At 52.9% G+C, this 57,671-nt stretch carries 52 protein-coding genes and 1 riboswitch (2 of these 53 only partly in view); of the genes, 32 read left to right on the forward strand and 20 right to left on the reverse strand.

The features are described 5' to 3' along the window. A protein-coding gene (thiB, locus tag V6E55_RS04060) for a thiamine ABC transporter substrate binding subunit (protein WP_316942227.1) crosses the window boundary here: on the reverse strand, nucleotides 1-196 show its 5' end (the start). Its footprint begins 788 nt before the window's first position; 196 of the gene's 984 nt are visible here — the first part of the coding sequence; the start codon lies at nucleotides 194-196; its stop codon lies off the left edge, out of view. A 31-nt stretch (nucleotides 197-227) separates the two neighbouring features. Then, a riboswitch (TPP riboswitch) is annotated at nucleotides 228-328 on the reverse strand. A gap of 36 nt (nucleotides 329-364) precedes the next feature. Beyond that, a complete protein-coding gene (gene sgrR / locus V6E55_RS04065) occupies nucleotides 365-2,020 on the reverse strand; it encodes an HTH-type transcriptional regulator SgrR (protein WP_316942228.1) in 1,656 nt (551 codons plus the stop codon). A gap of 88 nt (nucleotides 2,021-2,108) precedes the next feature. On the opposite strand from sgrR, the gene sgrT reads away from it, so the two are divergent. Together sgrT and V6E55_RS04075 are read left to right on the forward strand one after the other, a co-directional pair. Then, nucleotides 2,109-2,261 carry a glucose uptake inhibitor SgrT gene (gene sgrT, locus V6E55_RS04070; RefSeq protein ID WP_114979080.1) on the forward strand — a complete coding sequence of 51 codons (153 nt, stop codon included), beginning with the start codon at nucleotides 2,109-2,111 and terminating at the stop codon, nucleotides 2,259-2,261. A gap of 120 nt (nucleotides 2,262-2,381) precedes the next feature. After that, nucleotides 2,382-3,560, forward strand: coding sequence for a sugar efflux transporter (locus tag V6E55_RS04075; protein ID WP_316942229.1), 1,179 nt, complete (start codon nucleotides 2,382-2,384; stop codon nucleotides 3,558-3,560). Between the two features lie 46 nt (nucleotides 3,561-3,606). Here V6E55_RS04075 and V6E55_RS04080 read toward each other — a convergent pair whose 3' ends face one another. From V6E55_RS04080 to leuL, 7 genes are all read right to left on the reverse strand, one after another. After that, nucleotides 3,607-4,188: a cytochrome b/b6 domain-containing protein gene (locus tag V6E55_RS04080; RefSeq protein ID WP_316942230.1), complete on the reverse strand. Its 582-nt coding sequence runs from the start codon at nucleotides 4,186-4,188 to the stop codon at nucleotides 3,607-3,609. 111 nt (nucleotides 4,189-4,299) lie between these two features. Further along, complete coding sequence (locus V6E55_RS04085; RefSeq protein ID WP_114979083.1) at nucleotides 4,300-5,190, reverse strand: cation diffusion facilitator family transporter; 891 nt, start codon at nucleotides 5,188-5,190, stop codon at nucleotides 4,300-4,302. 164 nt (nucleotides 5,191-5,354) lie between these two features. Continuing rightward, complete coding sequence (leuD, locus tag V6E55_RS04090) at nucleotides 5,355-5,960, reverse strand: 3-isopropylmalate dehydratase small subunit (RefSeq protein ID WP_028016669.1); 606 nt, start codon at nucleotides 5,958-5,960, stop codon at nucleotides 5,355-5,357. A 10-nt stretch (nucleotides 5,961-5,970) separates the two neighbouring features. After that, nucleotides 5,971-7,371, reverse strand: coding sequence for a 3-isopropylmalate dehydratase large subunit (gene leuC / locus V6E55_RS04095; RefSeq protein ID WP_316942231.1), 1,401 nt, complete (start codon nucleotides 7,369-7,371; stop codon nucleotides 5,971-5,973). A gap of 2 nt (nucleotides 7,372-7,373) precedes the next feature. Continuing rightward, on the reverse strand, nucleotides 7,374-8,465 hold the full coding sequence (leuB, locus tag V6E55_RS04100) for a 3-isopropylmalate dehydrogenase (RefSeq protein WP_028016671.1): 1,092 nt from the start codon (nucleotides 8,463-8,465) through the stop codon (nucleotides 7,374-7,376). Then, nucleotides 8,465-10,036: a 2-isopropylmalate synthase gene (gene leuA / locus V6E55_RS04105; protein WP_028016672.1), complete on the reverse strand. Its 1,572-nt coding sequence runs from the start codon at nucleotides 10,034-10,036 to the stop codon at nucleotides 8,465-8,467. The genes leuB and leuA overlap by 1 nt, the downstream gene beginning before the upstream one ends. 91 nt (nucleotides 10,037-10,127) lie before the next feature. Continuing rightward, the gene (leuL, locus tag V6E55_RS25765; RefSeq protein ID WP_071530973.1) at nucleotides 10,128-10,214 is read right to left on the reverse strand and encodes a leu operon leader peptide; all 87 of its coding nucleotides are present in this window, start codon (nucleotides 10,212-10,214) and stop codon (nucleotides 10,128-10,130) included. A gap of 593 nt (nucleotides 10,215-10,807) precedes the next feature. Between leuL and leuO the strand changes: the two genes are divergently transcribed. The 23 genes from leuO (at nucleotide 10,808) to mutT (ending at nucleotide 38,003) form a co-directional block, all read left to right on the forward strand. Continuing rightward, nucleotides 10,808-11,770 (forward strand): transcriptional regulator LeuO, encoded by a 963-nt coding sequence (gene leuO, locus V6E55_RS04110; protein WP_316942232.1) that lies wholly within the window; start codon nucleotides 10,808-10,810, stop codon nucleotides 11,768-11,770. A 380-nt stretch (nucleotides 11,771-12,150) separates the two neighbouring features. Next, entirely contained in the window at nucleotides 12,151-13,875 is a 1,725-nt protein-coding gene (ilvI, locus tag V6E55_RS04115) for an acetolactate synthase 3 large subunit (RefSeq protein ID WP_316942233.1), read from the forward strand. A 1-nt stretch (nucleotide 13,876) separates the two neighbouring features. After that, entirely contained in the window at nucleotides 13,877-14,368 is a 492-nt protein-coding gene (gene ilvN / locus V6E55_RS04120; RefSeq protein WP_014882536.1) for an acetolactate synthase small subunit, read from the forward strand. A gap of 179 nt (nucleotides 14,369-14,547) precedes the next feature. After that, nucleotides 14,548-15,555 (forward strand): catabolite repressor/activator, encoded by a 1,008-nt coding sequence (gene cra / locus V6E55_RS04125; RefSeq protein ID WP_114979087.1) that lies wholly within the window; start codon nucleotides 14,548-14,550, stop codon nucleotides 15,553-15,555. 599 nt (nucleotides 15,556-16,154) lie between these two features. After that, nucleotides 16,155-16,613 carry a division/cell wall cluster transcriptional repressor MraZ gene (gene mraZ / locus V6E55_RS04130; protein ID WP_021240528.1) on the forward strand — a complete coding sequence of 153 codons (459 nt, stop codon included), beginning with the start codon at nucleotides 16,155-16,157 and terminating at the stop codon, nucleotides 16,611-16,613. Nucleotides 16,614-16,615: 2 nt separating this feature from the next. After that, nucleotides 16,616-17,557 carry a 16S rRNA (cytosine(1402)-N(4))-methyltransferase RsmH gene (rsmH, locus tag V6E55_RS04135; RefSeq protein WP_049005267.1) on the forward strand — a complete coding sequence of 314 codons (942 nt, stop codon included), beginning with the start codon at nucleotides 16,616-16,618 and terminating at the stop codon, nucleotides 17,555-17,557. Then, the gene (gene ftsL / locus V6E55_RS04140) at nucleotides 17,554-17,919 is read left to right on the forward strand and encodes a cell division protein FtsL (protein ID WP_014830643.1); all 366 of its coding nucleotides are present in this window, start codon (nucleotides 17,554-17,556) and stop codon (nucleotides 17,917-17,919) included. Before rsmH ends, ftsL begins: the two co-directional genes overlap by 4 nt. Before the next feature lie 15 nt (nucleotides 17,920-17,934). Continuing rightward, nucleotides 17,935-19,701: a peptidoglycan glycosyltransferase FtsI gene (locus tag V6E55_RS04145; protein ID WP_028016678.1), complete on the forward strand. Its 1,767-nt coding sequence runs from the start codon at nucleotides 17,935-17,937 to the stop codon at nucleotides 19,699-19,701. Further along, complete coding sequence (gene murE, locus V6E55_RS04150) at nucleotides 19,688-21,175, forward strand: UDP-N-acetylmuramoyl-L-alanyl-D-glutamate--2,6-diaminopimelate ligase (protein WP_114979088.1); 1,488 nt, start codon at nucleotides 19,688-19,690, stop codon at nucleotides 21,173-21,175. The genes V6E55_RS04145 and murE overlap by 14 nt, the downstream gene beginning before the upstream one ends. Then, nucleotides 21,172-22,530: a UDP-N-acetylmuramoyl-tripeptide--D-alanyl-D-alanine ligase gene (gene murF, locus V6E55_RS04155; protein WP_316942234.1), complete on the forward strand. Its 1,359-nt coding sequence runs from the start codon at nucleotides 21,172-21,174 to the stop codon at nucleotides 22,528-22,530. Before murE ends, murF begins: the two co-directional genes overlap by 4 nt. Further along, on the forward strand, nucleotides 22,524-23,606 hold the full coding sequence (mraY, locus tag V6E55_RS04160; RefSeq protein WP_028016681.1) for a phospho-N-acetylmuramoyl-pentapeptide-transferase: 1,083 nt from the start codon (nucleotides 22,524-22,526) through the stop codon (nucleotides 23,604-23,606). Before murF ends, mraY begins: the two co-directional genes overlap by 7 nt. Before the next feature lie 2 nt (nucleotides 23,607-23,608). Beyond that, nucleotides 23,609-24,925: a UDP-N-acetylmuramoyl-L-alanine--D-glutamate ligase gene (gene murD, locus V6E55_RS04165; RefSeq protein WP_316942235.1), complete on the forward strand. Its 1,317-nt coding sequence runs from the start codon at nucleotides 23,609-23,611 to the stop codon at nucleotides 24,923-24,925. Next, nucleotides 24,925-26,169 carry a cell division protein FtsW gene (ftsW, locus tag V6E55_RS04170; protein WP_028016683.1) on the forward strand — a complete coding sequence of 415 codons (1,245 nt, stop codon included), beginning with the start codon at nucleotides 24,925-24,927 and terminating at the stop codon, nucleotides 26,167-26,169. The genes murD and ftsW overlap by 1 nt, the downstream gene beginning before the upstream one ends. Beyond that, a complete protein-coding gene (gene murG / locus V6E55_RS04175) occupies nucleotides 26,166-27,230 on the forward strand; it encodes an undecaprenyldiphospho-muramoylpentapeptide beta-N-acetylglucosaminyltransferase (protein ID WP_316942236.1) in 1,065 nt (354 codons plus the stop codon). Before ftsW ends, murG begins: the two co-directional genes overlap by 4 nt. Nucleotides 27,231-27,286: 56 nt before the next feature. Next, nucleotides 27,287-28,762: a UDP-N-acetylmuramate--L-alanine ligase gene (gene murC, locus V6E55_RS04180; protein ID WP_114979092.1), complete on the forward strand. Its 1,476-nt coding sequence runs from the start codon at nucleotides 27,287-27,289 to the stop codon at nucleotides 28,760-28,762. Beyond that, on the forward strand, nucleotides 28,755-29,675 hold the full coding sequence (locus tag V6E55_RS04185; protein WP_316942237.1) for a D-alanine--D-alanine ligase: 921 nt from the start codon (nucleotides 28,755-28,757) through the stop codon (nucleotides 29,673-29,675). The genes murC and V6E55_RS04185 overlap by 8 nt, the downstream gene beginning before the upstream one ends. Before the next feature lies 1 nt (nucleotide 29,676). Continuing rightward, nucleotides 29,677-30,519 carry a cell division protein FtsQ gene (ftsQ, locus tag V6E55_RS04190; protein WP_008501979.1) on the forward strand — a complete coding sequence of 281 codons (843 nt, stop codon included), beginning with the start codon at nucleotides 29,677-29,679 and terminating at the stop codon, nucleotides 30,517-30,519. Beyond that, the gene (ftsA, locus tag V6E55_RS04195) at nucleotides 30,516-31,772 is read left to right on the forward strand and encodes a cell division protein FtsA (RefSeq protein ID WP_006173845.1); all 1,257 of its coding nucleotides are present in this window, start codon (nucleotides 30,516-30,518) and stop codon (nucleotides 31,770-31,772) included. Before ftsQ ends, ftsA begins: the two co-directional genes overlap by 4 nt. Before the next feature lie 63 nt (nucleotides 31,773-31,835). Further along, nucleotides 31,836-32,987: a cell division protein FtsZ gene (ftsZ, locus tag V6E55_RS04200; protein ID WP_008501978.1), complete on the forward strand. Its 1,152-nt coding sequence runs from the start codon at nucleotides 31,836-31,838 to the stop codon at nucleotides 32,985-32,987. Nucleotides 32,988-33,088: 101 nt separating this feature from the next. After that, entirely contained in the window at nucleotides 33,089-34,006 is a 918-nt protein-coding gene (lpxC, locus tag V6E55_RS04205; RefSeq protein ID WP_008501977.1) for a UDP-3-O-acyl-N-acetylglucosamine deacetylase, read from the forward strand. A gap of 279 nt (nucleotides 34,007-34,285) precedes the next feature. Further along, a complete protein-coding gene (gene secM / locus V6E55_RS04210) occupies nucleotides 34,286-34,789 on the forward strand; it encodes a secA translation cis-regulator SecM (protein WP_165383608.1) in 504 nt (167 codons plus the stop codon). Nucleotides 34,790-34,847: 58 nt separating this feature from the next. Next, nucleotides 34,848-37,553 carry a preprotein translocase subunit SecA gene (gene secA / locus V6E55_RS04215; RefSeq protein WP_236920429.1) on the forward strand — a complete coding sequence of 902 codons (2,706 nt, stop codon included), beginning with the start codon at nucleotides 34,848-34,850 and terminating at the stop codon, nucleotides 37,551-37,553. A 57-nt stretch (nucleotides 37,554-37,610) separates the two neighbouring features. Further along, nucleotides 37,611-38,003 carry an 8-oxo-dGTP diphosphatase MutT gene (gene mutT, locus V6E55_RS04220; protein WP_028016690.1) on the forward strand — a complete coding sequence of 131 codons (393 nt, stop codon included), beginning with the start codon at nucleotides 37,611-37,613 and terminating at the stop codon, nucleotides 38,001-38,003. 34 nt (nucleotides 38,004-38,037) lie between these two features. Here the strand turns inward: mutT and yacG are convergent, their stop codons facing one another. From yacG to coaE, 3 genes are read right to left on the reverse strand one after another with little or no spacing between them, the layout of a single operon-like run. Next, entirely contained in the window at nucleotides 38,038-38,232 is a 195-nt protein-coding gene (gene yacG / locus V6E55_RS04225; RefSeq protein WP_003856332.1) for a DNA gyrase inhibitor YacG, read from the reverse strand. 9 nt (nucleotides 38,233-38,241) lie between these two features. Further along, entirely contained in the window at nucleotides 38,242-38,985 is a 744-nt protein-coding gene (zapD, locus tag V6E55_RS04230; protein ID WP_316942238.1) for a cell division protein ZapD, read from the reverse strand. Then, nucleotides 38,985-39,605 (reverse strand): dephospho-CoA kinase, encoded by a 621-nt coding sequence (gene coaE, locus V6E55_RS04235; RefSeq protein WP_129996684.1) that lies wholly within the window; start codon nucleotides 39,603-39,605, stop codon nucleotides 38,985-38,987. The genes zapD and coaE overlap by 1 nt, the downstream gene beginning before the upstream one ends. A gap of 228 nt (nucleotides 39,606-39,833) precedes the next feature. On the opposite strand from coaE, the gene V6E55_RS04240 reads away from it, so the two are divergent. Next, the gene (locus V6E55_RS04240; RefSeq protein WP_129996683.1) at nucleotides 39,834-40,877 is read left to right on the forward strand and encodes a GMP reductase; all 1,044 of its coding nucleotides are present in this window, start codon (nucleotides 39,834-39,836) and stop codon (nucleotides 40,875-40,877) included. A gap of 33 nt (nucleotides 40,878-40,910) precedes the next feature. Here V6E55_RS04240 and hofC read toward each other — a convergent pair whose 3' ends face one another. From hofC to nadC, 4 genes are all read right to left on the reverse strand, one after another. Next, nucleotides 40,911-42,095 (reverse strand): protein transport protein HofC, encoded by a 1,185-nt coding sequence (hofC, locus tag V6E55_RS04245; protein WP_316942239.1) that lies wholly within the window; start codon nucleotides 42,093-42,095, stop codon nucleotides 40,911-40,913. Continuing rightward, complete coding sequence (gene gspE, locus V6E55_RS04250) at nucleotides 42,085-43,467, reverse strand: type II secretion system protein GspE (RefSeq protein ID WP_316942240.1); 1,383 nt, start codon at nucleotides 43,465-43,467, stop codon at nucleotides 42,085-42,087. The genes hofC and gspE overlap by 11 nt, the downstream gene beginning before the upstream one ends. Nucleotides 43,468-43,477: 10 nt before the next feature. Continuing rightward, on the reverse strand, nucleotides 43,478-43,915 hold the full coding sequence (gene ppdD, locus V6E55_RS04255; RefSeq protein WP_316942242.1) for a prepilin peptidase-dependent pilin: 438 nt from the start codon (nucleotides 43,913-43,915) through the stop codon (nucleotides 43,478-43,480). Nucleotides 43,916-44,089: 174 nt separating this feature from the next. Then, nucleotides 44,090-44,983, reverse strand: a complete 894-nt coding sequence (gene nadC, locus V6E55_RS04260) for a carboxylating nicotinate-nucleotide diphosphorylase (protein ID WP_129996679.1) — start codon at nucleotides 44,981-44,983, stop codon at nucleotides 44,090-44,092. Between the two features lie 87 nt (nucleotides 44,984-45,070). Here nadC and ampD point away from each other — a divergent pair, with 87 nt between their 5' ends. After that, nucleotides 45,071-45,622, forward strand: coding sequence for a 1,6-anhydro-N-acetylmuramyl-L-alanine amidase AmpD (gene ampD, locus V6E55_RS04265; RefSeq protein ID WP_028016699.1), 552 nt, complete (start codon nucleotides 45,071-45,073; stop codon nucleotides 45,620-45,622). A gap of 9 nt (nucleotides 45,623-45,631) precedes the next feature. Then, a complete protein-coding gene (gene ampE, locus V6E55_RS04270) occupies nucleotides 45,632-46,486 on the forward strand; it encodes a beta-lactamase regulator AmpE (RefSeq protein ID WP_114979104.1) in 855 nt (284 codons plus the stop codon). An 18-nt stretch (nucleotides 46,487-46,504) separates the two neighbouring features. On the opposite strand, the gene V6E55_RS04275 is transcribed toward ampE, so the two are convergent. The 4 genes from V6E55_RS04275 to V6E55_RS04290 all read right to left on the reverse strand — a co-directional run bounded on the left by V6E55_RS04275 (nucleotide 46,505) and on the right by V6E55_RS04290 (nucleotide 50,675). Further along, nucleotides 46,505-47,455, reverse strand: coding sequence for a glycoside hydrolase family 43 protein (locus V6E55_RS04275; RefSeq protein ID WP_316942243.1), 951 nt, complete (start codon nucleotides 47,453-47,455; stop codon nucleotides 46,505-46,507). A 10-nt stretch (nucleotides 47,456-47,465) separates the two neighbouring features. Then, the gene (locus V6E55_RS04280) at nucleotides 47,466-48,863 is read right to left on the reverse strand and encodes an MFS transporter (protein ID WP_316942244.1); all 1,398 of its coding nucleotides are present in this window, start codon (nucleotides 48,861-48,863) and stop codon (nucleotides 47,466-47,468) included. A gap of 167 nt (nucleotides 48,864-49,030) precedes the next feature. Next, nucleotides 49,031-50,401, reverse strand: a complete 1,371-nt coding sequence (gene aroP, locus V6E55_RS04285) for an aromatic amino acid transporter AroP (protein ID WP_028016703.1) — start codon at nucleotides 50,399-50,401, stop codon at nucleotides 49,031-49,033. 46 nt (nucleotides 50,402-50,447) lie between these two features. Continuing rightward, on the reverse strand, nucleotides 50,448-50,675 hold the full coding sequence (locus V6E55_RS04290; RefSeq protein WP_129323925.1) for a hypothetical protein: 228 nt from the start codon (nucleotides 50,673-50,675) through the stop codon (nucleotides 50,448-50,450). A gap of 263 nt (nucleotides 50,676-50,938) precedes the next feature. Here V6E55_RS04290 and pdhR point away from each other — a divergent pair, with 263 nt between their 5' ends. From pdhR to lpdA, 4 genes are all read left to right on the forward strand, one after another. Next, a complete protein-coding gene (gene pdhR, locus V6E55_RS04295; protein WP_008501960.1) occupies nucleotides 50,939-51,703 on the forward strand; it encodes a pyruvate dehydrogenase complex transcriptional repressor PdhR in 765 nt (254 codons plus the stop codon). A gap of 123 nt (nucleotides 51,704-51,826) precedes the next feature. Continuing rightward, nucleotides 51,827-54,490 (forward strand): pyruvate dehydrogenase (acetyl-transferring), homodimeric type, encoded by a 2,664-nt coding sequence (aceE, locus tag V6E55_RS04300; protein ID WP_114979108.1) that lies wholly within the window; start codon nucleotides 51,827-51,829, stop codon nucleotides 54,488-54,490. Between the two features lie 14 nt (nucleotides 54,491-54,504). Beyond that, nucleotides 54,505-56,388 carry a pyruvate dehydrogenase complex dihydrolipoyllysine-residue acetyltransferase gene (aceF, locus tag V6E55_RS04305; RefSeq protein WP_316942245.1) on the forward strand — a complete coding sequence of 628 codons (1,884 nt, stop codon included), beginning with the start codon at nucleotides 54,505-54,507 and terminating at the stop codon, nucleotides 56,386-56,388. A gap of 175 nt (nucleotides 56,389-56,563) precedes the next feature. Next, nucleotides 56,564-57,671, forward strand: partial view of a dihydrolipoyl dehydrogenase gene (gene lpdA, locus V6E55_RS04310; RefSeq protein ID WP_023332094.1) — the 5' portion only. Its footprint extends 317 nt past the window's final position; only the first 1,108 of its 1,425 coding nucleotides appear in the window; the start codon lies at nucleotides 56,564-56,566; its stop codon lies beyond the right edge, outside the window.

Below are 57,671 nucleotides of genomic sequence, written 5' to 3' on the forward strand. Positions count from 1 at the left end.
GGTTGAGCAGCGAGACGCCATCTTCCAGCGCCACGAATTTCAATTCGCAGTTACAGTCCGCTTCAAAGGCTTTTTTCACCACCGGGCCAGGGCCCCAGTCAGCAGAGAAGGAGTCGTAGGTGTAGACCGTCAGAACGGGCTTCGCAATAGCAGGCAGCGCGAACAGCGCCAGCAGGGGGAGAACTTTTTTTAACACTTTGCACCTCAGGGTTGAGTGGCAAAGGATTTTGAGCAACAGCCTCAAATCCCTTCGCCGGCGTTATCCGGATCAGGTTCGACGGGTATTATCTCAGCGCACATCAGTGATGCAGCACCCCGTTGAGAACGGCGCTATTGTAATGATTTGGTGAATATTGCGAAAGCGTTATGGCTCCGGCGGGGCAAACCAGGCGGATTTAAAATCAAACCAGCCTAAGGTGTTCATCCGCAGTCCGCGCATACTGCGCTGACCCTGAATCATCAACCAGTGGTGGATCAGCGGTACAATCGCCTGCTGCGCGAGCAGTTGCTGGCACCACGAGGCCAGGTTCATCTCACCTGCTCGCCACTGGGCGGCATCCTGCTGCCAGTCGCGTTCGATGCAGTGCTGGATCAGCGGCACCTCATACAGGTGAGAGAACAGTGAGAAATCGAGCGGAAGGGTGAAGTTGGCGCTGTTCAGCCAGATATCACTGACAATATCTCCGCGGTGCCATTCATCATAATCGACCTCCTGAATGTCGAGATGAACGCCTTCAGCCTCCAGCAGTTTGCTCATGATCCGGGCGATAAAGCGGTGTTCCACATGGTCACGGTAATAGGTCAACGTGATCGACTCCAGCCCGGCAGGCTTTTCACCGTGAACCGGTCGGGCGTGATGCCAGCGCGGGAGCAGGCCGTAGGCCGGGAACCAGTATGTCTGGTATTGCTCTTCCGCCTGATAAATAAGGTTAGCCGGAGAGAGAACGTGGCTAACCCACCTGCGTACCTCGCGACTGGCACCGCGATGGCTACGGGCGTCAAACAGCAGGTAATAGCAGCCCTCTTCAAGACGGCTTTCAACCGCTTTTTCCCCTTCGGTTGGCCCTTCCAGCGTTAAGCCGCAGCTCAACTCTTCGCTGATGTCAGGCAGAACCCAGACGTTGACTTCGTCGATCAACGCACGATAGCCAAAGTAGTCGTCAAAGGCGCGAATTTTAAGCTGGTTGCTGGTATTGCGCGTCACTGCGTAAGGACCCGTCCCTACGGGCTGGCTGGCAAAATGGGGCAGAGATGCCCATTCGCGTGGCAGGATCATCGACGGAACATAACCCATTAGCCACGGTAGCCACTGGTCGGGCTCGGACAGTTCGATGTCAACAGTCCATGCTGTCGGGGAGTGGATCCGCGAGACATGGGCATACAGAGGAAGGGCGCGTGCGCGTTGAAGAGAGTCAATGACGTCGCTCATCTCCAGCTCGCGGCCGTGGTGAAAGTGGATGCCAGGCCGTAAAAAAAAGCGCCAGTGAAGTGGGGAAAGTTGCTGCCAGTGGTGCGCAATATCTGCTTCCAGTTCCCCATTTTCCTCATTTATGCGTGTCAGGCCGCTGAATATTTGTCGGGCCATATGGGTTTCAGAACGACGTAACGCGGTGCCTGGTAAAAGATTTTTCATTGGCCGATAGTAGAGCACCCGCAGGATGTGTCGGCCCTGACGAAAACTGCGTCCCAGGTGTGAAACCAGCATCTGGCGTACGGCCGCTTTGTCACCGACCAATTGCACCAGTTGATCGATTCGGTCCTGCTCCAGCAAATCTTCTGCACGCTGCTGCTGTAGCGCCAACCCGGTATAGAGAAAGGTCAGACGTGAGCGTTTACCGCGTCCCGCCTCTGCTTCCCAGCTCAACCAGCCCTGCTGTTGCATGGTGTTAAGCAGGGTACGCATATGGCGGCGAGAACAGCTGAGCAGGTCAGCCAGCTCGTTCAGCGTGGTCTCCTTCGATTGCCCCTCACAGCACTGCCAGAGGCGGATAAATTGTTGTTGCAGTCGACCGGAAGGCATAAAAGAGGAACTCCTGATAAAAAATCAGCAATTTATTAATCCCTATATTAAGCCAATAATACTTCTCGATGAAGTGAGGAGGTAAATTATGAAGAGGTCTACCACACGTCAGTTTTATCAGCTCTATTTTTCAGCGACAAAAGGAACGTCCTGGCTGGCCCGTCAGTGTGCAGAGCAACGGCTGAAAATTCTGGAAGACCTGATGCAGTGGGACGTTACGAAAGCGGCCTCTTCTCGCTGACTCGCCTCGATCATGTGTGACTGAGTATTGGTGCTTATCACCCGCCAGCAAAATGTTTTTGCTGGCTTTTTTCGTTTATTCTTTCACCCGATTTTGATTCGCTTTCACAAGGATTTGCGCATGCTCTGGTTGATGACAATGGGGCGACGCCTGAATGGTGTCTACGCCGCTTTTATGCTGGTGTCCTTTATGATGGGCGTTGCGGGGGCGTTACAGGCGCCGACGCTGAGTCTGTTTCTCAGCCTGGAGGTAGGGGCGCAGCCGTTCTGGGTTGGCCTGTTTTATACCGTCAATGCTATTGCCGGGATTCTGGTCAGCCTGGGGCTGGCGAAACGATCGGACAGCAAGGGCGATCGCCGTAAACTGATCCTCTTTTGCTGCGCGATGGCCGTTGGCAACGCATTACTCTTTGCCTTTAATCGTCATTATCTGACGCTCATCACCTGCGGCGTGCTGCTGGCGTCACTGGCCAATACCGCCATGCCGCAGCTGTTCGCACTGGCGCGTGAGTATGCCGACAATTCCGCGCGGGAAGTGGTGATGTTCAGCTCGGTGATGCGTGCTCAGCTTTCCCTGGCGTGGGTTATTGGCCCGCCTCTGGCCTTCATGCTGGCGTTGAACTACGGCTTCACCACTATGTTCTCCATCGCGGCAGGTATTTTTGCGATAAGCCTGGTGTTGATTGCTTTCGCGCTGCCGTCCGTGGCGCGTGTTGAGCAGACAACGGACAAACCCATCACTCAGGTGAGCGGCTGGCAGGACAAAAATGTCCGCATGCTGTTTATCGCCTCCACACTAATGTGGACCTGCAACACTATGTACATTATCGACATGCCGCTGTGGATCAGCAGCTCCCTGGGGCTGCCGGATAAGCTCGCAGGGATCTTAATGGGAACCGCGGCCGGGCTGGAAATTCCGGCGATGATTCTGGCGGGTTACTACGTTAAGCGTTTCGGAAAGCGTCGGATGATGATCGTAGCTGTGGCGGCTGGGGTGTTGTTTTACGCAGGGTTGATTCTTTTCCATTCGCGCGAAGCGCTACTGGCGCTGCAACTATTTAACGCTGTGTTTATTGGGATTATTGCCGGAATAGGCATGCTCTGGTTCCAGGATTTAATGCCTGGCCGTGCGGGCTCGGCGACCACGCTATTTACCAACAGTATTTCCACCGGGGTGATTCTGGCGGGGGTGATTCAGGGGGCGCTGTCGCAAAGCTATGGTCATGCGTCGGTCTACTGGATGATTGCGGCGATTTCGTTGGTTACGCTTGGGCTGACCTGCCGCGTAAAAGACGTATGATCGGATGAATGAACGGAGCCCGGGTCTCCGGGCTCATCAAACCTGTCTATTCTGAATACTGATATTTACGCTGTGCGCGTAAAGTCAGGTACATATGCATGAGGCCCATAAAGCCGTGTGCCCAGAAGTAGGTCTCAATAAAGACCGTCAGGAATTTATGCAAATCTAAGACGGATTCCGTGACGGACGAAACCGGCCCAAGCGTGGCATTCAGCACGAACCAGGCCGCTCCGCAGATTGCAACGCCGAGCAGCGCCAGCACACCTAAACCTTGCACAGTTGCCGCCATACCGCCAGCGTGAGCATCAGGAAGCTGACGTTGCATGAGGGTACGAATATCATCAACGATTCCGCTGAAGTCCAGTGCCAGCCACGCGAAGTAATACTTGAATCCGCGCTGGGTTAACATCCACGCCATCATGGCAATACCACAGAAAATTAAACCAAAGCCTGAAATAACATGAACCCAGGTGACAATCGCGTTCAGACCCGATTCGCCAAGTGCTTCACTTTCAGTAAAGTTGGAATTGATAATCTGGGCCAGCACCAGTACTGCAACAAGAATGTGCAGTATTCGAAGAAAAGGGGTTTCTTTATGGGGAAGCGTATTACGTAGCGTTGGATTCATCGCTTTTTACCTCAATGATGAGAGAGCTGATGCGATGCAGTGTGACGCAAATTAATTAACGAAACCTTAACGATAAATAAAGAGCATCACACTGTAATCATCCACACTATTTTAGTGTGCCGGATCAATATGCGTCATAACATTAAGCACATTAAATTTTTGCATCACGTTGTTTCTCGCATTCACGGCAATTTCATGTCCTTCTTTTACGCTTAATTCCCCGTCGACTTCAAGATGAACATCGACCAGGGCTAAGTCGCCCATTTTGCGGGTTTTTAAGTCATGTAGCCCGGAGACACCTTCGGTTTCGAGCAAACATGTTTTGATGTCGTGCTCAAGGTCAGGTTCAAGCGAACGATCCATCAGGTCGTGCAGGGCGTCAGCAGAGAATTTGTACCCCATATGAGCGATGAACATCCCGACAATAAGGGCGGCAACCAGGTCCATAGAATGAAAGCCCATTAAGTTTCCGGCGATGCCAATGGCGACAACCACGGATGAGGCCGCGTCAGAACGGGCATGCCAGGCATTAGCTATCAGTAGCGAGGACTGGATGCGCTTTCCCGTTGCAAGCATGTATCTGAACAGACTTTCCTTAACCACCAAAGCCAGTAACGCCACCCATAGCGCGGTTCCTTTAACCAACTGATGCGTCTCAGGGTTGAGCAGTTTATTGCCCGCCGACCAGAGCATTCCGATGCCCACAAGCAGCAAAATAGCACCAATAATAAGTTTTGCTCCGTTTTCGAAGCGAAGATGGCCGTAATGATGATCGATATCTGAGGCTTTCTGACTTTTCTTGTTCGCAATCAGAACGACAAAATCAGAAGATAAATCGGAAAGAGAATGAATCCCATCAGCAATTAACCCTTGCGAGCCGGAAAATAGTCCTGCAACGATCTGAAAACCCGTGAGTAATATATTTATTATCACGCTAACTAATGTGCATTTTTGTATTTCTTGAGAACGGAGGTGAGACTGATTGCTATTTTGCTTTTCCATTTAGATTTCCGCTGCAAACCGACTTTGGGGTTATCTTGCGCAGGTATTATTAAATTGACATTAAATATAATGCCATTAGTGGATAATTTTTAGAAAAGTGTTTATCAGGAGGGATGGGTAAGGGAATAAAGCGAGGCCTGCAGAATAAACTGCAGGCCAGAGGTTTACTTCATAAACGCAGGCTGTTTGTGTTCGTAAGTTGCAATTGCCGCTTCGTGCTGGAGTGTTAAACCAATGCTGTCCAGACCGTTCAGCATGCAGTGACGACGGAACGCATCAATGCTGAAGCTGTAGGTTTTATCCCCGGCTTTCACGACTTCTGCTTCCAGATCCACCTCAAACGAAATACCAGGATTTGCCTGAACCAGAGCGAATAACTCGTCGACCTGCTCGTCCTTCAGTGTGACCGGCAAAAGCTGGTTGTTGAAACTGTTGCCGTAAAAGATATCCGCGAAACTTGGGGCGATAACCACTTTAAAACCGTAGTCGGTCAGGGCCCACGGAGCGTGCTCACGTGATGATCCACAGCCAAAGTTTTCCCGCGCCAGCAGGATTGACGCGCCTTTATATTCCGGGAAGTTCAGAACGAATTCCGGGTTAGGGACTTCACCTTTGTCATCCAGGAAACGCCAGTCGTTAAACAGGTGAGCACCAAAACCTGTGCGGGTGACCTTCTGCAAAAACTGCTTAGGAATGATCGCGTCGGTATCGACGTTAGCGGCGTCCAGAGGGACAACCAGGCCCGTATGTTGGGTAAATTTCTCTGCCATGATTGTCTCCTTATTTCAGGCTGCGAATGTCGGCGAAATGGCCGGTGACTGCCGCAGCAGCGGCCATTGCCGGGCTGACCAGATGGGTACGCCCACCACGGCCCTGACGGCCTTCAAAGTTACGGTTGCTGGTGGAGGCACAGCGCTCGCCTGGATTCAGGCGGTCATTGTTCATGGCCAGACACATGGAGCAACCCGGCAGGCGCCACTCGAAACCTGCTTCGATAAAGATCTTATCCAGACCTTCGGCTTCGGCCTGGGCTTTCACCGGGCCGGAACCCGGAACCACCAGTGCCTGTACGCCAGGTGCCACTTTACGACCTTTGGCAATCTCGGCAGCTGCGCGCAAGTCTTCGATACGGGAGTTGGTGCAGGAGCCAATAAATACTTTATCAATGGTTACGTCGGTCAACGGAACGCCAGGTTTCAGCCCCATGTAAGCCAGCGCTTTTTCCGCACTGGCGCGCTCGACCGGGTCAGCAAAAGAGGCCGGATCGGGAATGTTGTCGTTGACAGAAATCACCTGGCCCGGGTTGGTTCCCCAGGTCACCTGAGGCGCAATCTCCTCTGCCTGCAGCGTGACAACCGTATCAAAGGTTGCCCCGTCGTCAGTTTTCAGGGTTTTCCAGTACGCGACGGCTTCGTCAAAATTATCTCCTTTCGGGGCATGCAGACGACCCTTCACATAGCTGAAGGTGGTTTCGTCTGGCGCAACCAGACCGGCTTTGGCACCCATCTCAATGGCCATGTTGCACAGGGTCATACGGCCTTCCATACTCAGCGCCTGGATGGCCTCGCCGCAGAATTCCACTACGTGACCGGTGCCGCCTGCGCTGCCGGTTTTGCCAATAATCGCCAGCACGATGTCTTTTGCCGTAATACCCGGCGCGGCTTTACCCTTCACTTCAATCTTCATGGTTTTGGCACGACCTTGTTTCAGGGTCTGCGTGGCCAGTACGTGTTCAACTTCAGATGTACCAATGCCGAAGGCCAGTGCACCGAACGCGCCGTGGGTCGCGGTATGGGAATCACCGCAGACGATGGTCATGCCCGGCAGGGTAATCCCTTGCTCCGGTCCCATCACGTGGACAATACCCTGGTACGGGTGGTTCAGGTCGTACAGCTCAACGCCAAACTCGTTGCAGTTCTTAATCAATTCCTGCATCTGGATACGCGCCATCTCACCTGACGCGTTGATGTCTTTGGTCTGGGTGGAGACGTTGTGATCCATAGTCGCGAAGGTTTTACCTGGCTGACGCACCGGACGCTTGTGCGCGCGCAGTCCGTCGAATGCCTGAGGAGAGGTCACTTCGTGCACCAGATGACGGTCGATGTACAGCAGCGGGGTTTCGTTTGGTGCTTCGTAAACAACGTGCGCATCAAACAACTTTTCATATAAGGTCTTCGCCATGATTACACCCCTTCAGCGACATAGCGGGCAATGATGTCGCCCATTTCATCGGTACTGACTGCCGCCGTGCCGCGTGCTAAATCACCGGTACGGACGCCTTCTTCTAACGCCCGGTTAATGGCGTTTTCAATTGCGGTTGCTGCATCGCCTGCATCCAGGCTGTAGCGCAGCAGCAGAGCCAGGGAGAGGATCTGCGCAATCGGGTTAGCAATATTTTTGCCTGCAATATCCGGTGCGGAACCGCCCGCCGGTTCGTACAGACCAAAACCTTCTTCGTTCAGGCTTGCGGATGGCAGCATGCCCATGGAGCCGGTGATCATCGCGCATTCGTCAGAAAGGATATCGCCGAACAGGTTGGAGCACAGCAGCACGTCAAACTGGGACGGATCTTTAATCAACTGCATGGTCGCGTTGTCGATATACATATGCGACAGCGCGACGTCAGGATACTGTTTAGCGACTTCACCGACGATCTCACGCCACAAAATGGATGACTGCAGCACGTTCGCTTTATCAATGGAGGTCACTTTATGGCGGCGTTTGCGCGCAGACTCAAAAGCGATGTGGGCGATACGTTCGATTTCAAAACGGTGATACACCTCGGTATCAAATGCTTTTTCATGCTGGCCGCTGCCTTCACGGCCTTTTGGCTGGCCAAAATAGATGCCGCCGGTCAGTTCACGCACACACAGAATGTCGAAACCGTTAGCCGCGATATCGGCACGAAGCGGGCAGAACTCTTCCAGACCCTGATACAGCTTTGCCGGACGCAGGTTACTGAACAGCTTGAAATGTTTACGCAGCGGCAGCAGTGCGCCACGCTCTGGTTGCTCTGCCGGTGGCAGGTGTTCCCATTTTGGACCACCGACTGAACCAAACAGCACGGCATCGGCATTTTCGCAGCCTTCGACGGTCGCTTTTGGCAACGGCGTCCCGTGATTATCAATCGCAATGCCGCCTACATCGTAGTGGCTGGTGGTGATTTTCATCGCAAAACGCGAACGAACGGCTTCCAGTACTTTCAGCGCCTGTGCCATCACTTCCGGGCCAATACCGTCACCCGGCAACACAGCAATATGGTAATTCTTCGACATTACACGGTTTCCTTTTTGTTCTCTTTATTCTGAGCTTTGCGTTGCAACTCTTTTTCGACTTCAGCGGCGCGCCAGATGTTGTTCAGAACATGCACCATCGCTTTCGCGGAGGATTCAACAATATCGGTTGCCAGACCTACACCATGGAAACGGCGGCCATTGTGAGTGACAACAATGTCGACCTGGCCCAGCGCATCTTTGCCATGACCTTTTGCCGTCAGGTCATATTTCACCAGCTCAACATCGTATTCAGTCACACGGTTAATCGCCTGATAGATGGCATCGACAGGACCATTGCCGTTCGCGGCTTCCGCTTTGATTTCATCACCACAGGCCAGTTTGACTGAGGCGGTTGCGATATCGCTGGAGCCTGACTGCACGTTGAAGTAATCCAGACGGAAGTGCTCTGGTTCTTCCTGCTGCTTGTTAATAAAGGCCAGCGCTTCCAGGTCATAGTCGAATACCTGACCTTTTTTATCGGCCAGTTTCAGGAACGCGTCGTACAACTGATCCATGTTGTAATCGCTGTCCTGATAACCCATCTCTTCCATACGGTGTTTTACTGCGGCACGACCGGAACGCGAAGTCAGGTTCAACTGCACCTGGTTCAGACCGATCGATTCCGGAGTCATGATTTCGTAGTTTTCACGGTTCTTCAGGACGCCATCCTGGTGAATACCGGAGGAGTGCGCGAAGGCGCCAGTACCAACAATCGCTTTGTTGGCCGGAATAGGCATGTTGCAAATCTGGCTGACGGTCTGGCTGGTGCGCCAGATTTCGTTGTGATTGATGCGGGTGTGCACGTTCATAATGTCTTTGCGCACTTTAATCGCCATGATCACTTCTTCCAGCGAGCAGTTACCTGCGCGCTCGCCGATACCGTTCATCGCGCCTTCTACCTGGCGCGCACCGGCGTGGACAGCTGCGATAGCATTTCCTACGGCCAGGCCCAAATCATCGTGGGTATGAACGGAGATAATGGCTTTATCAATATTCGGTACGCGCTCATACAGGCCAGTGATGATGTTGGAGAACTCAAAAGGCATGGTGTAACCGACGGTGTCCGGAATATTGATGGTTTTAGCACCGGCATTGATCGCAGCTTCAACCACACGCGCCAGGTCTTCAATTGGGGTACGACCGGCATCCTCACAGGAGAATTCAACGTCATCGGTGTAGTTGCGAGCGCGCTTAACCATATACACTGCGCGTTCAATCACTTCATCCAGGGTGCTGCGCAATTTGGTTGCGATATGCATCGGTGAAGTAGCAATAAAGGTATGGATGCGGAAGGCTTCGGCAACTTTCAGTGACTCCGCCGCGACGTCGATATCTTTCTCTACACAGCGCGCCAGGCCACACACACGGCTGTTTTTAATGGTACGGGCGATAGTCTGGACGGATTCGAAATCACCTGGAGACGAGACAGGGAAACCCACCTCCATCACGTCGACACCCATACGTTCGAGAGCCAACGCGATCTGCAGTTTCTCTTTTACACTCAGGCTTGCCTGCAATGCCTGTTCACCGTCACGTAATGTGGTATCGAAAATAATGACTTGCTGGCTCATGGGTTAGGTCCTTGTCAGTCTTAGGGCGCCTTGCTACGAGCATAAAAAAACCCGCGCAGTGGCGCGGGTTTTTAGTCTTACTGGTGACGATTCAACGCTGAATTTCGCCCGCCAGTCTACCGCGCACAGTGGATGCGTTTAGTAGTAGTAGACCGGTGAAACGAATGGTGCGAATCATGAATCGTGCTCCGTTAAATTCAATATGCTTTTAGTGGTACTGGATATGGCCTTTCATGTCAACCCCTGACGATAAAAACGCCCCCGACAAGCTGAAGCGGCAGGATCTCTGTATTAGCGAATTGTGCTGGTTTTTAGTTTTATCACCGGTTTAATTGTCTAATTTTGGACGTGAAAAAAGATTGCAGAAACAAATAAATATAATTGGTATAAATTGAGTAAAACACGGTGTAGTGAATACATCATGCTTAAACTATTTCAATATCATTAAGTTATGGGTTTTGTGAATGTTTTTGAGGCCGTTGAAGAACAAAATGAGATAACAGGTTGTTAACTAACTATAGGGAGGTTGTGTTAACAGTTTAATAATACTTAAGTCATCATTAACTTTATGGTGATTGTATATTGGTCTGGTTTATGGTTTCATTTCTGGTATAAAGTTAAGTGTATCATTTTTGCTACCTTTTGTTTTTTTTGTTTTTGCATCATCTTTATATATTCCGAATTTTAAATAATTCTCTTTTGCTAATTGTATTTGCATGATAAATCATATTTTTCGAGATTGTTACCGTACGTTGGCAAAGGGAGTGTAGCGTGACAGTGGAGTCTGAAGTGCCAGAAAATAATATTAAACAACCTCAAGCTGCTGATGGGATTAAACCACAATTACGCACGGTGGATCTTAATCTTCTGACGGTGTTTGATGCTGTCATGCAGGAACAGAATATCACCCGCGCGGCCCAAACGTTGGGGATGTCGCAACCTGCCGTGAGTAATGCTGTTGCCAGGCTTAAGCTTATGTTTAACGACGAATTATTTGTTCGTTATGGCCGTGGAATCCAACCCACCGCGCGCGCATTCCAGCTATTCGGCTCTATCCGACAAGCACTACAGTTGGTACAAAATGAGTTGCCGGGATCCGGCTTTGAACCCTTAAGCAGTGAACGAGTATTCCATCTTTGTGTCTGCAGCCCATTAGATAATTATTTAACGTCGATTATTTATAATAAAGTTGAAGAGATTGCACCTAATATCAGTCTTGTTTTTAAATCATCCTTAAATCAAAACACAGAACATCAGTTACGCTATCAGGAGACGGAGTTCGTTCTGGGATATGAGGAATTTCGCCGTCCAGAATTTTCCTGCGTACCGCTGTTTAAGGATGAAATGGTTTTAGTCGCCAGCAAAAAACACCCACGGCTAAATTCTCCGCTACGAGAAAACGACGTTTATAGTGAGCAGCACGCCGTTGTAGCGCTCGACAGATATGCTTCATTTAGCCTGCCGTGGTATGACACCGTGGACAAACAGGCGAGCGTGGCTTATCAGGGGATGGCAATGGTCAGCGTATTAAACGTCGTTTCCCAGACACAACTGGTCGCTATTGCACCGCGTTGGCTAGCGGAAGAGTTTTCCGACCAGTTAAATCTGCAAATTTTGCCACTGCCGCTTAAGCTCAATAGCCGTACTTGCTATCTTTCCTGGCATGAAGCTGCAGGTCGGGACAAAGGACACCAGTGGATGGAAGAGTTGCTTATTAGCATTTGCCAGCGGTAAACGCATCAGGGTAAATTGCAGCGATGCATGCGATTTATCCTGAGTTTTTTTTGATTACTGCTATTTTATTCTGTCGTGAATTTTTTCGGGCTGCTATCAGGCTCGCAAAAATAGATGAATTACTGAATCGCCGCGCTTTTTAGCGATGATTTATTATCTCATCCTCTAATGCCAGATGAATTGACCACATCATCTCCCAATGTCTGTTTTTTCTGCTTTAAGTACCTCTTCTCTCTGCCCGTTTGCTAATTGCCTGCCTCATAACGAGCGGTTAAGGTAAGGATCACTCTGCGAAATATAAGATTGGTTCATCCCAATCGTAAGACGGTGCGGAAATGAATTCGGCAGTCCGTCTATAACAAAATGCCTGGAGGCAAAGCATGGAGATGTTGTCTGGCGCGGAAATGGTCGTGCGATCGCTTATCGATCAGGGCGTGAAGCAAGTGTTCGGCTACCCTGGCGGCGCAGTCCTTGATATCTATGATGCGCTTCATACGGTTGGTGGCATTGACCATATTCTGGTACGCCACGAGCAGGCGGCAGTACATATGGCTGATGGCCTGGCACGTGCAACGGGTGAAGTGGGCGTGGTCTTAGTCACGTCAGGCCCCGGTGCAACTAACGCCATTACTGGCATTGCAACGGCGTATATGGACTCTATCCCGCTGGTGATCCTCTCCGGGCAGGTGGCGACCTCACTGATTGGCTACGATGCGTTCCAGGAGTGCGACATGGTGGGGATTTCGCGTCCCGTTGTGAAGCACAGCTTCCTGGTCAAGCAAACCGAAGACATTCCTGGTGTCCTGAAAAAGGCCTTCTGGCTGGCGGCAAGCGGGCGTCCGGGACCGGTGGTGGTCGATCTACCTAAAGATATCCTGAACCCGGCAAACAAGCTGCCTTATGTCTGGCCGGAATCAGTGAGCATGCGCTCTTACAACCCAACAACGCAGGGCCATAAAGGTCAGATTAAGCGGGCTTTACAAACGCTTCTGGCAGCCAAAAAACCGGTGGTTTATGTCGGCGGTGGGGCGATCAATTCTGCATGTGAAGTGCAGCTCCGTGAACTGATTGAGAAGCTTAATCTTCCTGTTGCGTCGTCGCTGATGGGGCTCGGGGCGTTTCCGGCCACTCACCCTCAGGCGCTGGGTATGCTGGGTATGCACGGTACCTATGAAGCCAACATGACGATGCATCATTCTGATGTGATCTTTGCCGTCGGTGTGCGCTTTGACGATCGTACAACCAACAATCTGGCGAAATATTGTCCGAACGCTACTGTGCTGCATATCGATATCGATCCAACATCAATTTCAAAAACGGTGTCGGCGGATGTGCCGATTGTGGGTGATGCGCGTCAGGTCCTGGAACAAATGCTGGAACTGCTGGCACAGGAGAGTGCTACCCAGCCGCTGGATGAGATCCGTGACTGGTGGCAGCAGGTTGATCAGTGGCGTGCACGCCAGTGTCTGAAATATGACACGCAAAGCGAAAACATTAAGCCGCAGGCGGTTATTGAAGCGGTGTGGCGACTGACGAAAGGTGAGGCGTATGTGACCTCAGACGTGGGTCAGCACCAGATGTTTGCTGCACTTTATTACCCGTTCGACAAACCGCGACACTGGATCAACTCAGGTGGCTTAGGGACGATGGGCTTTGGTCTGCCTGCGGCGCTGGGCGTGAAGCTGGCACTGCCGAATGAAACCGTCGTCTGCGTAACCGGGGACGGCAGTATCCAGATGAACATTCAGGAGTTGTCTACCGCGCTGCAGTATGAACTGCCGGTTCTCGTGCTGAACCTGAATAACGGCTACCTCGGTATGGTCAAACAGTGGCAGGATATGATCTATTCAGGCCGCCATTCACAGTCATATATGAAATCGCTGCCGGATTTTGTTCGTCTTGCTGAAGCTTACGGTCACGTTGGCATGCGGGTGACAGATCCAACTGAGCTGGAAACGAAGCTCGCTGAAGCGCTTGAGCACGTTAAAAACAACCGCCTCGTCTTTATGGATGTGATTGTTGATGGGACCGAGCACGTTTATCCGATGCATATTCGTGGTGGTGGTATGGATGAAATGTGGTTAAGCAAAACGGAGAGAACCTGATATGCGCCGGATATTATCTGTTTTACTGGAAAACGAGTCTGGCGCACTGTCGCGCGTCATTGGGCTTTTTGCACAGCGCGGCTATAACATTGAAAGTCTGACCGTTGCGCCGACGGACGATCCGACGCTGTCGCGAATGACCATTCAAACCGTCGGTGATGCTAAAGTGCTTGAGCAGATCGAGAAGCAGCTACATAAGCTTGTCGACGTACTGCGCGTGAGCGAGCTGGGGCAGGGGGCTTACGTTGAACGTGAGGTCATGCTGGTGAAAATTCAGGCCAGCGGCTACGGACGTGAAGAAGTCAAACGCAATGCGGATATTTTCCGCGGACAGATTATCGACGTCACACCTTCTCTCTATACGGTTCAACTGGTCGGGACGAGCGACAAGCTGGATGCTTTCCTGGCATCCGTGCGGGATGTAGCAAAAATTGTTGAGGTCGCGAGATCGGGCGTAGTTGGCCTGTCACGCGGTGAGAAAATCATGCGTTAGTTATCAAAAAGGTTCGCCTCTTTCAGCCCGGTCACCAAAGCCGGGCTTTTTTTTGCGTAATCAGCCGACAACGCAGATAAAAGCGGTTGCCGCGAAGGCTTTTCTGCGTTTAGATGTTAAAAGATTTAACCATAACCTTGACAGGGCCATGGACTCTTTTCTTTTTTTAAGGGGCAATTGTGAAACTGGATGAAATCGCCCGGCTAGCCGGCGTGTCACGAACAACGGCCAGCTATGTGATTAACGGTAAAGCAAAGCAGTACCGTGTCAGCGATAAGACCGTTGAAAAAGTTATGGCGGTGGTTCGTGAACATAACTACCATCCGAATGCTGTCGCAGCCGGCCTGCGTGCCGGGCGCACCCGCTCTATTGGTCTGGTGATCCCGGATCTGGAAAACACCAGCTATACCCGTATCGCTAACTATCTTGAACGTCAGGCTCGCCAGCGTGGTTATCAATTGTTGATTGCCTGCTCGGAAGACCAGCCCGACAACGAGATGCGCTGCATTGAGCACCTGCTCCAGCGTCAGGTGGATGCCATCATCGTTTCGACCTCTCTGCCACCTGAGCATCCGTTTTATCAGCGTTGGGCTAACGATTCGTTCCCGATCGTTGCGCTGGATCGTGCCCTGGACCGCGAACATTTCACCAGTGTTGTGGGAGCCGATCAGGATGATGCGGAAATGCTGGCTGCAGAGCTGAGAACCTTTCCGGCTGAAACCGTGCTTTATTTGGGCGCGCTGCCGGAACTGTCTGTAAGTTTCTTGCGTGAACAGGGATTCAGAACCGCCTGGAAAGACGATCCGCGTGAAGTTCACTATCTCTATGCTAACAGCTATGAACGTGAAGCTGCTGCGCAGCTGTTCGAGAAATGGCTGGAGACGCACCCAATGCCTCAGGCACTGTTCACCACCTCGTTTGCTCTTCTGCAAGGTGTAATGGATGTGACCTTACGTCGGGAAGGTAAGCTGCCATCAGACCTGGCCATTGCCACTTTCGGTGACAACGAGCTGCTCGATTTCCTCCAGTGCCCGGTGTTGGCGGTGGCGCAACGTCACCGTGATGTGGCTGAACGTGTCCTGGAGATTGTGCTGGCGAGCCTGGATGAGCCACGGAAACCGAAGCCGGGCCTGACACGTATCAAACGTAATCTCTACCGTCGCGGAATTTTAAACCGCCAAAAATGAAATGACTGGGGCGGCGAAATCTGCCCCATTTTGTTGCGATAATTCGCAGAGATAATTCCCGGACAGAAATTAGGATAATTCCTTAGGGATCATAATTGGTTATTTCTCTTAATTCATTTTGACTTTTAAATTGATCTTCAAAGAACGTTTAAGCGGGTTTAGGCGTCTATTTTTGTATTGTTTTGTTACAAACCCTATTCGACCGATGAATATTCAGACGTTTTTCCTTCTCCAGTGCCAGCTAAGATGGCAACCGCCTTGCTTATTGGGCGCGGTGGTGAATCTGGCGCTGTTATCCCCTGAGAATCTGTCATAAAATGCTGCCCGCGTCGCAAACTGACACTTTATATTTATCTGCGATGATATTGAGTGAGTCTTAACGCTCGTGTGCATATTCGGTTTTTTTCTTACAAATATTCATAACGTTAATTTTGCCTCGCCAGTTGTGCAGTTATTAACCAGGACTGTTTAACTCTGTAAATAGAGGGCATTTGAGTCCTTACAGGGAGAGTCCTGGCTTGACAAGCTTTTCCCTCGCTCCGTAAACTCCTTTAGGTGGGAATTTGTGGGTTAAAGTGGTGAGGAGGGGTGAGACTGGCATGTTCCGTGGAGCTACGTTAGTCAATCTCGACAGCAAAGGGCGTTTATCGGTACCAACCCGATACCGCGACCAGCTGATTGAGAACGCTGCGGGTCAAATGGTTTGCACCATTGACATTAACTCCCCCTGCCTGCTGCTTTACCCCTTGCCTGAATGGGAAATTATTGAGCAAAAGCTGTCGCGACTCTCGAGCATGAACCCGCAAGAACGCCGCGTGCAGCGGTTGTTATTGGGACATGCCAGTGAGTGTCAGATGGATAACGCAGGGCGTTTACTGATTGCACCTGTGTTGCGGCAACATGCCGGTCTGACCAAAGAAGTGATGCTGGTCGGGCAGTTCAACAAGTTTGAACTGTGGGACGAAACGACCTGGTATCAACAGGTCAAGGAAGATATCGACGCTGAGCAGTCTGATTCTGCAACATTATCGGAACGGCTGCAGGACTTGTCTCTATAAATATGATGGAAAATTATAAACATACAACGGTGTTACTGGACGAGGCCGTTAACGGCCTGAATATTCGTCCGGATGGCATCTACATTGATGGCACTTTTGGTCGCGGTGGTCACTCGCGTTTGATCCTCTCCCAACTTGGAGCGGAAGGACGTCTGCTGGCAATCGATCGCGATCCGCAGGCGATTGCCGTGGCGCAAACCATCAATGACCCACGCTTTTCCATCGTGCATGGACCTTTCTCTGCGCTCGCGGAATATGTTGCTGAGCGCGGCCTGACGGGCAAGATCGACGGGATTCTTCTCGATCTTGGCGTCTCTTCACCACAGCTTGATGATGCTGAACGTGGCTTCTCCTTTATGCGTGATGGTCCGCTGGACATGCGTATGGACCCGACTCGCGGCCAGTCTGCCGCTGAGTGGTTACAGACTGCTGACGAAGCAGATATTGCATGGGTAATCAAAACCTTCGGCGAAGAGCGTTTTGGCAAGCGTATTGCGCGCGCCATTGTTGAGCGCAACCGCATTGAGCCAATGACCCGCACGAAAGAGCTGGCCGAGGTGATCGCGGCGGCGACACCGGTGAAGGATAAACACAAACATCCCGCGACCCGTACCTTCCAGGCGGTTCGCATCTGGGTAAACAGTGAACTGGAGGAAATAGAGCTGGCGCTAAAAAGCTCGCTCGACGTGCTGGCCCCAGGTGGGCGGTTATCTATCATCAGCTTCCATTCGCTGGAAGACCGTATTGTGAAACGCTTCATGCGTGAACAAAGCCGCGGTCCACAAGTCCCAGCGGGGCTGCCGATGACGGAAGAACAACTCAGGAAGCTGGGTGGCCGTCAGTTGCGAGCATTAGGCAAGTTGATGCCGGGCGAAGAAGAGGTGGCAGAGAATCCACGTGCCCGTAGTTCAGTGCTGCGTGTTGCAGAGAGGACGAACGCATGATCAGCAGAGTGACAGAGACCCTAAGCAAAGTTAAGGATTCGTTAGGAAGCAACGAGCGCCATGCCTTGCCTGGCGTGATCGGCGACGATCTTTTGCGGTTCGGGAAGCTGCCACTCTGCTTGTTCATTTGCATCATTGTGACGGCAGTAACGGTGGTCACCACAGCCCACCACACTCGTTTATTAACTGCGCAGCGCGAGCAGATGGTACTGGAACGCGATGCGCTGGATATTGAATGGCGAAATCTGATCCTTGAAGAAAACGCGCTCGGCGATCACAGCCGGGTTGAACGGATCGCAACGGAAAAGCTGCAACTGCAGCATGTTGATCCTTCGCAGGAAAATATCGTAGTACAAAAATAAGGGAAAACGCGACGCATGAAAGCAGCGGCAAAAACGCTAAAACCAAAACGTCAGGAAGAACAGGCCAACTTTGTCAGTTGGCGTTTTGCGTTGCTTTGCGGCTGCATTTTACTGGCACTGGGTTTCCTGCTGGGACGCGTGGCATGGTTACAAATTGTCGCGCCTGACATGCTGGTCCGTCAGGGCGATATGCGCTCTCTGCGCGTCCAGGAGGTTTCCACTTCCCGCGGGATGATCACGGACCGCTCTGGCCGCCCGTTGGCGGTGAGTGTGCCGGTCAAAGCGATCTGGGCTGATCCGAAAGAGCTGCACGATGCCGGGGGGATTACCCTCGATAACCGCTGGAAAGCGCTCTCCGATGCTCTGAAAATGCCGCTGGACCAGCTTGCCTCCCGCGTCAACGCTAACCCGAAAGGACGTTTTATCTATCTGGCGCGTCAGGTCAACCCTGACATGGCTGACTACATTCGCAAACTGAAATTGCCGGGTATTCATCTTCGTGAGGAATCCCGTCGTTATTATCCTTCCGGCGAAGTAACTGCTCACCTCATTGGCTTCACTAACGTCGATAGCCAGGGGATTGAGGGCGTTGAAAAAAGCTTCGATAAGTGGCTCACCGGCCAACCGGGCGAGCGAATTGTGCGTAAAGACCGCTACGGTCGCGTGATCGAAGATATCTCGTCCACGGACAGCCAGGCTGCACACAACCTGGCGCTGAGTATTGATGAGCGCTTGCAGGCGCTGGTCTACCGCGAGCTGAACAATGCCGTTGCTTTCAACAAAGCGGAGTCAGGCAGTGCTGTGCTGGTGGATGTCAGCACGGGCGAAGTGCTGGCGATGGCCAACAGCCCATCCTACAACCCGAACAACTTTACTGGCACCGCAAAAGACGCGATGCGTAACCGGGCGATCACCGACGTGTTTGAGCCTGGCTCAACGGTGAAACCGATGGTGGTGATGACGGCGCTGCAGCGCGGCATCGTCAATGAAAACACGGTCCTGAACACGATCCCTTACCGTATTAACGGCCACGAGATTAAAGACGTGGCGCGCTACAGCGAATTGACCCTGACCGGGGTGTTACAGAAGTCGAGTAACGTCGGTGTTTCAAAGCTGGCGTTAGCGATGCCGTCCTCAGCGTTAGTAGAGACTTACTCACGTTTTGGACTAGGAAAGGCGACCAATTTGGGGTTGGTCGGAGAACGCAGTGGCTTATATCCTCAAAAACAACGGTGGTCTGACATAGAGAGGGCCACCTTCTCTTTCGGCTACGGGCTAATGGTAACCCCGTTACAGTTAGCGCGAGTCTACGCAACGATTGGCAGCTATGGCGTCTATCGTCCGCTGTCGATTACCAAAGTTGATCCACCGGTTCCGGGAGAGCGTATCTTCCCGGAATCTATCGTTCGTACCGTTGTGCATATGATGGAAAGCGTGGCACTGCCTGGTGGTGGTGGCGTGAAAGCGGCGATCAAAGGCTACCGCATCGCCATTAAAACCGGTACAGCGAAAAAAGTGGGGCCAGACGGCCGCTATATCAACAAATACATTGCCTATACCGCAGGCGTTGCGCCTGCAAGCAATCCGCGTTTTGCGCTGGTGGTCGTCATTAACGATCCACAGGCGGGTAAATACTACGGCGGCGCCGTCTCCGCGCCTGTGTTCGGGGCTATTATGGGCGGCGTATTGCGCACCATGAATATCGAACCGGATGCGCTGGCGACGGGCGAAAAAAGTGAATTTGTAATTAATCAAGGCGAGGGTACAGGTGGCAGATCGTAATTTGCGCGACCTTCTCGCTCCGTGGGTGCCAAATGCACCGGAGCGAGCACTGCGAGAGATGGTACTGGACAGCCGCGTGGCTGCATCTGGCGATCTTTTTGTGGCGGTGGTCGGTCATCAGGCGGACGGGCGTCGTTATATCCCGCAGGCGATTGCGCAAGGTGTTGCTGCCATTATTGCTGAGGCCAAAGATGAGGCAACCGACGGTGAGATCCGTGAGATGCACGGGGTGCCGGTTATCTATCTCAGCCAGTTAAATGAGCGTCTTTCCGCGCTTGCGGGGCGTTTCTACCACGAACCTTCCGACCAATTACGTCTGGTTGGCGTGACGGGAACAAACGGAAAAACCACCACCACACAACTCATGGCGCAATGGGCGCAACTGCTGGGTGAAACCGGTGCGGTGATGGGTACCGTAGGCAATGGCCTGCTGGGTAAAGTGAGCCCGACAGAAAATACCACCGGATCAGCGGTTGATGTACAGCATGTCCTTGCTGGTCTGGCAGAGCAGGGAGCAACCTTTGCTGCAATGGAAGTTTCTTCGCATGGACTGGTACAGCACCGTGTGGCGGCGTTGAAATTTGCAGCCTCTGTGTTCACTAACCTGAGTCGCGATCACCTCGACTATCACGGGGATATGGAGCATTACGAAGCTGCAAAATGGCTGCTCTACTCCACGCATCATTGCGGACAAGCCATCATCAACGCCGACGACGAAGTAGGTCGTCGCTGGCTGGCGAAGCTGCCGGATGCGGTTGCGGTATCGATGGAAGACCATATTAACCCGAACTGCCATGGTCGCTGGCTGAAAGCCGTTGAGGTGAACTACCACGATAGCGGTGCCACCATTCGCTTTACCTCTTCATGGGGTGAAGGGGAAATTGAAAGCCGTCTGATGGGGGCGTTTAACGTCAGCAACCTGCTGCTGGCCCTGGCAACATTACTGGCGCTGGGCTATCCGATGGCGGAATTGCTGAAAACTGCTGAACGTCTGCAACCGGTTTGTGGCCGCATGGAAGTGTTTAGCGCGCCAGGTAAACCTACCGTGGTCGTTGATTACGCTCATACGCCAGATGCGCTCGAAAAAGCGCTGGAAGCGGCACGTCTGCACTGTGCCGGTAAACTCTGGTGTGTCTTTGGTTGTGGCGGCGATCGCGATAAAGGCAAACGCCCGTTGATGGGCGCTATTGCGGAACAGTTCGCGGATATTCCCGTGGTAACCGATGACAACCCGCGTACCGAAGAGCCGCGCGCCATTATCAACGACATTCTGGCTGGTATGCTGGACGCAGGTCGTGCGCGTGTTGTTGAAGGTCGTGCCGAAGCGGTAACGAACACTATCATGCAGGCGCAGGAAAATGATGTGGTGCTGCTGGCTGGTAAAGGCCATGAAGATTATCAGATTGTCGGCAATCGTCGTCTGGACTACTCGGACCGCGTAACAGCAGCACGTCTGCTGGGAGTGGTGGCATGATTAGCATCACGTTAAGTCAGGCTGCCGCGGTACTGCACGGCGAATTGCTGGGGCAGGATCTGACCATTGACGCGGTGACGACGGATACACGTAAAGTGACTGCGGGTTGTCTGTTTGTGGCGCTAAAAGGTGAGCGTTTTGACGCGCATGATTTTGCACAGCAGGCCAAAGAAAATGGCGCTGGTGCGCTGCTGGTTAGCCGCAAACTGGCTGTCGATCTGCCGCAGATTGTGGTGAAGGATACGCGTCTCGCTTTTGGCGAGCTGGCTGCATGGGTTCGTCAGCAAGTCCCCACTCGCGTTGTGGCCCTGACCGGTTCCTCTGGCAAAACGTCCGTGAAAGAAATGACTGCAGCCATTCTGAGTCAGTGCGGAAATACGCTTTATACCGCAGGCAACCTCAATAATGACATCGGCGTGCCGATGACATTACTTCGCCTGACCAAAGAGCACGAATTTGCCGTTATCGAGTTGGGGGCAAACCACCAGGGTGAAATTGCCTGGACTGTGAGTTTGACTCGCCCGGAAGCGGCGCTGGTGAATAACCTGGCGGCTGCGCATCTGGAAGGGTTTGGCTCGCTGGAAGGTGTGGCGAAAGCGAAAGGTGAGATCTATACCGGTCTGCCTGTCGACGGCATTGCCATTATGAATGCTGACAACAATGACTGGTTGAACTGGCAGAGCATTATTGGCTCGCGTAAAACCTGGCGCTTCTCTCCGAATGCCGCCAACAGTGATTTTACGGCAACCAATATTCATGTGACGTCTCATGGTACGGAGTTCACACTCACTACCCCAACGGGTGGCGTAGATGTGCTGCTGCCGCTGCCGGGTCGCCATAATATCGCCAATGCGCTTGCGGCGGCGGCATTGTCGACAGCGGTAGGTGCATCGCATGAAGCGATTAAAACCGGGCTGGCACATTTAAAAGCTGTGCCGGGACGCTTGTTCCCGATCCAGCTTGCTGAAAACAAACTGTTGCTGGATGACTCCTACAACGCGAACGTTGGTTCGATGACGGCGGCGGTGCAGGTGCTGTCTGAGATGCCGGGTTACCGCATTATGGTGGTTGGTGATATGGCTGAGCTGGGCGACGAAAGCGAAGCCTGCCATACCCAGGTCGGTGAAGCGGCGAAAGCAGCGGGACTGGACTGCGTATTGAGCGCAGGAAAACTGAGCCAGGCCATTAGCCACGCCAGCGGCGTTGGCGAACATTTTGCCGATAAAGCTGCGTTGGTTAAGCGTCTAAACGCGTTGATTACAGAAAAACAAATTGTGACTGTGTTAGTGAAAGGTTCACGTAGTGCCGCCATGGAAGAGGTTGTGCACGCATTACAGGAGAACGGGACATGTTAGTTTGGCTGGCCGAACATTTGGTCAAATATTATTCAGGCTTTAACGTCTTTTCCTATCTGACGTTTCGCGCCATCGTCAGCCTGCTGACTGCGCTGTTCATCTCGTTGTGGATGGGCCCGCGCATGATTGCCCGTCTGCAAAAACTCTCTTTTGGCCAGGTCGTGCGTAACGATGGTCCGGAGTCGCACTTCAGCAAACGTGGTACCCCAACCATGGGTGGGATCATGATCCTGACTGCCATTGTGGTGTCAGTGCTGCTGTGGGCGTACCCGTCAAACCCGTACGTCTGGTGCGTGCTGACCGTCCTGATTGGCTACGGCATTATTGGCTTTGTTGATGACTACCGCAAAGTGGTACGCAAAGACACCAAGGGCCTGATCGCCCGCTGGAAGTATTTCTGGATGTCGGTCATCGCGCTGGGCGTGGCCTTCGCGCTGTACCTGGCAGGAAAAGACACTCCGGCCACTGAGCTGGTGGTGCCGTTCTTTAAAGACGTGATGCCGCAACTGGGTCTGTTCTACATCCTGCTGGCGTATTTCGTCATTGTTGGCACTGGTAATGCCGTCAACCTGACCGATGGGCTGGATGGTCTGGCGATTATGCCAACCGTCTTTGTGGCCGCGGGTTTTGCGCTGGTAGCGTGGGCAACCGGTAACATGAACTTTGCCAACTATTTGCACATTCCTTATCTGCGACACGCGGGTGAGCTGGTAATCGTCTGTACGGCGATTGTCGGTGCGGGACTGGGCTTCCTGTGGTTCAACACTTACCCGGCGCAGGTCTTTATGGGTGATGTTGGTTCCCTGGCTTTGGGAGGTGCGCTCGGCATTATTGCCGTTCTGCTGCGTCAGGAGTTCCTGCTGGTGATCATGGGCGGTGTGTTTGTGGTCGAAACCTTGTCCGTGATTTTGCAGGTCGGTTCCTTCAAGTTGCGCGGCCAGCGCATCTTCCGTATGGCACCGATCCACCACCACTATGAACTGAAAGGCTGGCCAGAACCGCGCGTCATTGTGCGCTTCTGGATTATTTCGCTGATGCTGGTGCTGATTGGCCTGGCAACGCTGAAGGTACGTTAATCATGGCAGATTACCAGGGCAAAAAAGTCGTTATCATCGGGTTGGGCCTTACCGGCCTTTCCTGCGTGGACTTTTTCCTCGCGCGTGGCGTGACACCACGGGTGATGGATACGCGTGTCTCACCGCCGGGTCTGGACAAGCTGCCGGAACAGGTTGAACGCCACCTTGGTAGTCTGAATGATGACTGGTTGCTGGCGGCCGATCTGATTGTCGCAAGCCCCGGTATTGCACTTGCGCATCCGTCACTGAGCGCTGCTGCTGATGCGGGCGTTGAGATTGTCGGCGATATCGAGCTGTTCTGCCGCGAAGTGCAGGCACCTGTAGTTGCAATTACGGGTTCTAACGGTAAAAGCACCGTGACCACGCTGGTAGGTGAGATGGCGAAAGCCGCGGGCATGAACGCAGGAGTAGGTGGCAATATCGGCCTGCCCGCGCTGATGCTGCTGGATAAAGGCTGTGAGCTGTATGTCCTCGAGCTTTCCAGCTTCCAGCTGGAAACGACCTCCAGCCTGCATGCCGCCGCTGCGACGATCCTTAACGTGACCGAAGATCATATGGACAGATATCCATTTGGTCTGCAGCAGTACCGTGCTGCCAAGCTGCGCGTGTATGAAAATGCCAAAGTCTGTGTGGTCAATGCAGATGACGCTCTGACCATGCCGGTGCGTGGTGCTGACGAACGCTGCATCAGCTTCGGTATTACCATGGGTGATTACCACCTGAACCGTCAGCAAGGTGAAACCTGGCTGCGGGTAAAAGGTGAGAAAGTGCTGAACGTCAAAGAGATGAAACTCTCTGGTCAGCATAACTACACCAATGCTCTGGCGGCGCTTGCGCTGGCGGATGCGGTAGGTTTACCGCGCTCTTCCAGCCTGAAAGCGTTGACCACGTTTTCCGGTCTGGCGCATCGTTTCCAGCTGGCGCTGGAGCATAACGGTGTTCGCTGGATTAACGACTCCAAAGCTACCAATGTGGGGAGCACTGAGGCGGCCCTGAATGGCCTGCATGTTGACGGCACGCTGCATCTGCTGTTGGGTGGCGATGGTAAATCGGCCGATTTCTCCTCCCTCAAACAGTATCTTTCTGGCGATAACATCCGTCTCTACTGCTTTGGTCGTGACGGCAGTGAACTGGCTGAACTGCGCCCTGAGGTCGCCGAGCAAACCGAAACCATGGAACAGGCAATGCGCCTGATTGCTCCACGAGTGAAGCCTGGCGATATGGTACTGCTCTCTCCGGCGTGCGCTAGTCTCGACCAATTCAAGAATTTCGAACAGCGTGGTGATGTCTTTACCCGCCTGGCGAAGGAGTTAGGCTGATGCGTTTATCTCTCCCTCGCCTGAGAATGCCGCGCCTGCCAGGATTTGGGATCCTGGTGTGGTTGTTTGCGGCACTGAAAGGCTGGGTGATGGGCTCTCGTCAAAAAGATAACGACAGCCTGATCATGTACGATCGCACGCTCTTCTGGCTCACGCTGGGGCTGGCGGCGGTCGGTTTTATTATGGTGACATCGGCCTCTATGCCTGTTGGACAGCGTCTGGCGAACGATCCTTTCCTGTTTGCCAAGCGTGATGGTCTGTACATCATCCTGGCATTCTGCCTGGCGCTGGTAACTTTACGTCTGCCGATGGAGTTCTGGCAGCGGCATAGTACGGCAATGCTGATTGCTTCGATCATCATGCTGCTGATCGTTCTGGTGGTGGGGAGCTCCGTAAACGGGGCATCGCGTTGGATTGCCTTTGGCCCACTGCGTATTCAGCCTGCGGAATTTACCAAACTGTCCCTGTTCTGCTACCTGGCTAACTACCTGGTACGTAAAGTGGATGAAGTGCGTAACAACCTGCGCGGCTTCTTAAAACCGATGGGTGTGATTTTGGTACTGGCGGTGTTACTGCTGGCACAGCCTGACCTGGGTACCGTAGTTGTACTGTTTGTTACCACCCTCGCCATGCTGTTCCTGGCGGGTGCGAAGCTGTGGCAGTTCATCGCTATCATCGGAATGGGTATCTCAGCGGTAGTGCTGCTGATCCTCGCCGAGCCTTACCGTATCCGCCGTGTGACATCCTTCTGGAACCCGTGGGAAGACCCGTTCGGCAGCGGTTATCAGCTGACGCAGTCGCTGATGGCCTTTGGACGTGGTGAGGTCTGGGGGCAGGGCTTGGGCAATTCCGTTCAAAAGCTGGAGTATTTACCGGAAGCGCATACTGACTTCATCTTCTCCATTATTGCGGAAGAACTGGGTTATATCGGTGTGGTATTAGCGTTATTAATGGTATTCTTCGTCGCTTTCCGCGCCATGTCTATTGGCCGGAAAGCGCTGGAAATCGATCACCGTTTCTCAGGTTTCTTAGCCTGCTCGATTGGTATCTGGTTTAGTTTCCAGGCTTTGGTTAACGTCGGGGCCGCAGCAGGTATGCTGCCGACCAAAGGCCTGACGTTGCCGTTGATCAGTTATGGTGGTTCGAGTCTGTTGATCATGTCGACAGCCATCATGTTTTTGTTACGCATAGATTATGAGACGCGTCTGGAGAAAGCCCAGGCGTTTACACGAGGTTCACGATGAATCAACCGAAGCGGTTAATGGTGATGGCAGGCGGTACCGGGGGACATGTGTTCCCGGGGCTGGCGGTTGCGCACCATTTAATGGATCAGGGCTGGCAGGTTCGCTGGCTTGGAACCGCAGACCGCATGGAAGCCGATCTGGTGCCGAAGCACGGGATCGAGATCGACTTTATTCGTATTTCCGGCCTGCGTGGCAAAGGTATTAAGGCGCTGCTCCTGGCGCCGGTGCGGATTTTTAACGCCTGGCGTCAGGCGCGCACCATCATGAAGCGCTTTAAGCCGGATGTGGTACTCGGCATGGGTGGTTATGTGTCTGGCCCGGGTGGGCTGGCTGCATGGTCGTTAGGCATCCCTGTCGTATTGCATGAGCAGAACGGTATTGCCGGTCTGACCAATAAATGGCTGGCGAAAATCGCCACCAAAGTCATGCAGGCGTTTCCTGGCGCGTTCCCGAAAGCGGACGTCGTGGGTAACCCGGTTCGTGTAGATGTGCTGGCACTGCCGCTGCCGGATGCTCGCCTGACGGGCCGTGAAGGGCCGGTTCGTGTGCTGGTCGTCGGCGGTTCTCAGGGCGCGCGCATCTTAAACCAGACAATGCCGCAGGTTGCTGCAAAGCTGGGGGATACCGTTACCATCTGGCACCAGAGCGGAAAAGGTGCTCAGCAAACCGTTGAGCAGGCTTATGCCGAGGCTGGGCAGCCGCAGCATAACGTTACAGAGTTTATTGATGACATGGCAGCAGCATACGCCTGGGCCGATGTCGTCGTTTGTCGCTCAGGCGCGCTGACAGTGAGCGAGATCGCCGCCGCTGGTTTACCGGCGCTGTTTGTGCCATTCCAGCACAAAGACAGACAGCAGTACTGGAACGCGTTGCCGCTTGAGAAAGCGGGTGCCGCGAAAATATTTGAGCAGCCACAATTTACCGCTGATGCGGTCGCTACCACCCTGGCGGGCTGGAACAGAGACGTATTGCTGGAGATGGCAGAACGCGCGCGCGCGACCGCCATCCCTGATGCGACGGAACGGGTGGCAAAAGAAGTGAGTCTGGCAGCCCAGGCTTAACCCTCGCAGCGCGTGTTGCGCTGCACGAATTTTAAGTAGTCGATGGCGTTTAGAGAATGAATACACAACAACTGGCAAAACTGCGTTCAATCGTGCCCGAGATGCGTCGCGTCCGGCACATTCACTTTGTTGGCATCGGTGGTGCTGGCATGGGTGGTATTGCCGAAGTGTTAGCTAACGAAGGTTATCAGATCAGCGGGTCTGACCTCGCGCCAAACCCTGTTACGCAGCAACTGGCGTCGCTTGGGGCGACTATCTATTTCAACCATCGCCCGGAAAACGTGCGCGATGCGAGCGTGGTGGTGGTATCGAGCGCCATCTCCTCTGACAACCCGGAAATTGTTGCCGCGCATGAAGCGCGCATTCCGGTGATCCGCCGTGCAGAAATGCTGGCGGAACTGATGCGTTTCCGCCACGGTATCGCGATTGCCGGTACCCACGGTAAAACCACGACCACGGCGATGGTCTCCAGTATTTATGCGGAAGCGGGTCTCGACCCAACCTTCGTCAATGGCGGTCTGGTCAAAGCCGCAGGCGTACATGCGCGTCTGGGACACAGTCGTTATTTGATTGCGGAAGCAGATGAGAGCGACGCGTCGTTCCTGCACCTGCAGCCGATGGTGGCGATTGTCACTAACATCGAAGCTGACCATATGGATACCTACCAGGGTGACTTCGAGAACTTAAAACAGACTTTCATCAACTTCCTGCATAACCTGCCGTTCTATGGACGCGCGGTGATGTGCGTAGACGATCCGGTGATCCGCGAGCTGCTGCCGCGTGTCGGGCGTCAAATCACCACTTATGGTTTCAGCGAAGATGCTGATGTCCGTGTGGAAGATTACAAACAGATTGGTGCGCAGGGGCATTTCACCCTCGCGCGTCAGGACAAAGAACTGCTGCACGTGACCCTGAATGCGCCAGGACGTCATAACGCCCTGAATGCGGCAGCGGCAGTTGCTGTTGCAACGGAAGAGGGCATTGATGACGATGCGATCCTGCGGGCGCTGGAGAGCTTCCAGGGTACTGGCCGTCGTTTCGACTTCCTCGGTGAATTCCCGCTGGACGCCGTGAACGGTAAATCCGGCACCGCGATGCTGGTGGACGACTACGGTCATCATCCAACTGAAGTGGACGCGACCATCAAAGCTGCGCGCGCTGGCTGGCCTGACAAGAATCTGGTCATGATCTTCCAGCCGCACCGCTTCACACGTACCCGCGATCTGTATGATGACTTCGCCAGCGTGCTGTCACAGGTAGATACGCTGCTCATGCTGGATGTTTACTCTGCAGGTGAAACCGCGATTCCAGGTGCAGACAGCCGTTCATTATGCCGCACCATTCGTGGCCGCGGTAAAGTTGACCCTATTCTGGTTTCTGACCCGGTGCAGGTAGCAGAAATTCTGGCTCCGGTACTGACAGGTAACGATTTGATTCTGATTCAGGGTGCGGGAAATATCGGCAAAATCGCCCGTACCTTAGCCGAAATCAAACTGAAGCCGCAAACCCAGGAGGATGAGCATCATGGCTGATAAGATTGCTGTCCTGTCTGGTGGTACCTCCGCAGAGCGTGAGGTTTCCCTGAATTCCGGCGCGGCTGTACTGGCGGGCCTGCGTGAAGGTGGTGTCAATGCCCATCCGGTCGATCCGAAAGAGACGGATGTAACACAACTGAAAGCGATGGGCTTCGATAAGGTCTTTATCGCGCTGCACGGTCGTGGTGGCGAAGATGGCACCCTGCAGGGGCTGCTGGATTTAATCGGTATGCCGTACACCGGCAGTGGCGTGATGGCTTCCGCGATTTCTATGGATAAACTGCGCAGCAAACTGCTGTGGCAGGGCGCTGGCTTGCCTGTCGCGCCATGGGTTGCACTGACGAGCCGTGAATTTGAATTGGGCCTGAAGGACAGCGTTAATTCACGCATTGTGGCGCTGGGCTTACCGGTTATTGTTAAGCCGAGCCGGGAAGGTTCAAGTGTAGGGATGTCTAAAGTTGATAAAGCTGAAGATTTATCAGCCGCTTTAGAACTGGCATTTCAACATGATGAAGAAGTTCTGATTGAAAAATGGCTCAGCGGACCGGAATTTACCGTTGCGATGCTTGGCGAAGAAATTTTACCGTCAATTCGTATCCAACCCGCTGGAGTCTTCTATGATTATGAGGCGAAGTATCTCTCTGATGAGACGCAATATTTCTGCCCAAGTGGTCTTGAAGCAGAACGTGAAGCCGATTTACAGTCCCTGGTGCTTAAAGCCTGGAATGTTCTTGGATGCCGCGGCTGGGGACGCATTGATGTCATGCTCGACAGTGATGGCCAATTTTACTTGCTGGAAGCCAATACTTCGCCAGGCATGACCAGCCACAGCCTTGTGCCGATGGCTGCACGTCAGGCGGGAATGAGTTTCTCGCAGTTAGTCGTACGTATTCTGGACCAGGCGGGCTGATATGTCTCAGGCTGCATTGAACACACGCAACCGCGATGACGAAGAAGAATACACTTCTTCACGCCGGAGTAATGGAACGCGTCTTGCAGGGATTATTTTCCTGCTCGGGGTGCTGTGCACCGTGTTTATCAGCGGCTGGATGGTCCTGGGCTGGATGGAAGACGCACAACGGTTACCGCTTTCTAAGCTGGTGGTAACGGGTGAACGTCACTACACGCGAAACGATGATATTCGCCAGTCAATTCTGGCGCTGGGATCGCCTGGCACCTTTATGACTCAGGACGTCAATATTATCCAGAGCCAGATTGAACGTCTGCCGTGGATAAAACAGGCGAGTGTAAGAAAGCAATGGCCTGATGAATTGAAGATTCATCTGGTTGAATATGTGCCCATTGCGCGTTGGAATGATCAGCACATGGTTGACGTAGACGGAAATTCCTTCAGCGTTCCGACCGATCGTGTCAACAAGCAAAATTTACCGATGTTGTATGGCCCTGAAGGCAGCGAAAATGAAGTGTTACAGGGTTTTCGCGAAATGGGGCAGGTGCTGGCGAAAGACAGGTTTACGTTAAAAGATGCTGCCATGACGGCACGCCGCTCCTGGCAGTTGACGTTAACGAACGGCATTAAGCTTAACCTGGGTCGCGGCGACACCATGAAGCGTCTGGCGCGTTTTGTAGAACTTTACCCGGTTTTACAGCAGCAGGCACAGACTGACGGCAAACGGATAAGCTACGTTGATTTGCGCTATGACTCAGGCGCAGCAGTCGGTTGGGTACCGGCTCCGGTCGAGGAACCTAATCAGCAACAGAATCAGGCACAGGTACAGGCAGAACAACAATGATCAAGGCGACGGACAGAAAACTGGTAGTTGGACTGGAGATTGGCACTGCGAAAGTTGCCGCTTTAGTAGGGGAAGTTCTGCCCGACGGTATGGTCAATATCATTGGCGTGGGCAGTTGCCCGTCCCGTGGTATGGATAAAGGTGGGGTAAACGATCTTGAATCGGTGGTGAAATGCGTACAGCGCGCCATCGATCAGGCTGAATTAATGGCAGATTGCCAGATTTCTTCTGTCTATCTGGCCCTTTCTGGTAAGCATATTAGCTGCCAGAACGAAATCGGTATGGTGCCGATTTCTGAAGAAGAAGTAACACAGGAAGACGTTGAAAACGTTGTGCATACGGCGAAATCCGTGCGTGTCCGCGATGAGCATCGCGTGCTGCATGTGATCCCGCAGGAATATGCCATCGACTACCAGGAAGGGATCAAGAATCCGGTAGGCCTTTCTGGCGTGCGTATGCAGGCAAAAGTGCACCTGATCACATGTCACAACGATATGGCGAAGAACATTGTAAAAGCTGTTGAACGTTGTGGCCTGAAAGTTGACCAACTTATTTTCGCCGGTCTGGCGGCAAGTTATTCCGTGCTGACCGAAGATGAACGTGAACTGGGCGTCTGTGTGGTCGATATTGGTGGTGGTACAATGGACATGGCCGTATATACCGGCGGTGCTCTGCGCCACACCAAAGTGATCCCTTACGCAGGGAATGTTGTGACCAGCGATATTGCTTACGCATTTGGTACGCCACCGAGCGATGCAGAAGCGATTAAAGTGCGCCATGGTTGTGCGCTGGGATCTATCGTTGGGAAAGATGAGAGCGTTGAAGTGCCAAGCGTAGGTGGTCGTCCACCGCGCAGTCTGCAACGCCAGACGCTGGCAGAGGTGATTGAGCCGCGCTATACCGAGCTGCTCAATCTTGTCAACGAAGAGATTTTACAGTTACAGGAACAGCTTCGTCAGCAGGGTGTTAAACATCATCTCGCGGCGGGGATTGTATTAACCGGCGGTGCAGCGCAAATTGAAGGTCTTGCGGCCTGTGCTCAGCGCGTGTTCCATACGCAGGTGCGTATTGGTGCGCCACTGAATATCACCGGTTTAACGGATTATGCTCAGGAGCCGTATTATTCAACGGCTGTGGGCCTGCTCCACTACGGGAAGGAATCTCATCTCAGTGGTGAAGCAGAAGTGGAAAAACGCGTCTCAGTGGGGTCGTGGGTCAAACGACTGAACAACTGGTTGCGAAAAGAGTTTTAATTTTTTTAAGAGACCGGAGAGAATTAGCGGTCTCGGGCGACAGGCACAACGGAGAGAGAAATTATGTTTGAACCTATGGAACTGACCAACGACGCGGTGATTAAAGTCATCGGCGTCGGTGGTGGCGGCGGTAACGCCGTAGAGCATATGGTGCGTGAACGCATTGAAGGTGTTGAATTCTTCGCAGTTAACACCGATGCCCAGGCACTGCGTAAAACGGCTGTTGGCCAGACAATCCAGATCGGTGGTGGTATCACCAAAGGGCTGGGCGCTGGGGCTAACCCGGAAGTCGGTCGCAATGCGGCTGAAGAAGATCGTGAAGCCCTGCGTGCTGCACTGGAAGGTGCGGACATGGTCTTCATCGCAGCAGGCATGGGTGGCGGTACCGGTACTGGTGCAGCACCTGTTGTGGCTGAAGTCGCTAAAGATTTAGGTATCCTGACCGTTGCTGTCGTTACCAAGCCTTTCAATTTTGAAGGCAAGAAGCGTATGGCCTTCGCGGAGCAGGGTATCACCGAGCTGTCCAAACATGTGGACTCTCTGATCACCATCCCGAACGACAAGCTGTTGAAAGTTCTGGGTCGCGGTATCTCCCTGCTGGACGCCTTTGGCGCAGCAAACGACGTGCTGAAAGGCGCGGTTCAGGGTATCGCCGAACTGATTACCCGTCCTGGCCTGATGAACGTTGACTTTGCAGACGTTCGCACCGTGATGTCCGAAATGGGCTACGCAATGATGGGCTCTGGCGTGGCGAGCGGTGAAGACCGTGCAGAAGAAGCGGCTGAAATGGCTATCTCTTCTCCACTGCTGGAAGATATCGATCTGTCTGGTGCGCGCGGCGTGCTGGTCAACATTACCGCTGGCTTTGACCTGCGTCTGGATGAGTTCGAAACCGTGGGTAACACCATCCGTGCGTTCGCCTCTGATAACGCGACCGTGGTAATCGGTACATCCCTTGACCCGGAAATGAACGACGAACTGCGCGTGACTGTGGTTGCTACCGGTATTGGTATGGACAAGCGTCCTGAAATCACGCTGGTGACTAACAAACAGACTCAGCAACCGGTAATGGACCGTTACCAGCAGCACGGTATGTCTCCTTTGACTCAGGAGCAGAAGCCGGCCGCGAAAGTGGTTAATGACCCAACACCGCAAACTGCGAAAGAGCCAGATTATCTGGATATCCCGGCGTTCCTGCGTAAGCAAGCTGACTAAGAATTGGCTGGAATTTGGGGATTTGCGCTCTTTGTGCTAAACTGGCCCACCGTTAGTGATATACACTCTCGGTTGGATAGTTAATTTGGCGAGATTATACGATGATCAAACAAAGGACACTTAAACGTATCGTTCAGGCGACTGGCGTCGGTTTACATACCGGCAAAAAAGTCACACTGACGTTGCGCCCTGCGCCGGCCAATACCGGGGTCATCTATCGTCGCACCGACTTGAATCCACCGGTAGATTTTCCGGCCGATGCCAAATCTGTGCGTGATACTATGCTCTGTACTTGTCTGGTGAACGAGCATGACGTGCGGATTTCTACCGTAGAGCACCTGAACGCCGCCCTGGCGGGTCTGGGTATCGATAACATTATTGTTGAAGTCGATGCGCCAGAAATCCCGATTATGGATGGTAGTGCTGCTCCGTTCGTTTATCTGTTGCTGGATGCTGGCATCGAAGAACTGAACTGCGCGAAGAAATTTGTTCGCATCAAAGAGACCGTTCGTGTTGAAGATGGCGACAAGTGGGCTGAATTCAAACCGTACAATGGTTTCTCGTTGGACTTTACCATCGACTTTAACCATCCGGCGATTGATTCCAGCACCCAACGCTATGCGATGAACTTCTCTGCTGATGCATTTATGCGCCAGATCAGCCGTGCCCGTACATTTGGCTTCATGCGTGATATCGAATATCTGCAGTCCCGCGGCCTGTGCCTGGGCGGCAGCTTCGATTGTGCCATCGTTGTTGACGATTATCGCGTACTGAACGAAGACGGCCTGCGTTTCGAAGATGAATTCGTTCGTCATAAAATGCTGGACGCTATCGGCGACCTGTTCATGTGTGGTCACAACATCATTGGTGCATTTACCGCGTTCAAATCCGGTCATGCACTGAACAACAAACTGTTGCAGGCCGTCCTGGCAAAACAGGAAGCCTGGGAATATGTGACCTTCGAAGACGAAGCAGAGCTGCCTCTGGCGTTCAAAGCACCAAGCATGGTTCTGGCGTAACGGTTCAAGCCGTTTCGTAAAAAATCGACTGGTTAACCTGGTACTCTCTCCGACCAGGGAGACCAGTCGTTTTTATTTATACCTATCTTCATTTTTGCCCTCAGTCCCCCAATCCGTTGCCATACGTTGAAAATCTGTGCGTTAGCTGCATTCTTGACCGTTTTTCCCCGCAGTAGTACGTCATTCCTGCTGCTGTGTATTGGCTTTAGTGGTAATATCTGGGCGCTTAAAAGAATAACTGACTTCAGCCTGTAAAGGCTGACTTATGTGGTGGAGCAAGTGAGCGGAATACTGACGCGCTGGCGACAATTTGGCAGACGTTACTTCTGGCCGCATCTCTTATTAGGGATGGTCGCGGCGAGTCTCGGCTTGCCTGCGCTCAGTAACAGTGCTGAAGCGGCAACACCGCCGAAAACCTCCACAACCAAACACGATCTCAATACGCGGGTTAACTTTACTAACCTCGCGTGGCTTGAAGCCAGTCGCCGCCCTAATTTCTCAGTTGATTACTGGCACCAGCACGCCATTCGCACGGTTATCCGCCATTTGTCATTTGCGATGGCCCCGCAGGCAATGCCTGTTGCTGAAACGGCACGGCCGGAGCAGGCTCAGCATCTTGCCCTGCTTGACACACTCAATGCGCTGCTCACCCAGGATAGCCAGCCACCGGTCATGGTTCGTCAGACGGCGCAATTCGCGTTCGTTTCTCCTGCCTCATTCTCTGTTTCAACATGGATTAGCCAGGTTCACGGCATTCGCGCCGGGCCTCAACGCCTCAGTTAAATTAACTTTTTCAATACCTTAATTTATCTGCCCACGACAGGGCGTTTGAGAATTTATTATGCTAATCAAATTATTAACAAAAGTTTTTGGTAGTCGTAACGATCGTACCCTGCGCCGTATGCGCAAAGCTGTCGCTATCATCAATGGCATGGAACCGGCGATGGAGAAGCTCTCTGATGACGAGCTGAAAGCCAAAACGGCGGAATTCCGTGCTCGTCTGGAAAAAGGTGAAACCTTAGAAAGCCTGATCCCGGAAGCTTTCGCCGTGGTCCGTGAAGCGAGTAAGCGTGTGTTCGGCATGCGTCACTTCGATGTTCAGCTGCTGGGTGGTATGGTGCTCAACGAACGTTGCATCGCGGAAATGCGTACCGGTGAAGGTAAAACCCTGACCGCAACGCTGCCGGCATACCTGAACGCACTGACCGGTAAAGGCGTTCACGTCGTAACCGTCAACGACTATCTGGCACAGCGTGACGCCGAAAACAACCGTCCACTGTTTGAATTCCTCGGTATGACTGTCGGCATCAACATGTCTGGTCTGCCTGCGCCAGCCAAGCGTGAAGCGTATAACGCGGATATTACCTACGGCACCAACAACGAATACGGCTTCGACTACCTGCGCGACAACATGGCGTTCAGCCCGGAAGAGCGCGTACAGCGTAAGCTGCACTATGCGCTGGTGGATGAGGTGGACTCCATCCTGATCGATGAAGCGCGTACTCCGCTGATTATCTCCGGCCCGGCTGAAGACAGCTCTGAGATGTACCGTAAAGTCGACAAAATCATTCCACACCTGCTGCGTCAGGAGAAAGAAGACTCCGATACCTTCCAGGGTGAAGGCCACTTCTCCGTTGATGAAAAAGCGCGCCAGGTGAACCTGACCGAGCGTGGTCTGGTGAAAATTGAAGAGCTGCTGGTCGCTGAAGGCATCATGGAAGAGGGCGAGTCTCTGTACTCTCCGAGCAACATCATGCTGATGCACCACGTGACCGCCGCCCTGCGTGCCCACGCGCTGTTCACCCGCGATGTCGACTACATCGTAAAAGACGGCGAAGTGATCATCGTCGATGAACACACCGGCCGTACCATGCAGGGCCGCCGCTGGTCTGATGGTCTGCACCAGGCTGTGGAAGCCAAAGAAGGTGTGGATATTCAGAATGAAAACCAGACGCTGGCCTCTATCACCTTCCAGAACTACTTCCGTCTGTACGAGAAGCTGGCGGGCATGACCGGTACTGCCGATACCGAAGCGTTTGAATTCAGCTCTATCTATAAGCTGGATACCGTAGTCGTTCCAACCAACCGTCCAATGATCCGTAAGGATATGCCGGACCTGGTGTACATGACCGAAGCGGAAAAAATTCAGGCGATCATCGAAGATATTCGCGATCGTACTGCGAATGGTCAGCCGGTTCTGGTAGGGACCATTTCTATCGAGAAATCCGAAGTGGTTTCTCACGAGCTGACTAAAGCGGGTATCAAACACAACGTTCTGAACGCCAAATTCCACGCCAAAGAAGCTGATATCGTTGCGCAGGCAGGTTATCCGGCTGCAGTGACCATCGCCACCAACATGGCGGGTCGTGGTACTGATATTATGCTGGGCGGTAGCTGGCAGGCTGAAGTGGCAGAGCTGGAAAACCCAACGCCTGAACAGATTGCGCAGATCAAAGCTGACTGGCAGGTACGTCATGACGCCGTTCTGGCGTCCGGTGGTCTGCACATTATTGGTACCGAGCGTCACGAATCTCGTCGTATTGATAACCAGTTGCGTGGTCGTGCGGGTCGTCAGGGTGATGCCGGTTCTTCCCGTTTCTACTTGTCTATGGAAGATGCGCTGATGCGTATTTTCGCCTCTGACCGTGTTTCCGGCATGATGCGTAAGCTTGGCATGAAGCCAGGCGAAGCCATTGAGCACCCGTGGGTCACTAAAGCGATTGCTAACGCACAGCGTAAAGTGGAAAGCCGCAACTTCGATATTCGTAAGCAACTGCTGGAATATGATGATGTCGCTAACGATCAGCGTCGTGCAATCTACACCCAGCGTAACGAACTGCTGGACGTGTCTGACGTGAGCGAAACCATTAACAGCATTCGCGAAGACGTATTCAAAGCGACTATCGACGCGCATATCCCACCGCAGTCTCTGGAAGAGATGTGGGATATCGAAGGTCTCCAGGAACGTCTGAAAAACGACTTTGACCTCGAGCTGCCAATCAAAGAGTGGCTGGACAAAGAACCTGAGCTGCATGAAGAAACCCTGCGCGAACGTATCTTCGAAACCGCGCTGGATGTGTACAAGCGTAAGGAAGAAGTCGTTGGCGCTGAGATGATGCGTCACTTCGAAAAAGGTGTGATGCTGCAGACCCTGGACTCACTGTGGAAAGAGCACCTGGCGGCGATGGACTACCTGCGTCAGGGTATCCACCTGCGTGGCTATGCGCAGAAAGATCCGAAGCAGGAATACAAGCGTGAATCCTTCTCGATGTTTGCGTCGATGCTGGAGTCACTGAAATATGAAGTGATCAGCACCCTGAGCAAGGTTCAGGTGCGCTTGCCGGAAGAAGTGGAAGCGATGGAGCAGCAGCGTCGCGAAGAAGCTGAGCGTCTGGCACAGATGCAACAACTGAGCCACCAGACTGACGACAGCGAAGCCGCAGCGGCGATCGCGGCGCAGACAGGTGATCGTAAAGTGGGTCGCAACGATCCATGCCCATGTGGTTCCGGTAAAAAATACAAGGCGTGCCACGGCCGTCTGAACTAAGTTCATACAAAAGCAAAAAGGCGCAGACATCTGCGCCTTTTTTATGGAAGTGACACTATGAAAATACTGCAAATTGCCGTCGGGATTATTCGCAACCCGCAAAACCAAATCTTCATTACCCAGCGCGCGGCTGACGCCCATATGGCGAACAAATGGGAGTTCCCGGGTGGGAAAATTGAATCAGGTGAAACGCCGGAAGAGGCGCTGGTTCGCGAGCTGCAGGAAGAGGTGGGGATTACTCCACTTGGTGCAACGCTGTTTGATAAGCTCGAATATCAGTTTCCGGACAGGCACATCACGCTGTGGTTCTGGCTGGTAGAAAGCTGGGAAGGGGAACCCTGGGGGAAAGAGGGACAACCGGGTAATTGGGTTGAACTTCAGGTAAGTGATGCCGAAAAATTCCCACCGGCTAATGAGCCTGTGATCCGCCGATTAGTGGCAAACAGGTAGGCCTGCTAAGCGAAGCGCCAGCAGGCTTTATACGTTACTGCTGGTTCTCGCTCCAGTCATCGCTATCCGAGAGATCGCCTTCACTCGGAATGCGTTTCTCCTCCGCTGCCCATTCTCCCAGATCAATCAACTGACAGCGTTTACAGCAGAATGGGCGGAACGGACTCACTTCGCCCCAGACAACGGTTTTGCCACAGGTTGGGCAGTTTACGGTGGTTACGTCAGACATCAGTACTCCTCAACAACAGGCCAGTTCAAAATCGAGACGTTCTGGCACGGTACCATTTTCACTGTCCAGCGGCATAAAGCGAATGGCAAAACGACTTTTATGTCCGGAAATTTGTGGGTAAAGCTGTTCGCCAAGCGATAAATTCAGGCGCAGAAGATCGGCATCATCACCGTTATCCTGATAGAAACCGTTCAGGCTGGTTTGCTTACGGAATGGGGCTGAGTTACGGATCAGATCGAGGATAAGCGACAGCGTCTGGTGCATCGGTTCCAGACTTGCCAGCCAGCTGTTCACCTGTGCGTCACGTTGAGCTTGCGGCATATGCAGCCACATATGCAGCGTCGGGAGATCGAAACTACAGCAACCTCCTGGGATGCTCAGACGCTGGCGTACCAGGCCAATCAGGCGGTCTTCACGCAAAAATTGTCCAACACGTGGCGCAGCCATCAGAATGGTACTGCTGGCTTTCAACTGCTGGCGGAGATCGTCGATACGGCTTTGATCAACACCGGGGACCTCAGTCCAGGCCTGCAATTTACGCTGCTGACGCTCCAGCTCTTTGAGCAATTCTGTGCGGACATCCCCGCGTTCAATCACATCCAGTAGATCGCCCACGTTACGGAAGAAGTGTAACGCTGTGGCATGATCGTTGACAGGTAGATGTTGTGAAAGCTGTTGAATGAGAAATTCGATGCGTAACCAGGTACGCATTTTTTCGTTGAGCGGATGCTCAAAAAGGATGTGAGTCGACATTATGGTTTTTCCTGTGCAACGGTCTGCGCGGCAAACGTCAGATACTGCGCGTGCAGACGGGCAACATCCGATGCGATGGCATCTGGTGCGCCGTTATTATCAATAACATCATCCGCAACGGCAAGGCGCTGAGCGCGAGTGGCCTGAGCGGCAAGAATTTGTTCAGCATGTTCACGCGAGACGTGGTCGCGCATCATGGTGCGCTGGATTTGCGTTTCGGGATAAACATCAATAACCAGCACCCGGTCGGCTTTTTTCTGCAACTGATTTTCCACCAGTAACGGAACCACCCACAATACATAGGGTGAGCTGGCTGCGGCAATCTGACGCTGGGTTTCCTGGTGGATAATGGGGTGGAGCAAGGCATTAAGCCAGATCTTTTCTGCAGAATCAGAAAAAATGCATTCACGAAGCTGGCGGCGATTGAGCGTACCATCCGCATTGATGATTGTCTGACCAAAATGTTCTTTGATGGCCTTTAATGCGGGTGTATTAGGTTCTACCACCTGACGGGCAATGATATCGGCATCAATAATCGTGATACCCAGACGAGAAAAAGCGTCCGCAACGGTACTTTTGCCACTACCGATGCCGCCGGTTAATGCGACGATATACCCCATTAAATCAAATCCTGGGAATTATTCATTATTAAAATCAGTTGATTAAAATTCCTGCGTGCGCCAACAACTGTTTAGCCCTCTTTACCTGCTTTTTACCAGGTAAATTTATAGGATTGTAGCGTAAAAAAAGAGAATTTCGCAGTCTTGCGGAGCAGGTATTAGTGCGTATGATAGCGTCACTGGAGTTGTGCTTTTAATATATTTGCCTCTAACCCCAGGAATCCGCACATGCGTATTGAAGAAGATCTGAAGTTAGGTTTCAAAGACGTTCTTATCCGCCCTAAACGCTCTACACTGAAAAGTCGCTCAGACGTTGAACTCGAACGTCAATTCACCTTTAAACATTCCGGTCAGACCTGGTCTGGTGTGCCAATTATTGCTGCCAACATGGACACAGTGGGCACATTCGAAATGGCAACGGCGCTGGCAAAATTTGATGTTCTCACCGCTGTGCATAAGCATTACAGCCCTGAAGAGTGGAATGCATTTGTTGCGTCATCCTCTGATGATGTCGTTAAGCATGTCATGGTTTCTACCGGCACATCCGATGCGGATTTTGAGAAGACCAAACAGATCCTGAACGCGAATCCAGCACTAAACTTCGTCTGTATTGATGTGGCCAACGGTTATTCCGAGCACTTCGTGCAGTTTGTCAGCAAGGCTCGCGAAACCTGGCCGACCAAAACCATCATCGCTGGTAACGTGGTGACTGGCGAAATGTGTGAAGAACTGATCCTTTCCGGTGCCGATATTGTGAAAGTGGGCATTGGCCCGGGGTCCGTATGCACCACGCGCGTCAAAACCGGTGTCGGTTATCCGCAACTTTCCGCTGTGATTGAGTGCGCTGATGCTGCCCATGGACTGGGCGGTCAGATCATCAGCGACGGTGGTTGCACCATGCCGGGTGATGTTGCGAAGGCCTTTGGCGGCGGCGCAGACTTTGTGATGCTCGGCGGTATGCTGGCAGGCCACGAAGAGAGTGGTGGCACCGTGGTTGAAGAGAATGGCGAGAAATTCATGCTGTTCTACGGGATGAGCTCTGAATCTGCGATGACCCGTCATGTCGGTGGTGTGGCAAAATACCGCGCGGCTGAAGGTAAAACCGTGAAGCTGCCACTGCGTGGCCCGGTCGAAAACACTGCGCGCGATATCCTTGGCGGTTTACGCTCAGCCTGCACCTATGTTGGGGCATCTCGTCTGAAAGAGCTGACGAAACGTACTACGTTTATCCGCGTTCAGGAGCAGGAAAACCGCGTATTCAATAGCCTGTAATAGCTTCAGCTGGCGCATGCCTGTGCGCCAGCATTATCCTGCGCTCATCGCATCCCCCAGATGGAAAATAGGCAGGTACATTGCCACCACCAGTGTGCCGATGATGACTCCCGTCACAATCAGAAGCAAAGGCTCCAGAAGTGCCGCCAGGTTATCTGCCTGCTGGAAGGTTTGCTCCGTGTGATGGTGGGCAAGGTTCTTCAGCATGACGTCCAACGCCCCTGACATTTCACCGGTTCGTAAAAGCTGAATACACAGTGGGGTAAAGATTGCCGTCTTCTGGAAGGATGGCCAGATGGGGAGACCTTTTTCAATGTCCTCCCGCACATTGCGGAGAACTCCTTGCCAGTACTGATTTTCAACGGTTTCCTCCGCGCTCTCCAGCCCCTGTAAAAAGGGAATGCCCGCCTGTTGTGTGAGCGACAGCACGGTAAAGATCTGTCCCAGTTTTTGGCCCTTTGCCAGTGCGCCCATGACGGGAGTATGCAGCAAAATACGTTGCCAGCGAGGGTCATTTCGCAGAATCCAGGCGGCAGCCACAGGTACAAGCAGTACAGCGAACTGTGCGAGGGAATATGACTGCATAAAAGCGGCCATCCCCATGACAATCTGTGTCAGTAGCGGGAGCGGAGTATTAAACGTCCTGTAGATAGCGGCAAATTCGGGCAAGACCAGAGTGACCATCGCCAGCACGACAAGTACGGCCAGCATCAGGATTATCATCGGATAGCGCAGTGCCTTTTTCACTTTTGCATTGAGCTGCTGCTGAGACTTTTGTTGCTGTGCTAGCTGGCGGCAACACTCTTCCAGTTTTCCTGTTAGCTCACCGGTTTTCACCATTGAGACATGCAATGGGCTAAAGACCGCAGGCCATCGCTTTAGTGCCTCTGAAAAAGGGCATCCTTCACTAAGTTCATCGGCAATGCTTTGCAGGAGTGCCTGCCAGGGTTTTAATGGATGCTGGTCCGCCAGCATTTGCAGACTATGGGATAATGTCAGCCCAGCCTGCAGAAGAGTCGCGAGCTGGCGAAACATCTCGTAGCAGTGATGTGGCCGCCAGCGGTATTTCTGTGAGCATCGGGTCACTGTCAGCGGATGTAACTCGTTACGCATCAGCCTGGTGAAAGCCGCATTACGGTCTGTCGCCCAGAGTGTTCCACTCCGGGGCTCTCCTTCAATGGAAAGCGCTCGCCAGCGCCAGAGTTGGTTAGCAACCATCGGGCATTCCCAGGACGCGCAACAACTCTTCGAGTGTAGTCAGACCCTGTTCAACCGCGATACAGCCGTGTTCGAACAGGGAAAGCATTCCTGCCTGTCGGGCACTTGCTTCTATCACTTCGGTTCCTGCGCCGCTGGCAATGGCCTGCCGCAGGAAACTATCGATCACAAGAACTTCAAAAATGGCCACGCGGCCATAGAAACCGTGATAGCAGCGATCGCAACCTGTGGGTTGCCAGCGTGGAAGCGGTCTGCACCAGACTGAGCGAGGTAATTCAGCGTTTTCGTTGGCTTCCCGGCGACAATGTGGGCAAAGACGACGAACCAGGCGCTGAGCAATCACCATCGAGAGTGCGGAAGATATCATCCAGCGCGCCACGCCCATCTGCTCCAGGCGAGTCAGGGCTTCTGTTGTTGAGTTAGTGTGCAGCGTCGATAACACCAGATGCCCGGTCTGGGCGGCATTAATGGCAATCTCAGCCGTTTCACCATCACGAATTTCGCCGATCATAATGATGTCAGGATCCTGACGTAGCAGCGCTCTCAGCACGCTCTGAAATGTTAAACCCGCGCGGGGATTAATCTGCGTCTGGTTTAATCCCGCAAGCGGGATCTCAATGGGATCCTCCACGCTACAGATGTTAACATCAGGCGTGTTACGTGCCTGCAACGCACTGTAAAGCGTCACCGTTTTTCCACTGCCAGTGGGACCCGTGACCAGAATCAGCCCCTGTGGCTGATGGAGAACGTCGGTAAAGCAGGTCAGTTGTTCAGTACTCATACCGAGTGCTTTCGGCTCAAGAGCCTGCTGAACCTGATGCAACAAGCGCAGAACAATCTTTTCGCCACCGCTGCAGGGAAGTGTGGCGATTCGAAATGAGACAGGCTCATTTGCCAGCTCAATCGTAAACTGACCGTCCTGCGGTAAACGGCGTTCAGCAATATCCAGGTTACCTAACACTTTTAAACGCGCGCTGAACTGGGTTGCCATTGCTGCAGAAATCGGAGGTTGCGGGCACAGTACGCCGTCAATACGTAAGCGGATCTGGCATGCGTGCTCCATCGGTTCGATATGAATGTCGGAAGCGCGTTGATTTATCGCCTGTTGCAGCGTGTGGTTGAGGATTTCCACTGCTGAATGTGATGGAGAAACGACAGGCAGATGCGATTGTGACGTTAACTGCCGGTGTTTTTCCATACGCTCAGTGCTCCAGCATTCGATATCAATCCGTTTCTGGGTCGCGAAACGCAGCGCTTCCATTAGCTCACTACCTGGGTTTCCCACGACGGCAATGCTAATCATGTCACTATCGCTGGTTAGCAGCAGAGCGTGATGGCGCAGACAGAGTGCCACGAGTTGATCCGTATTCATTCTCTGCTCCTCAGTTAGTGTCGAAGCGGAAAACATCTTCGCAAGCCTGTTTAAGGGCACTGTCAGCACTGATGTTGCAGTCACGCATCCAGCCTGTCATACCGTTGCCGTTGTTCCACTGTGGCGTCATAACCACCTCCAGCCCATTGAGACTCTCCTGGCCTGTTAAGGTCACGATCCCTTTCGTCACGCTCATTCCTGAGACGTAACGCGTCGTGGTGGGGGAAGGAATGCCGTTACTGCCCGCGTCACAGCGTTCCACACCACCATGATCCAGTGCGCAAAGCTCAATGGCAGTACGGTAGGGAATGAAGGTTTGTAGCATATCGGTCAGTGCCGCTTTTCGCAGGTAGTTCTGGTAGGCGGGTACGCCGATGGCACTCAGAATTGCAATAATGCCAATGACTACCATCAGCTCAATGAGTGTGAATCCCTGTTGTCTGTCCATGTCTGCTCCTTATGTCGAATGGCGCTACTCTGGCAGCGCAAAAGAGCAGGGGCGAGGGACAAAAAAGGGAACGGGAAGGGGTCTTCAGAGAATTCATTTGGTGTTGCAGGGAAGGACAACGGATTTGCGAGCGGGGCTGAAATTCCCCTCTCCGGGCGGAGAGGGGAGAAGACACTATTTAAAGCGCATCGAGAGGTCGAGGGCTCGCACGTGTTTGGTCAGCGCCCCGACGGAGATGTAATCGACCCCGGTCTCGGCGAATTCACGGATAGTATCGAACGTCACGTTACCGGATACCTCAAGCTGAGCCTGGCCGTTAGTCAGTTTTACTGCTTCGCGCATCTGCTCTGTTTCGAAGTTATCGAGCATGATGATATCGGCCCCGGCCTTTATCGCCTGCACCAGTTCTTCCAGGTTTTCGACTTCCACTTCAACAGGGACATCTGGGTGTAGCCAGAAGGCTTTTTCAACCGCCTGACGTACCGAACCCGAGGCGATAATATGGTTCTCTTTAATCAGGAACGCGTCTGATAACCCCAGCCGGTGGTTTGCACCACCACCACAGAGCACCGCGTATTTCAGCGCCGTACGCAGGCCCGGCAGTGTTTTACGGGTATCCAGTAACTGTGTACGGGTGCCGACAAGCAGGTCAACGTAGCGGCGTACTTCACTTGCCACCCCGGATAAGGTCTGGACGAAGTTAAGCGCGGTTCGTTCACCGGTGAGCAAAACGCGGGACGGACCATTCAGCTCAAACAGCGGCTGGTTTGCCGTAATCACATCGCCGTCTTCAACATGCCAGGTGATCTGCACATCATCACCTGCCAGTTGGGTAAAGACCTCTTCAACCCAGCGCTTACCGCAAAAAACGCCATCTTCACGGGTGATAATGACGGCGTGCGAACGTGCTTCTTTTGGCAATAATTGGGCAGTAATATCCTTTTCGGCATTGATGTCACCGCCCAGATCTTCTTTCAAAGCATGGGCAACGCTTGCCGGAATATCCATATTAATACGTTCCAGAAGCGCTTCACGTCGGTGGTCGGGGTTGTAGCGGCGAGGCGGCATGATAAAACTCCAAATTGGTAACGAATCATAATATTGAAACATGCTACTCTGAACCGAGTAACAGCACCATACATAAGGAGTTCCAGCATGTTGTTAGAAAACGGATGGCTGGTGGATGCGCGGCATGTGCCCTCGCCGCACCACGACTGCCGCCCGGAGGATGAAAAGCCCACACTGCTGGTTGTTCATAATATTAGTCTCCCGCCGGGTGAGTTTGGCGGCCCGTGGATCGATGCGTTATTCACAGGAACGATAGATCCTGATGCACATCCTTTCTTTGCTGAGATTGCACATCTGCGCGTGTCGGCCCATTGTCTGATTCGTCGCGATGGTGAAGTCGTTCAGTATGTTCCCTTTGATAAACGCGCCTGGCATGCCGGGGTGTCGATGTACCAGGGGCGTGAACGATGCAACGATTTTTCTATCGGAATCGAACTGGAAGGCACTGACACCGTGCCCTATACCGATTCACAGTATCAACAACTCGTGGCTGTAACCAAAACGCTTATTGGACTCTACCCGGCCATTGCCGAAAATATCACGGGACACAGTGATATCGCTCCGGCGAGAAAAACCGATCCCGGCCCGGCCTTTGACTGGTCCCGGTTTCGCGCCATGCTTACTGCGCCGTCAGAATAAGGAGATAACATGACGTTGTTTACCATGCTGCTGGTCATCATCGCTGAACGCCTGTTCAAACTCGGCGAGCACTGGCATCTGGATCACCGGCTGGAGGTGCTTTTCCGCCGGATTAAGCACTTCTCCATGCTGCGCACGCTGCTGATGCTGGCAGGGGTGATGGTGATTACGTTTCTGCTGCTGCGCTCGCTGCACGGACTCTTTTTCAACGTACCGTTACTGGTCGTGTGGATCCTGCTTGGAGTGTTGTGCATTGGTGCGGGTAAGGTGCGTTTGCATTATCACGCTTATCTTAAAGCGGCATCTCATGATGATGCCCATGCACGCAGTGCGATGGCGAGCGAACTGACCATGATCCATGGGGTACCACCGGATTGCGATGAACGTGAGTTTTTACGTGAACTGCAAAACGCACTGCTGTGGATTAACTTTCGTTACTACCTCGCACCGCTGTTCTGGTTTGTGGTGGGGGGCCCGTGGGGACCGGTATTGCTGATGGGGTATGCTTTTCTTCGTGCCTGGCAGACCTGGCTTGCCCGCTATCTGACACCGCATGAACGCTTGCAGTCCGGGATTGATGCCATTTTGCATGTGCTTGACTGGCTCCCGGTGCGGTTCGTGGGTGTGGTATATGCGTTGATTGGTCACGGCGAAAAAGCGCTGCCTGCGTGGTTCGCTTCTCTTGCCGATCGTCATACGTCGCAGTACCAGGTGTTAACGCGTCTGGCGCAGTTCTCTCTGGCGCTCGAGCCGCATACCGATAAGATTGAAACGCCAAAAGCCGCTGTGTCGATGGCGAAGAAAACGTCATTTGTGGTGGTGGTTGTGGTGGCGCTGTTGACCATTTACGGCACGCTGGTGTAGGCCAGCGCGCCATAAACACTAAAGCGTATCCGCAGGCGGGATGCCGAAATCAGGCATCCCGTTTTCTTTCCAGCGGACAAGCTTCAGGCGGGTATGACGGTTCGGATCGTAAAGCGGATCACCCTCAATTTCGGTGTAGTTACGTGCGTGATACACCAGCACATCTTCCCCATCCGGCGTCTGCGTAAAACTGTTGTGCCCGGGCCCATACTGGCGATTTTCAGCGCTGGTGGTGAATACCGGGCGCGGAGATTTCTGCCAGTTCGCCGGGTTTTGCGGATCGGCGGTCATATCGATCCATAATAGACCCATGCAGTAGTTCTCATCGGTCGCGCTGGCGGAATAGCTGATGAAGAGTTTGTCGCCGTGAAACAGTACAGCCGGGCCTTCGTTAACCCAGAATCCGCGGCACTCCCAGTCAGACTCTGGCTTACTGAGCATCACCGGCTCGCCTTTCAGTGTCCATGGATTGTCCATTTCACACAGATAGAGGTTGGAGTTACCGGAGATATCCGGGGCTTTTTGCGCCCACAGATACCAGCGTTTCCCCTGGTGCACAAAAGTGGTGGCATCCAGTGCAAAGGTGTCAAATGGCGTGATGACCTGACCTTTCTCCTCCCACATGCCCGCGAGCGGATCGCGGTCAGTACATTCCAGCACAAACATGCGGTGCTGGAACATGCCGAGCCTGTCGAGCGCCTGAGTGTGTGCCGCCGCAAAGTAGATGTACCACTTACCGTCAATATGATGCAGCTCCGGCGCCCATATTAACTCGCTCATAGGGCCAGTATCGGGTTTACGCCACACTACCACTTCGTCGGCGCTGCGCAGCCCTTCCAGCGAATCTGAGCGGCGGATTGCCAGCCTGTCATACTGCGGTACGGAGGCAATAAAATAGTATTGCCCCTCGTGGTACAAAATGTACGGATCGGCGCGTTGCTCAATAAACGGGTTTGGCCAGGTTTGCATTCGGCTTTCCTTATTTTGTCTCAGCGGCTTTGAGTTCCGGATAATCGTTCAGCTCGCGATAGTTGTTACGACGCTTTTGCAGATCGGACTGGATCTGCTTCATGGTTTCGCGGTCCACTTTCAGCAGACGCACCACTCCCGCGGTAATCAGATATCCCACGCCCGGAATCACCGTGAACAGCAGCACAATACCGTTGATGGCATCCGCGCTCTGCGCTTTCGCACCGGCGTCGTAACCGTACCAGGAGAGCAGGAAGCCCACCATTGCACCGGCAACCGCCAGCCCCAGTTTGAGGAAGAAGATGTTGCCGGAGAAACTGATACCCGTGATGCGTTTTCCGGTTTTCCACTCGCCGTAATCGTCCACATCGGCCATCAGCGACCAGTGCAACGGAGACGGGATTTGGTGCAGAATATTCAGCAGGAAATAGAGCACGACAATGGTGACGGTGGCTTTCGGGTCGAAGAAATAGAATGCGCAGGAGAAAATTTCCAGCGCGATGTTGGTCCAGAAAAACACCTTCAGCTTACACCAGCGGTCAGTTAATACTTTCGCCAGCATACTGCCGAGCATCATGCCGACCACCCCGAGGCTGATAAACAGCGTGGCGAAGTGGGTGCTCTGGCCCATCACCCAGGTGACGTAATACATGGTCGCCGCCATGCGGATAAAACCCGGGCAGACGTTGCACAGGGTTAATAGCAGAATGCGCACCCATTGATCGTTCTTCCACACGTCTTTCAGGTCGTTTTTCAATTCGTCATGCGTCTGTACCGCCGGGCGCACACGCTCGCGAACGGTGGCGAAGCAGAACAGGAACATACAGGTACCAATCAGTGCCAGTACGGTCATCGCCATCTGGTAACCTTTCGCTTTGTTATCACCACCAAACCAGTCGGCCATCGGCAGCAAAGTGAGTGACAGCAGCAGTGTCGCGATACCGACCATCACGAAGCGATAAGACTGACAGGCGACGCGCTCTTTAGGGTCGTTAGTAATCACGCCACCCAGCGAGCAGTACGGAATGTTGATGGCGGTGTAGGTCAGCGACAGCAGGAAGTAGGTGACAAAGGCATAGATAACTTTGCTGTTATAGCTCCACTCTGGCGTGGTGAACATCAGGATGCTGAACAGTGCATAGGGGATGGCGATCCACAGCAGCCATGGACGAAACCGCCCATATTTACTGCGGGTACGGTCAGCGATAGCACCCATAATAGGGTCTGTTACGGCATCAATGACACGAACAGACAACAGCAATACGCCGACTAATGCAGGAGCCAGACCAAAAATATCCGTATAGAAATAGTTAACAAACAACATGATGGCGCCGAAGATGATGTTGCATCCTGCGTCTCCCATCCCATAGCCGATCTTTTCTTTTACTGACAGTTTGTTGTTATCCATTAACTGCTCTCCAGGTTGCGGTATGGAGAGAATTATTTGCTGGCAAAGGAATTTTTGCGTTGCAGTATCGCGTCGGTGATATGGATAAAATTGCTGTTGGCGGGAATTTGTGAGGAAGGTAACAACACTCTGCACACCGGAAAAGGCGTGCAGAGTGGAAGGGCAGATTAGTGTGCTTTCACCGCGTTGCCGTTTTTCTGTTTAACCAGATAACCCACGCCGAGGATCGCAATCCAGACCGGGATCAGGTACACAGAAATCGCCATCCCCGGGGTGATCAGCATGATGACCAGCACAGCGGCCATGAACAGCAGACACACCCAGTTACCCAGCGGATAAAGCAGAGCCGGGAAACGCGTAGTCACACCTTGCTGCTGTTTGGCGCGGCGGAACTTGATGTGCGCCAGACTGATCATCGCCCAGTTGATAACCAGAGCCGAAACCACCAGTGCCATCAGCAGTCCGAAGGCGGATTCCGGGGCCAGATAGTTAATCAGTACGCACAGCGCCGTCACAATGGCCGATACGATAATGGTGTTTACCGGCACACCACGTTTGTCGACGTTGAGCAGGGCTTTCGGGGCGTTACCTTGCTGAGCCAGACCAAACAGCATACGGCTGTTGCAGTATACGCAGCTGTTGTAAACAGACAGAGCAGCGGTCAGCACCACGATATTCAGGGCGTTTGCCACGAAGGTATCGCCCAACTCGTGGAAGATCAGCACAAACGGGCTGGTATCCGCGGTCACGCGCGTCCATGGCAGCAGAGAGAGCAGCACGGCCAGTGAACCCACATAGAAGATCAGAATACGGTAGATAACCTGGTTAGTGGCTTTCGGGATGCTCTGCTCCGGGTTGTCGGCTTCAGCGGCGGTGATACCGACCAGTTCCAGCCCCCCAAAGGAGAACATAATGATAGCCATCATCATCACCAGCCCACTCATCCCGTGTGGCAGGAATCCGCCCTGTTCCCACAGGTTACGTACCGTTGCCTGCGGGCCACCGTTACCGCTGAACAGCAGCCAGCCACCGAAGATGATCATTGCCACAACGGCGATGACTTTGATGATGGCGAACCAGAACTCCATCTCTCCGAACACTTTTACGTTGGTCAGGTTAATGGCGTTGATAATAACGAAGAAGGCTGCAGCAGAGGCCCAGGTTGGGATCTCCGGGTACCAGAACTGAATGTACTTACCGACAGCGGTAAGTTCAGCCATGGCAACCAGTACGTACAGCACCCAGTAGTTCCAGCCAGAGGCGAAGCCCGCGAAGCTTCCCCAGTACTTATAGGCAAAGTGACTGAAAGAACCAGCAACGGGTTCTTCAACGACCATTTCACCTAACTGACGCATAATCAGAAAAGCAATAAAACCTGCGATAGCGTAACCCAAAATAATGCCAGGACCGGCTGACTGGATAACGGATGCGCTTCCCAGGAACAGGCCAGTGCCGATAGCACCACCCAATGCGATGAGCTGTATATGGCGGTTTTTCAGGCCGCGCTTTAGCTGATCGCCGTGCTGTTGAGCTTCCATTTGAAACCTCGTGTGTGGTTGTTATGTTCACGCTGGGCGTGTGTAATTATGAATGTCCGTTTTCTGTATTTATTTCTTTACGGTTAATGATACCGAAAAAATCGTAGATGACTTCCGTAAGCGCCAGAATAGTGGTAAGTGCCTGCGAATGCACCTGCTTTATGAAGGGCTGATGACGAGTTGAATAAAAAGAAAGCATTTGTAAATCACTCCGCGAACCTTTCTTACCCCAACCTATAGAATAGAAATGCGCCATAAGTGGGCTAATTTTCATTATTTGCTTTGTTGAATCGCTTCAGATTGCAAAAACCCTCGTTTCAATATGGTTAAAACTCCCTCTTTGTGAGTAATCAACTCATTTGTGCAAAGTTACATTTCTGAAACGTTATTTCTGTAAGGTTGTTAAAATGTGCAGCGTTTACTGATTTCAATCAAAACCAATATGGACAGAAGGTGAATACTTTGTTACTTTAGCGATACGAAATAGAAATTGGTAAGACCAATTGACTCCGGGCAAAAAGGCGTAAGACAGGGAATATGGCCTACAGCAAAATTCGCCAACCAAAACTATCTGATGTGATTGAGCAGCAGCTGGAGTTTTTAATCCTCGAAGGGACTCTGCGCCCGGGTGAGAAACTTCCGCCAGAACGCGAGCTGGCAAAACAGTTCGACGTTTCACGTCCCTCTCTGCGTGAGGCGATTCAACGTCTCGAAGCAAAGGGCTTGCTGCTTCGTCGCCAGGGCGGCGGAACCTTTGTGCAAAACAGCCTGTGGCAGAGCTTCAGCGATCCGCTGGTAGAACTTCTCTCTGACCACCCAGAATCCCAGTTTGACCTGCTTGAGACCCGTCACGCGCTTGAAGGTATTGCGGCCTATTACGCCGCTCTTCGCAGCACTGATGAAGATCGCGTGCGTATCCGCGAACTGCATCAGGCCATTGAACGGGCACAGCAGTCCGGCGATTTAGACGCCGAGTCCAGCGCCGTCGTCCAGTATCAAATCGCCGTCACCGAAGCGGCCCACAACGTGGTGCTTCTCCATCTGCTACGCTGCATGGAGCCCATGCTGGCCCAGAACGTTCGTCAGAATTTTGAATTGTTGTATGCCCGTCGGGACATGCTCCCACTGGTAAGCAACCATCGCACCCGAGTATTCGAGGCGATAATGGCCGGGGAACCGGAGCAGGCGCGCGAAGCGTCGCACCGACATCTGGCTTTCATTGAGGAAATCTTGCTGGACCGCAGCCGTGAACAATCGCGTCGCGAACGTTCATTACGCCGCATACAGCAACGAAAGGATTAAGCGCCAGGTACTTTTAGAGCGCGGCAACTAAACGCAGAACCTGTCTTATTGTGTTCTTGCCTAAGAGCACAATGGGACAGGTTCCAGACAAATCAACGTATTAGATAGATAAGGAATACCCCCATGTCAGAACGTCTCCAAAATGACGTGGATCCGATCGAAACTCGCGACTGGCTACAGGCGATCGAATCGGTCATCCGTGAAGAAGGTGTTGAGCGCGCTCAGTATCTGATTGATCAGCTGCTTTCTGAAGCCCGCAAAGGCGGTGTGAAGGTTGCTTCAGGTGCAGGGGCTAGCAACTACGTAAACACGATTGCCGTCGAAGACGAACCGGAATACCCGGGCAATCTGGATCTGGAACGTCGTATCCGTTCTGCAATTCGCTGGAACGCCATCATGACCGTTCTGCGTGCATCCAAGAAAGACCTGGAACTGGGTGGCCACATGGCTTCCTTCCAGTCTTCTGCAACTGTTTACGAAGTGTGCTTCAACCACTTCTTCCGTGCAGCGAACGAGAAAGACGGCGGCGATCTGGTGTACTTCCAGGGCCACATCTCTCCGGGCATCTATGCACGTGCATTCCTGGAAGGTCGTCTGACTGAAGAGCAGATGAACAACTTCCGTCAGGAAGTTCACGGTAAAGGTCTGTCTTCTTATCCGCACCCTAAACTGATGCCAACCTTCTGGCAGTTCCCGACCGTTTCTATGGGTCTGGGCCCAATCGGTGCGATCTACCAGGCTAAGTTCCTGAAATATCTGGAACACCGTGGTCTGAAAGACACCTCTGAGCAGACCGTATACGCCTTCCTGGGCGACGGTGAAATGGATGAGCCAGAATCTAAAGGTGCGATCACCATCGCGACCCGTGAGAAGCTGGACAACCTGTGCTTCATCATCAACTGTAACCTGCAGCGCCTGGATGGTCCGGTAACCGGTAACGGTAAGATCATCAACGAACTGGAAGGCATCTTCGCAGGTGCTGGCTGGAACGTGGTTAAAGTCATGTGGGGCGGTCGTTGGGATGAGCTGCTGCGTAAAGACACCAGCGGTAAACTGATCCAGCTGATGAACGAAACCGTTGACGGTGACTACCAGACCTTCAAATCCAAAGACGGTGCCTACGTTCGTGAGCACTTCTTCGGTAAATATCCTGAAACCGCAGCACTGGTTGCAGACTGGACTGATGAGCAGATCTGGGCCCTGAACCGTGGTGGTCACGATCCGAAGAAAGTCTACGCTGCACTGAAAAAAGCGCAGGAAACCAAAGGTAAAGCGACTGTAATCCTGGCCCACACCATCAAAGGTTACGGCATGGGTGATACCGCAGAAGGTAAAAACATCGCTCACCAGGTTAAGAAAATGAACATGGACGGCGTGCGTTATATCCGCGACCGTTTCAACGTTCCAGTGACTGATGAGCAGGTAGAAAACCTGTCTTACATCACCTTCCCGGAAGGCTCTGAAGAGCACAAGTACCTGCACGAACGTCGTCAGGCGCTGAAAGGCTACCTGCCAGCTCGTCAGCCTAACTTCACCGAGAAACTGGAACTGCCAGCGCTGGAAGACTTCTCTCAGCTGCTGGAAGAGCAGAATAAAGAGATCTCGACCACCATCGCTTTCGTTCGTGCCCTGAACGTGATGCTGAAGAACAAGTCGATCAAAGATCGTCTGGTTCCAATCATCGCCGACGAAGCGCGTACTTTCGGTATGGAAGGTCTGTTCCGTCAGATCGGTATCTACAGCCCGAACGGCCAGCAGTACACCCCGCAGGACCGTGAGCAGGTTGCATACTACAAAGAAGACGAGAAAGGTCAGATCCTGCAGGAAGGTATCAACGAACTGGGTGCTGGCGCATCCTGGCTGGCTGCTGCGACCTCTTACAGCACCAACAACCTGCCAATGATCCCGTTCTACATCTACTACTCCATGTTCGGGTTCCAGCGTATCGGTGACCTGTGCTGGCAGGCTGGCGACCAACAGGCTCGCGGCTTCCTGGTAGGCGGTACTTCCGGTCGTACGACCCTGAACGGTGAAGGTCTGCAGCACGAAGATGGTCACAGCCACATTCAGTCTCTGACCATCCCTAACTGTATCTCTTACGACCCGTCTTACGCGTACGAAGTGGCAGTCATCATGCATGACGGTCTGCAGCGCATGTACGGTGAAGCACAAGAGAACGTTTACTACTACATCACCACCCTGAACGAAAACTACCACATGCCGGCAATGCCAGCAGGTGCCGAGGAAGGTATCCGTAAAGGTATCTACAAACTCGAAACCATCGAAGGTAGCAAAGGTAAAGTTCAGCTGCTGGGCTCCGGTTCTATCCTGCGTCACGTACGTGAAGCAGCACAGATCCTGGCGAAGGACTACGGCGTAGGTTCCGATGTGTACTCTGTTACTTCCTTCACTGAACTGGCGCGTGATGGCCAGGATTGTGAGCGCTGGAACATGCTGCACCCAATGGAAACCCCACGCGTTCCGTACATCGCTCAGGTGATGAACGATGCACCAGCGGTGGCGTCTACTGACTATATGAAACTGTTCGCTGAGCAGGTTCGTACTTACGTACCAGCTGATGATTATCGCGTACTGGGTACTGACGGCTTCGGTCGTTCTGACAGCCGCGAAAACCTGCGTCACCACTTTGAAGTTGATGCTTCTTACGTGGTTGTAGCAGCACTGGGCGAACTGGCTAAACGTGGCGAAATCGATAAGAAAGTGGTTGCGGAAGCAATTACCAAATTCAACATCGATGCAGAAAAAGTTAACCCGCGTCTGGCGTAAGAGGTAAAAGAATAATGGCTATCGAAATCAATGTACCGGACATCGGGGCTGATGAAGTTGAAATCACCGAGATCCTGGTCAAAGTTGGCGACAAAGTTGAAGCTGAACAGTCGCTGATCACCGTAGAAGGCGACAAAGCCTCTATGGAAGTCCCGTCTCCTCAGGCTGGCATCGTTAAAGAGATCAAAGTCTCTGTTGGCGATAAAACCGAGACTGGCAAACTGATCATGATTTTCGATTCCGCCGACGGTGCAGCAGCTGCTGCACCTGCGCAGGAAGAGAAGAAAGCCGCTCCGGCCGCCGCTGCTCCAGCAGCTGCCGCGAGCGCGAAAGAAGTAAACGTGCCTGATATCGGCGGTGACGAAGTTGAAGTCACTGAGATCCTGGTGAAAGTGGGCGACACCGTTTCAGCTGAGCAGTCACTGATCACCGTAGAAGGCGATAAAGCCTCTATGGAAGTGCCAGCTCCGTTCGCCGGTACCGTTAAAGAGATCAAGATCAACACCGGTGACAAAGTGTCTACTGGCTCCCTGATCATGGTCTTCGAAGTGGCGGGTGCTGCACCTGCACAGGCAGCTGCTCCGGCGGCCGCGGCTCCAGCGGTTGCTGGCGGCGCGAAAGACGTTAACGTACCAGACATCGGCGGTGACGAAGTTGAAGTGACCGAAGTGATGGTGAAAGTGGGCGACAAAGTTGCCGCTGAACAGTCACTGATCACCGTTGAAGGCGACAAGGCTTCCATGGAAGTCCCTGCGCCATTCGCGGGTACCGTTAAAGAGATCAAAATCAGCACTGGCGACAAAGTGTCTACTGGCTCTCTGATCATGGTCTTCGAAGTAGAAGGCGCTGCGCCTGCTGCTGCTCCGGCGGCTGCGGCTGCTCCAGCACCGGCTGCTGCACCGGCTCAGGCGGCTAAACCAGCTGCTGCCCCTGCTGCGAAAGCGGAAGGCAAATCTGAGTTCGCTGAAAACGACGCTTACGTCCACGCGACTCCACTGATTCGTCGCCTGGCGCGCGAATTCGGTGTTAACCTGGCGAAAGTGAAAGGGACTGGGCGTAAAGGTCGTATCCTGCGCGAAGACGTTCAGACTTACGTGAAAGACGCGGTGAAACGCGCTGAAGCTGCACCAGCTGCAGCGGCAGGCGGCGGTATCCCGGGCATGCTGCCATGGCCGAAAGTGGACTACAGCAAGTTCGGCGAAATCGAAGAAGTGGAACTGGGCCGTATCCAGAAAATCTCTGGTGCTAACCTGAGCCGTAACTGGGTGATGATCCCGCACGTTACGCACTTCGACAAAACCGATATCACCGATCTGGAAGCGTTCCGTAAACAGCAGAACGCCGAAGCTGAGAAGCGTAAACTGGACGTGAAATTCACCCCAGTGGTCTTCATCATGAAAGCCGTTGCCGCCGCTCTTGAGCAGATGCCACGCTTCAACAGCTCCCTGTCCGAAGACGGTCAGAAGCTGACGCTGAAGAAATACATCAACATCGGTGTTGCGGTTGATACGCCAAATGGTCTGGTTGTTCCGGTCTTCAAAGACGTGAACAAGAAGAGCATTACTGAGCTGTCCCGTGAACTGACCGTGATCTCCAAGAAAGCGCGTGATGGTAAGCTGACGGCTGGCGAAATGCAGGGCGGTTGCTTCACTATCTCCAGCATCGGTGGCCTGGGTACAACCCACTTCGCACCGATTGTGAACGCGCCTGAAGTTGCGATCCTTGGTGTGTCCAAGTCCGCGATGGAGCCGGTGTGGAATGGCAAAGAGTTCGTACCGCGTCTGATGATGCCAATCTCTCTGTCCTTCGACCACCGCGTGATCGACGGTGCTGATGGTGCGCGTTTCATCACCATCATCAACAACACCCTGAGCGACATTCGCCGCCTGGTGATGTAATCGAAAAGCCGGCCTGACGGCCGGCTTTTTTCTGATAATCTCATGCTGTTTGTGAGGTTATTGGCGAAAGCGACAATTCGTGAGCCGTTTGTTGTTTCAAAATTGTTAACAATTTTGTAAACTGCGGGCGGATAGAACGACCCGGTGGACGACGGGTATAAATTAAGAGGTCATGATGAGCACAGAAATCAAAACTCAGGTCGTAGTACTTGGGGCAGGCCCGGCAGGTTACTCCGCAGCATTCCGCGCCGCGGATTTAGGTCTGGAAACCGTCATCGTAGAACGTTACAGCACCCTCGGTGGTGTTTGTCTTAACGTCGGCTGTATCCCTTCTAAAGCGCTGCTGCACGTAGCCAAAGTTATCGAAGAAGCCAAAGCACTGGCTGAACACGGTATCGTCTTCGGCGAGCCGAAAACCGATATCGACAAAATTCGTACCTGGAAAGAGAAAGTTATCACTCAGCTGACCGGCGGTCTGGCGGGTATGGCCAAAGGCCGTAAAGTGAAAGTGGTAAACGGTCTGGGTAAATTCACCGGTGCGAATACCCTGGAAGTGGAAGGCGAAAACGGCAAAACCGTGATTAACTTCGACAATGCGATCATCGCGGCAGGCTCTCGCCCAATCGAACTGCCATTCATTCCACACGAAGATCCACGCGTGTGGGATTCCACCGATGCGCTGGAACTGAAAACCGTTCCAAAACGCCTGCTGGTTATGGGTGGCGGTATCATCGGTCTGGAAATGGGTACCGTGTACCATGCGCTGGGTTCAGATATTGACGTGGTTGAAATGTTCGACCAGGTTATCCCGGCTGCTGACAAAGACATCGTTAAAGTCTTCACCAAACGCATCAGCAAGAAATTCAACCTGATGCTGGAAACCAAAGTCACTGCCGTTGAAGCGAAAGAAGACGGTATTTACGTTTCCATGGAAGGCAAAAAAGCCCCATCCGAACCACAGCGTTACGACGCCGTGCTGGTGGCTATCGGCCGTGTGCCGAACGGTAAAAACCTCGACGCGGGCAAAGCTGGCGTGGAAGTGGACGATCGTGGCTTCATCCGCGTTGACAAACAGCTGCGCACCAACGTGCCGCACATCTTTGCTATCGGCGATATCGTCGGTCAGCCAATGCTGGCGCACAAAGGTGTTCACGAAGGTCACGTTGCCGCTGAAGTTATCGCAGGCATGAAACACTACTTCGATCCGAAAGTGATCCCATCTATCGCGTACACCGAGCCAGAAGTTGCATGGGTTGGTCTGACTGAGAAAGAAGCGAAAGAGA

This window comes from Enterobacter sp. 342 (assembly GCF_036663495.1).
In the GTDB taxonomy this organism is placed as follows: Bacteria; Pseudomonadota; Gammaproteobacteria; order Enterobacterales; family Enterobacteriaceae; genus Enterobacter.

What these genes read in the sequence shown, in the direction of transcription:
- sgrR (WP_316942228.1), bottom strand. Translation starts at nt 2,020, where the DNA reads ATGCCTTCCGGTCGACTGCAACAACAATTTATCCGCCTCTGGCAGTGC.
- sgrT (WP_114979080.1), top strand. Translation starts at nt 2,109, where the DNA reads ATGAAGAGGTCTACCACACGTCAGTTTTATCAGCTCTATTTTTCAGCG.
- V6E55_RS04075 (WP_316942229.1), top strand. Translation starts at nt 2,382, where the DNA reads ATGCTCTGGTTGATGACAATGGGGCGACGCCTGAATGGTGTCTACGCC.
- V6E55_RS04080 (WP_316942230.1), bottom strand. Translation starts at nt 4,188, where the DNA reads ATGAATCCAACGCTACGTAATACGCTTCCCCATAAAGAAACCCCTTTT.
- V6E55_RS04085 (WP_114979083.1), bottom strand. Translation starts at nt 5,190, where the DNA reads ATGGAAAAGCAAAATAGCAATCAGTCTCACCTCCGTTCTCAAGAAATA.
- leuD (WP_028016669.1), bottom strand. Translation starts at nt 5,960, where the DNA reads ATGGCAGAGAAATTTACCCAACATACGGGCCTGGTTGTCCCTCTGGAC.
- leuC (WP_316942231.1), bottom strand. Translation starts at nt 7,371, where the DNA reads ATGGCGAAGACCTTATATGAAAAGTTGTTTGATGCGCACGTTGTTTAC.
- leuB (WP_028016671.1), bottom strand. Translation starts at nt 8,465, where the DNA reads ATGTCGAAGAATTACCATATTGCTGTGTTGCCGGGTGACGGTATTGGC.
- leuA (WP_028016672.1), bottom strand. Translation starts at nt 10,036, where the DNA reads ATGAGCCAGCAAGTCATTATTTTCGATACCACATTACGTGACGGTGAA.
- leuL (WP_071530973.1), bottom strand. Translation starts at nt 10,214, where the DNA reads ATGATTCGCACCATTCGTTTCACCGGTCTACTACTACTAAACGCATCC.
- ilvI (WP_316942233.1), top strand. Translation starts at nt 12,151, where the DNA reads ATGGAGATGTTGTCTGGCGCGGAAATGGTCGTGCGATCGCTTATCGAT.
- ilvN (WP_014882536.1), top strand. Translation starts at nt 13,877, where the DNA reads ATGCGCCGGATATTATCTGTTTTACTGGAAAACGAGTCTGGCGCACTG.
- mraZ (WP_021240528.1), top strand. Translation starts at nt 16,155, where the DNA reads ATGTTCCGTGGAGCTACGTTAGTCAATCTCGACAGCAAAGGGCGTTTA.
- rsmH (WP_049005267.1), top strand. Translation starts at nt 16,616, where the DNA reads ATGATGGAAAATTATAAACATACAACGGTGTTACTGGACGAGGCCGTT.
- ftsL (WP_014830643.1), top strand. Translation starts at nt 17,554, where the DNA reads ATGATCAGCAGAGTGACAGAGACCCTAAGCAAAGTTAAGGATTCGTTA.
- V6E55_RS04145 (WP_028016678.1), top strand. Translation starts at nt 17,935, where the DNA reads ATGAAAGCAGCGGCAAAAACGCTAAAACCAAAACGTCAGGAAGAACAG.
- murF (WP_316942234.1), top strand. Translation starts at nt 21,172, where the DNA reads ATGATTAGCATCACGTTAAGTCAGGCTGCCGCGGTACTGCACGGCGAA.
- mraY (WP_028016681.1), top strand. Translation starts at nt 22,524, where the DNA reads ATGTTAGTTTGGCTGGCCGAACATTTGGTCAAATATTATTCAGGCTTT.
- murD (WP_316942235.1), top strand. Translation starts at nt 23,609, where the DNA reads ATGGCAGATTACCAGGGCAAAAAAGTCGTTATCATCGGGTTGGGCCTT.
- ftsW (WP_028016683.1), top strand. Translation starts at nt 24,925, where the DNA reads ATGCGTTTATCTCTCCCTCGCCTGAGAATGCCGCGCCTGCCAGGATTT.
- murG (WP_316942236.1), top strand. Translation starts at nt 26,166, where the DNA reads ATGAATCAACCGAAGCGGTTAATGGTGATGGCAGGCGGTACCGGGGGA.
- murC (WP_114979092.1), top strand. Translation starts at nt 27,287, where the DNA reads ATGAATACACAACAACTGGCAAAACTGCGTTCAATCGTGCCCGAGATG.
- V6E55_RS04185 (WP_316942237.1), top strand. Translation starts at nt 28,755, where the DNA reads ATGGCTGATAAGATTGCTGTCCTGTCTGGTGGTACCTCCGCAGAGCGT.
- ftsQ (WP_008501979.1), top strand. Translation starts at nt 29,677, where the DNA reads ATGTCTCAGGCTGCATTGAACACACGCAACCGCGATGACGAAGAAGAA.
- ftsA (WP_006173845.1), top strand. Translation starts at nt 30,516, where the DNA reads ATGATCAAGGCGACGGACAGAAAACTGGTAGTTGGACTGGAGATTGGC.
- ftsZ (WP_008501978.1), top strand. Translation starts at nt 31,836, where the DNA reads ATGTTTGAACCTATGGAACTGACCAACGACGCGGTGATTAAAGTCATC.
- lpxC (WP_008501977.1), top strand. Translation starts at nt 33,089, where the DNA reads ATGATCAAACAAAGGACACTTAAACGTATCGTTCAGGCGACTGGCGTC.
- secA (WP_236920429.1), top strand. Translation starts at nt 34,848, where the DNA reads ATGCTAATCAAATTATTAACAAAAGTTTTTGGTAGTCGTAACGATCGT.
- mutT (WP_028016690.1), top strand. Translation starts at nt 37,611, where the DNA reads ATGAAAATACTGCAAATTGCCGTCGGGATTATTCGCAACCCGCAAAAC.
- yacG (WP_003856332.1), bottom strand. Translation starts at nt 38,232, where the DNA reads ATGTCTGACGTAACCACCGTAAACTGCCCAACCTGTGGCAAAACCGTT.
- zapD (WP_316942238.1), bottom strand. Translation starts at nt 38,985, where the DNA reads ATGTCGACTCACATCCTTTTTGAGCATCCGCTCAACGAAAAAATGCGT.
- coaE (WP_129996684.1), bottom strand. Translation starts at nt 39,605, where the DNA reads ATGGGGTATATCGTCGCATTAACCGGCGGCATCGGTAGTGGCAAAAGT.
- V6E55_RS04240 (WP_129996683.1), top strand. Translation starts at nt 39,834, where the DNA reads ATGCGTATTGAAGAAGATCTGAAGTTAGGTTTCAAAGACGTTCTTATC.
- hofC (WP_316942239.1), bottom strand. Translation starts at nt 42,095, where the DNA reads ATGGTTGCTAACCAACTCTGGCGCTGGCGAGCGCTTTCCATTGAAGGA.
- gspE (WP_316942240.1), bottom strand. Translation starts at nt 43,467, where the DNA reads ATGAATACGGATCAACTCGTGGCACTCTGTCTGCGCCATCACGCTCTG.
- ppdD (WP_316942242.1), bottom strand. Translation starts at nt 43,915, where the DNA reads ATGGACAGACAACAGGGATTCACACTCATTGAGCTGATGGTAGTCATT.
- nadC (WP_129996679.1), bottom strand. Translation starts at nt 44,983, where the DNA reads ATGCCGCCTCGCCGCTACAACCCCGACCACCGACGTGAAGCGCTTCTG.
- ampD (WP_028016699.1), top strand. Translation starts at nt 45,071, where the DNA reads ATGTTGTTAGAAAACGGATGGCTGGTGGATGCGCGGCATGTGCCCTCG.
- ampE (WP_114979104.1), top strand. Translation starts at nt 45,632, where the DNA reads ATGACGTTGTTTACCATGCTGCTGGTCATCATCGCTGAACGCCTGTTC.
- V6E55_RS04275 (WP_316942243.1), bottom strand. Translation starts at nt 47,455, where the DNA reads ATGCAAACCTGGCCAAACCCGTTTATTGAGCAACGCGCCGATCCGTAC.
- V6E55_RS04280 (WP_316942244.1), bottom strand. Translation starts at nt 48,863, where the DNA reads ATGGATAACAACAAACTGTCAGTAAAAGAAAAGATCGGCTATGGGATG.
- aroP (WP_028016703.1), bottom strand. Translation starts at nt 50,401, where the DNA reads ATGGAAGCTCAACAGCACGGCGATCAGCTAAAGCGCGGCCTGAAAAAC.
- V6E55_RS04290 (WP_129323925.1), bottom strand. Translation starts at nt 50,675, where the DNA reads ATGAAAATTAGCCCACTTATGGCGCATTTCTATTCTATAGGTTGGGGT.
- pdhR (WP_008501960.1), top strand. Translation starts at nt 50,939, where the DNA reads ATGGCCTACAGCAAAATTCGCCAACCAAAACTATCTGATGTGATTGAG.
- aceE (WP_114979108.1), top strand. Translation starts at nt 51,827, where the DNA reads ATGTCAGAACGTCTCCAAAATGACGTGGATCCGATCGAAACTCGCGAC.
- aceF (WP_316942245.1), top strand. Translation starts at nt 54,505, where the DNA reads ATGGCTATCGAAATCAATGTACCGGACATCGGGGCTGATGAAGTTGAA.